We start from the raw sequence: 55,253 nt of genomic DNA on the forward strand, positions 1-55,253 counted from the left end.
TCCTCGAGCGGAGGCTCGACAACGGGCAGCAGCTGGTCTACCTCGACAGCGCCAACACCTCGCAGAAGCCGCAGGTGGTCATCGACACGATGGTCGACCACCTCGAGCGCCACAACGCCAACATCGCGCGGGCCATGCACCAGCTCGGCGCCGAGTCGACCGAGGCGTTCGAGGCCGCGCGCGACAAGGTGGCCGCGTTCATCGGGGCGCCCTCGCGCGACGAGGTGATCTTCACCAAGAACGCCACGGAGTCGCTCAACCTGGTCGCCAACACGCTCGCATGGGCTACCGGCGAGCTCGCGATCGGTGCGGGCGACGAGGTCGTTATCACCGAGATGGAGCACCACTCCAACATCGTGCCGTGGCAGCTGCTGACGCAGCGCAAGGGCGCCACGCTGCGCTGGTTCGGGCTCACCGACGACGGACAGCTCGACCTGTCCAACCTCGACCAGCTGATCAACGAGAAGACGAAGGTCGTCTCGCTGACCTGGGTCTCCAACATGCTCGGCACGATCAACCCGGTCACCCAGATCGCCCGCCGCGCCCACGAGGTCGGCGCGATCGTCGTGGTCGACGCCTCCCAGGCCGTGCCGCAGCTGCCGGTCGACGTCACCGCGTCGGGCGCCGACCTGCTCGCCTTCACCGGACACAAGGTCGTCGGTCCCACCGGCATCGGCGTGCTCTGGGGCAAGCGTGCGGTGCTCGACCAGCTGCCGCCGTTCCACGGCGGCGGCGAGATGATCGAGACCGTCCGCATGGACGTGTCGACCTACGCCGGCATCCCGCACAAGTTCGAGGCCGGCACCCCGCCGATCGTCGAGGCCATCGGCCTCGGCGCGGCGGTCGACTACCTCGGCCACATCGGCATGAAGGCCATCCACGCCCACGAGCAGGCGATCACCGCCTACGCGCTCGAGGGGCTCGCCACCGTCCCCGGGCTCACGGTCCTCGGCCCGCTCGACGCGACCCAGCGCGGCGGCGCGATCTCCTTCGAGCTCGAGGGCGTGCACCCGCACGACATCGCGCAGGTGCTCGACTCGCGCGGCATCGCCGTCCGCGCCGGCCACCACTGCGCCAAGCCCGCCCACGCCCGCTTCGGGGTGCAGAGCTCGACGCGGATGTCGTCGTACCTCTACACGACCCCGACCGAGATCGACGCCCTCGTCGAGGGACTGGAATACACCCGGTCCTACTTCAAGTTGGGTTAACAGATGAGCACCGAACTCGACTCCCTGTACCAGGACATCATCCTCGACCACGCGAAGCGTCGGTTGAACGCCGGACTGCGCGAGCCGTTCGAGGCCGAGGTGCACCACGTCAACCCGACCTGCGGCGACGAGGTCACCCTGCGCCTGCACCTCGAGGGCGACGTCGTTCGCGACATCTCCTACGACAACCAGGGCTGCTCGATCTCGACGGCGTCGGCCTCGGTCATGACCGAGCTGCTCGTCGGCAAGACGGTGGCCGAGACCCAGCCGATCCACGACGCATTCCTCGAGATGATGCGCGGCAAGGGTCAGGTCGAGCCCGACGAGGACGTCCTCGAGGACGCGATCGCCTTCGCCGGTGCCGCCAAGCTCACCGCGCGCATCAAGTGCGCACTACTGTCCTGGATGGCCTTCCAGGACGCCCTCGTCCGAGCCCAGGAGGACTCCGATGCCTGACCACAGTGACCTGCCCGACGTGCCCCAAGCCGCTGGTGGGGTGTCGACGGTCTCCGTCGACGACGTCACCGAGGCGATGAAGGACGTCGTCGACCCCGAGCTCGGGATCAACGTCGTCGACCTGGGCCTCGTCTACGACGTCCACCTCGACGACGCCAGCAACGTCGTCCTCGACATGACCCTGACCTCCGCGGCCTGCCCGCTGACCGACGTGATCATGGACCAGACCAATTCCGCCCTGGAGGGCCTGGTCAACGACGTCGCCATCAACTGGGTCTGGATGCCGCCCTGGGGCCCCGACAAGATCACCCCCGACGGCCGCGAGCAGCTCCGCGCCCTCGGCTTCAACGTCTGAGGCGCGACACCCCGAGCGCAGCGAGGGGTGTCGCGACCCGAAGAGGTCGAGCGAGCCCCGAGGGCGAGCCTGCGAGCCCGCGACGGGCGGGTCGAGACCTGAAGGTGGTTTCGAGGCTCGCTTCGCTCGCACCTCAACCACCGTGGGGGTCGCTTCGCTACCGTCGCTCACGTGCCGATCTTCGTTCCTCCCGACCGTCTCGAGCGATGGGTCGCCAACTTCGAGGCTCGCCACGGCACGACGCAGTACGCCGTGTCGGGCGGCGCCCTGCGCGGGGTGGCCGACGACGGCTCCGACTTCTCGGCGGTCCTGCCCTTCGACCAGCGCTACGCGGGGGAAGCCGCTGCGTCGGCGTTCGCCGCGGCGACCCGAGCCGCCGTGCCGGACGACTGGGGCGTGCTGCTGGTGCGCAAGGGCGGGTTCGCGGTCGCCCGGATGGCGGGGGACACGTTCGCCGAGTCGAAGGTGGGCCAGCGGCACGTGCAGGGGCGCACGAAGGCGGGCGGGCAGTCGCAGCAGCGGTTCTCCCGGCGCCGCGACAATCAGGCGCGCCAGGCCTACGAGGCGGCCGCCGACCACGCGGCCCGGATCCTGGGCACCGGCCGCCGCCCGGTCGTCACCGGTGGTGACCACGGCGCGGTGGCGGAGGTGCTCGCCGACCAGCGGCTGCGCGGACTCACCGTCGTCGAGCCGTGGCTGCCCGTCGCGGACCCGAAACGGGGCATCCTCGAGCAGGCCGCGCGCGACGCGTGCGCCGCACGGTGCGACGTACACAACGCCTAGAGAAGCCCTCAGAGGGCTATCGTCGGAAACGTGGCCACCTCGCCCATCGAGATTCACGGACTCACCAAGCACTTCGGGGCGACGGTCGCCCTCGACCGCCTCGACCTGAGCGTCGCGAAGGGCGAGATCCACGGCTTCCTCGGGCCCAACGGCGCCGGCAAGTCCACGACCATCCGGGTGCTGCTCGGCCTGCTGCGCAAGGACGCCGGCGAGGTCGTGCTCCTCGGGGGCGACCCGTGGGCCGACGCCGCGGAGCTGCACCGCCGGCTGGCCTACGTGCCCGGTGACGTGAACCTGTGGCCCAACCTGACCGGCGGTGAGGTGATCGACCTCCTCGGCCGGCTGCGCGGCGGCATCAACCGCCGGCGCCGCGACGAGCTGCTCGAGCGCTTCGAGCTCGACCCCACCAAGCGCGGCCGCAGCTACTCCAAGGGCAACCGGCAGAAGGTGGCGCTGGTCGGGGCGCTCGCCTCCGACGTGGAGCTGCTGCTCCTGGACGAGCCGACCTCGGGGCTCGACCCGATCATGGAGTCGGTGTTCCAGTCCTACGTCGACACGTTCCGCGACAACGGCGGCACGGTGCTGCTGTCGAGCCACATCCTGGCCGAGGTCGAGGCGCTGTGCGACCGCGTCAGCATCATCCGCAGCGGCCACGTCGTCGAGAGCGGCACCCTCTCCGAGCTGCGCCACCTCACCCGTACGGCGGTCAGGGTCGACCTCGCCTCGCCGCCGCGTGGCCTCGCGGAGCTCGAGGGGGTCTACGACCTGGAGGTCGACGGCACGAGGGCGAGGTTCAGCGCCGAGACCGCCCGCCTCGACACCGTGCTCGCGGCGCTCGTCGACGTCGGTGTGCGGTCGCTCACCGCCACGCCGCCGACGCTGGAGGAGCTGTTCCTGCGCCACTACGGCGACCAGCTGGAGCCCACGGAGCCATGACCGGCTGGGCCCTGCTCCTGCGTACGTTCCTACGTCGCGACCGGTGGCACTTCCTCTGGTGGAGCGTCGGCCTGGCGATCCTGTACGTCTCCCAGGGCTGGAGCGTCGACGGGCTCTACATCTCGCAGCAGGACTTCGACGAGGCCGCCGCGCTGATGGAGAGCAACACCGCCTTCATCGCGATGACCGGACCGCCGCGGGCCCTCAACACCACCGGTGGCCAGGTGATCTGGCAGTCGGCCGCCTTCGGCGCGGTCACCATCGGGCTCATGAGCATGGTGCTCGTCGCCCGGCACACCCGACACGAGGAGGAGACCGGCCGCGAGGAGCTGGTCCGCGCCGCCGCCATCGGGCGCTACGCGTCCCTGGTGGCGACGACCGTCACGGTGCTGCTGGCCAACCTCGTGGCCGGTGCGCTGGTCGGCGGCGGCCTGGCGGCGTACGGCCTGCCCGTCGCGGACTCCCTGGCCTCAGGAGCGGGACTGGCGCTGTGCGGTGCCTTCTTCACCGGGGTGGCCGTCCTGGCCGCGCAGCTCACCTCCACCACCCGGGGCCTCTACGGCCTCACCGGCGCGGTCATCGGGACGGCGTACCTCCTGCGCGCGATCGGCGACGTGGGCTCGTCCTGGCTGAGCTGGGTCAGCCCGATCGGCTGGTACCAAGCCATGCATCCCTACTCCGGACTGCGTTGGTGGCCGGCGCTGCTGCTGGTGGCCGCAGCCGCTCTGGCCCTCTCGGTGGGTTACCTGCTCTTCGTACGACGCGACCTGGGCTCCGGACTGATGGCGGCCCGCCCCGGACCGGCTCGCGCCGGGGCCGGGCTGCGCAGCGGCTTCGGCCTCGCGTGGCGGCTCCAGCGCGGCTCGGTGATCGGATGGTCGGTCGGCATGCTGCTGGGCGGACTCTCCTACGGGTCGATCGGCGACCAGGCCGGCGATCTGCTCGGCGACTCCGACCTCACCCGGGAGATGTTCGCCGGGGGCGCTGAGGATCTCGTCGATGGCTTCTACGGCTTCTCGCTGATCATGCTGGCCCTGATCGCGACGGCCTTCACGCTCTCGGCCGTCTCACGCCCACGCAGCCAGGAGGAGGCGGGCCACGCGGAGATGCTGCTGGCCACGGGGGTCACCCGGCTGCGCTGGCTGGCAGGTCAGCTCGCCGTCTGCCTCCTGGGCACGTTCCTGGTGGTCGTCTGCGCCGGCGTGGGTCTGGCCGTCGGCTATGCGCTGGCCACCGGCAAGGGCAGCGGCTTCGAGCGGTTCGCGCTCCCGATGCTCGCCCAGGTCGCTCCGCTGCTCGTCGTCCTGGGCTTCGCAGTGCTCCTGTACGGCGTGATCCCGCGCCTGCTGGCCGCCGGCTGGGCGCTGCTCGGCTTCGCCGTGGTGGTGCTCATGTTCGGCGAGGTGTTCCGCTTCCCGGAGTGGCTGAGGAACCTCTCGCCTTACGAACATCTCGCGCTCGCCCCTGCCGAGCCCTTCCGGATCGCGCCGTTCCTCGTGCTCCTGGCGCTGGCGGCGGTGCTCACGGGGCTCGGCGCGTTCGCGTTCCGCAGGCGCGACATCGCGTAGCGTCCGCCTCATGTGGCAGCCCGAGCCAGGGTGGCACCCGCTCCCCGGCGGCACCGGTACGTCCACGGTCGGGGTATGGCGAACCTCACTGAGCGGCAGTCCCATGGTGGTCAAGCGGCTCGCCCGCCCGGCCGACGACGACCCCCGCGAGCTGAGCGACCCGCGCCACTTCGCCTTCTGGCGGCGCGAGGCCGACGTGTACGACTGCGGGCTCGCCCTGGAGACCCCGGGTCTGCGGAGCCCACCCGCGGCGGTCGAGGAGGACCCCGAGGGGATCACCATCACCCGTGAGTGGGTCGAGGACGGCGCCGTCAGCGGGCTGTTCGTGGCGGTCTCGCTGGGGCGCTTCGCCGGCAGCGACCTCGCTCCACGCAGCTGGCTGGCCCGCGACCAGCTCCGCGCCCGCTTGCTGCGGGTCGAGCGGCGCGGCGGCTGGCCGACCCTCGCGCGCACGACGGTGGCCGACGTGGCCGACCACCTCTGGACCCGCCGTACGACGATGCTCGAGCGTCACGAGGCCCTCCCGCACGTGCCGCAGCACGGGGACCCGACTCTCGCCAACCTCCCCGGCCGCGACGGCGACGACGTGCTGGCCGTCGACTGGGCGATGCTCGGGACCGGGCCGGTGGGCGCCGACCTCGGCCTGCTGTCACTGACCTCGCGCGAGGAGTTCGAGCCGCTCCTCGACGCCTATCTCCTCGGCCTGCCGGACGCCACGGCGTCGCGCGACGACGTGCTGCTGGGGGCGCGGATCACCGGCGTCTACACCGCCCTGACCCGCGCGGAGTGGGCGCTGTCGCGCGTCGCCGGGGGAGAGGGCGCGCTGGCCGGGAAGTACCGCCACCCCGCCGTCGCCCCCCACCTGCGTGTCCTGCAGCGTCAGTTCCCCGCGATCGAGGCGCTGCTCGAGACGTGAGCGGCGCCTCCGTCAGACCTGGCGGCCGTCGAAGGTGTCGCAGGCGTCCAGCGAGCCCTCCTGGAGACCGACGGAGAACCACCGCTGGCGCTGGGCCGCGGAGCCGTGGGTCCAGGACTCCTCGGTGACCTGGCCCTGGGTCTTGTTCTGGATCCGGTCGTCACCGACCGACGCGGCCGCCTCGAGGGCGAGGTCGATGTCCTGCTGCGTGAGGGACGCGAAGAGCACGTTGCCGTCGGCGTCCTCGGTCTCGGTGGCGGCCTTGGTCCACATGCCGGCGTAGCAGTCGGCCTGGAGCTCCAGCTTGACCGCGTCGCTCTGCGGACCCTGCTGGGTGCGCACCTTGTTCATGGTGCCGAGGAGGTTCTGGATGTGGTGGCCGTACTCGTGGGCCAGCACGTAGGGCTCGACGAAGCCACCGTCGGGCCCGCCGAGCTGGTCCTCGAGCACCTGGTCGAAGAACGTCGAGTCCAGGTAGATCGTGTTGTCAGGGGGGCAGTAGAACGGCCCCACGTCGGAGGTGGCCTGGCCACAGCCGGTGTTGACCGCCCCGCTGAAGGTCACCAGTGCCTCCTCGGGCCGGAACTTGTTGCCGAGCTCCTCGGTCCAGAAGTCGTAGAGCGAGTTCTCCACTGCGACCCGCGCGCAGTCGGGGTCGTTGTTGGCGTCCTCTCCGGTCTTGCACTTGGAGTAGCGGCCGGTGTCCGTGAAACGGGAGGAGTCGAAGGCGCTGCCCCCACCCGTGCCGCCATCGCCGCCGGTGAGGTCGATGCCGGCGCACTGGGCGACGAGGAACAGCACCACGAGCAGGATGACGCCGCCGATGCTGCCGCCGCCGACGCCGCCCGGGATGGGCAGCCGTGACCCGCCCCCGCCGGCGCTGCGCCCCGCGTCGCGGGTGCGCCCCGTGTCGAGCCTGGCCTTGGGGTTGAAGCGCATGGGGAGCCTCTCGGGTCGGCGGAAGCCTTGCGGGGATTCGGGTACCCGAAACCGCGTACCTACACTAGTGACCCTCATGATCACCGCCCACCAGCTGGAAGTCCGTGCCGGCGCGCGTCTGCTCATGGACGGCGTCAGCTTTCGAGTCGCCGCAGGCGACAAGGTCGGTCTGGTGGGCCGCAACGGGGCCGGCAAGACGACCCTCACCAAGATCCTCGCCGGCGAGGCCCAGCCCGCCTCGGGGCAGGTCACGTCGACCGGGGAGGTCGGCTACCTCCCGCAGGACCCGCGCACCGGCGACCCCGAGGTCCTGGCCCGCGAACGGATCCTCTCCGCGCGCGGTCTCGACGACGTCGTACGCCGCCTCCGCGCGGCCGAGGACGAGATGGGCAGCGACGACCCGCAGATCGCCGACCGGGCGATGAAGCGCTGGACCCGCGCCGACGCCGAGCTGCACGCCGGCGGTGGCTACGCCGCGGAGTCCGAGGCCGCGACGATCGCGGCGAGCCTCGGCATCGAGGAGCGGATCCTCGGCCAGCAGCTCAAGACTCTCTCCGGCGGCCAGCGGCGCCGTGTGGAGCTCGCCCGGATCCTCTTCTCCGGCAACGAGATCCTGATCCTCGACGAGCCGACCAACCACCTCGACGCCGACTCGATCGTCTGGCTGCGCGACTTCCTGAAGTCCTACAAGGGCGGCTTCATCGTGATCAGCCACGACAACGCCCTGCTCGAGGAGACCGTCAACAGGGTCCTCCACCTCGACGCCAATCGCACCACCATGGACGTCTACAACATGGGCTGGCGCAACTACCTCACCCAGCGCGAGACCGACGAGAAGCGCCGCAAGCGCGAGCGGGCCAACGCCGAGACCAAGGCCAAGACGCTCACCGACCAGGCCAACAAGATGCGGGCCAAGGCCTCCAAGGCCGTCGCCGCGCAGTCGATGCTGAAGCGGGCCGAGAAGATGATGGCCGGGCTCGAGGGGGAGCGGCAGGCCGACAAGGTGGCGCGGATCAAGTTCCCGTCGCCGGCCCCCTGTGGCAAGACGCCGATCATGGCCGAGGAGCTGTCGAAGTCCTACGGCTCGCTGGAGGTCTTCACCGACGTCGACCTCGCGATCGACAAGGGCTCACGTGTCGTGATCCTCGGCCTCAACGGCGCCGGCAAGACCACGATGCTGCGGATCCTCGCGGGCGTCGACAAGTCCGACACCGGCCGCGTGATCGCCGGGCACGGGCTCAAGCTGGGCTACTACGCGCAGGAGCACGAGACCCTCGACACCAGCCGCACGGTCCTGGAGAACATGCAGAGCGCGGCCCCGCAGCTGACCGACACGGAGGCGCGCTCGGTGCTCGGCTCGTTCCTGTTCTCCGGCGACGACGCCAACAAGTCGGCCTCCGTGCTGTCGGGCGGGGAGAAGACCCGGCTCGCGCTGGCCAGCCTGGTCGTGTCGAGCGCCAACGTGCTGCTGCTCGACGAGCCCACCAACAACCTCGACCCGGCGTCACGCGAGGAGGTGCTCGCCGCGATCCGTACCTACGAGGGCGCGATCATCCTGGTGACCCACGACGAGGGCGCGGTGCGGGCGCTCGAGCCCGACCGGGTGCTGCTGCTGCCCGACGGCGACGAGGACCTGTGGAACGACGACTACGCCGACCTGGTCTCGCTGGCCTGAGCGGCCGGTCGGCCCGCTGAGAACGCTGTCGGCGGGGGTTCCTAGACTCCGGGTATGGCACCTGACGAGCTGGCTGCGGCCGGCCTCCGACTCGATGTCGACGACGCGGTCGCGACGATCACGCTCGACCGGCCCGACGTACGCAACGCCCAGACCCCGGCGATGTGGCGGGCCCTGGGCCGGATCGGCGAGGAGCTGCCCGAGACCGTCCGGGTGGTGGTGGTCACCGGTGCCGGGCAGAGCTTCTCCGCCGGGCTCGACCGCACGCTGATGTCGCCCGCCACCGCGCCCGAGGGCGTCGAGTCGGTTGGCGACCTGTTCGCGATGAGCGACCAGGAGATGGCCGACACCATCGAGGTCTACCAGCGCGGCTTCACGTTCCTGCGCGACCCCCGCTTCATCTCGATCGCCGCGGTGCGCGGCCACGCTGTCGGAGCGGGCTTCCAGCTCGCGCTCTCCTGCGACCTGCGTGTCGTCGCCGACGACGCCCGGTTCTGCATGAAGGAGTCGGCCTTGGGCCTCGTCCCGGACCTCACGGGAACAAAGCCGCTCGTCGAGAGCGTTGGCTACGCACGGGCACTCGAGATCTGCGCCACCGCGCGGATGGTCGGGGCAGCCGAGGCCGTCGACATCGGCCTGGCCCTGACCGCCGTACCAGCCGACGAGCTGGACGCAACCGTCGCCGATCTCGTGGCCGCCCTGACCGCCGCCCTCCCGGGTGCGGTCTCAGAGACCAAGGCGCTGCTCCTCGGAGCAGCGGAGCGCAGCCTCGAGGAGCAGCGTCGCCTGGAGCGAGAAGCCCAGGTACGCCGGTTCCGCGAGGTCGCGAAGCTCCTGGCCTGACATGACGTCAGCGCCGGGGAAGTAGGAGTCACCATGTCCGGCATGCATCCCAACGGCGCGATGTGGCGCTCCATGCGCTCCGACCGCAGCGTGGTCAACAACCGCATCGAGCGGCAGACCGTGCGCCGCGTGTTCGGCTTCGCCAAGCCCCACCGGCGCCTGATCGGGGCGTTCCTGGCCCTCACGGTCGTCGACGCGGCGATGGTCGTAGTGATGCCGCTGCTGGTGCTCAAGATCGTCGACGACGGCATCCTCGCCGGCGACCGCGGCCTGGTCACGATGATCGCGCTGGCGATGGCCGGCGTCGCGGTCTTCACCGCCGGGGTGGCCGTCGTGAGCGGGTGGCTCTCGTCCCGGATCGGTGAGGGCCTCATCTACGACCTGCGCACCCAGGTCTTCGCCCACGTCCAGCGGCAGTCGCTGGCGTTCTTCACCCGCACCCAGACCGGAGCGCTGGTCTCCCGGCTCAACAACGACGTGATCGGCGCCCAGCGGGCGTTCACCTCGACCCTGTCCAGCACCGTCTCCAACGGCATCTCCGTCGTCGTGGTCGGCATCGCGATGCTCGCGCTGAGCTGGCAGGTCACCCTGCTGTGCCTGGTGCTGTTCCCGGTGCTGTTCTTCGTCTCCCGGTGGGTCGGTGGCCGGCTGGCCGGCCTGACGCGCCTCCAGATGGATGGCAACGCCGACCTCGGCAACGTCATGACCGAGCGGTTCAACGTCGGCGGCGCGATGCTGCTCAAGCTCTTCGGCCGGCGCGCCGACGAGGACGTCCTCTTCGAGTCCAAGGCCGCCAACGTGCGCGACCTCGGCATCCGGATCTCCCTGATCACCCGGATCTTCGGGGCCTCGATGATGCTGGTCCCCGCGCTCGCCACGGCAGTTGTCTACGGCGTCGGCGGCAGCCTCGCGATCGACGAGACCCTCACCGTTGGCACCCTGCTCGCCCTCGCGACGCTGCTGCTGCGTCTGCTCGGGCCGCTTCAGGGCCTCTCCAACGTGCGCATCGACGTGATGACGGCACTGGTCAGCTTCGAGCGCGTCTTCGAGGTGCTCGACCTGCCGTCCTCGATCCAGCAGAAGCACGGCGCGATCGTGCTGCCGCGCGACGCGGGGCGCCTGGAGTTCGAGCACGTCTCGTTCACCTACCCCAAGGCCGAGGACATCTCGCTCGGCTCGCTGGAGTCGGTGGCCCGGCTCGAGTCGCGCGACAACCAGCAGGTGCTCACCGACGTCGGCTTCGTCGCCGAGGCCGGGCAGATGGTGGCGCTGGTGGGCCCCTCGGGCGCCGGCAAGACGACGATGACCCACCTGGTGGCCCGGCTCTACGACGTCGGCTCCGGCGCGGTGCGCGTCGGCGGGCACGACGTACGCGACGTGACGCTGGAGTCGCTCGAGGACGTCGTCGGCTACGTCACCCAGGACGCCCACATGTTCCACGACACGATCCGGGCCAACCTGGTCTACGCGCGCCCCGACGCCACCGACGAGCAGATCTGGTCGGCGCTGGAGGCGGCCCAGATCGCCTCGCTGGTGCGCAGCCTGCCCGACGGCCTCGACACCGTGGTCGGCGACCGCGGCTACCGGCTCTCCGGCGGTGAGCGCCAGCGGCTCGCGATCGGTCGCCTGCTGCTCAAGGCACCCTCGATCGTGGTGCTCGACGAGGCGACCGCCCACCTCGACAGCGAGTCCGAGGCGGCCGTACAGCGCGCCCTGGACGCGGCGCTCGAGGGCCGCACCTCCCTGGTCATCGCCCACCGCCTGTCCACGGTCCGCAACGCCGACCAGATCCTGGTCCTCGACGAGGGCCGGATCGTCGAGTTCGGCACCCACACCGAGCTGCTGACGCGAGGTGGGCTCTACGCCGACCTCTACCGCACCCAGTTCCGGCACGACGCCGCTCCGAGCGAGGTCTAGGGCGGGTCGCTAGCCGCTGAGCTCGCGCTCGGCCTCTTCGCGGGCCTCGCGCTCCCGCTGGGCGCGCACGTAGGGGTGGTTGCTCTGCCGGACCTTCTTCGGCCTGGGCCCCTTGGGCTTCGCGCCGCGGTCGGGTCGGCCCCCGTTGCGCGCGGCGCGCCACTCGTCGTACATCAGGTAGAAGAAGCCGAAGACGGCCAGCACGCCGAAGAACCACCACTGCAGGCCGTAGAAGAAGTGCGGGCCGTTGTCGAGCTCGGGAAGCTCGACCTGTTCAAGCGAGGTCGCCGGCGGGGGGTCCTCGGAGCGGAGCTCGACGAAGCCGCCGTAGACCTCGCGGTCGATGGCCTCGCCGATCGCGGTGCTGTTGATCGCCCGCGTCGAGCCGTCGTGGACCGCCGTGGAGTCGCCGGTGCCGTCGCCGCGCAGCCAGCCGGTGATCGTGACCCGGCCGCTCGGCGGCGCCGGGACGTCGGAGGCGTCGGCCGTCGGGTCGTCGGTGGGCATCCAGCCGCGGTCGACCAGCACGGCCGTGCCGGACGAGGTCACGAACGGGACGACGACGTCGACGCCCGAGATGCCGTCACGGGTGCGGTAGCGCACGATCACGGTGTTGTCGGTGTCGTAGGTGCCGTCGGCCTGGACGATCAGCCACTCGTGCTCGTCGGCGACGGGTCGTCCCGGCGTGAGGACGTTCTCGACCAGCAGGGGGTCGCTGTCTTCGTTGGCCCGGACGACCTCGTTGCGTTCCTTGCGGTCCGCGAGCCGGTCGAACTGCCACTGACCCAGCCACCAGGTCGCGGCCGCGACCACGACGATGGCGACCGCGAACAGCCCCCATCGTCTGCTGAGCAGGAACCGGAACGAGTGCACGCGAGCGAGTTTAGGTCCGCGCTCTAGACTGCACGGATGGAGGTCCTGAGGCTCGGCGACAGGTACGGCCGTGTGGCGACGGACCTTCGCGTCTCGCTGACCGACAAGTGCAACCTGCGGTGCACCTACTGCATGCCGGCCGAGGGCCTCGACTGGATGCCAGACGAGCAGCAGCTCACCGACGACGAGCTGGTCCGGCTGATCCGGATCGGCGTGGAGCGCCTCGGCATCGAGGAGATCCGCTTCACCGGTGGCGAGCCACTGGTCCGCCGCGGGTTGGTCGACATCGTCCGCCAGGTCCGCGAGGTCTCCGCGGACGTCGACCTCTCCATGACCACCAACGCCCTCGGCCTCGCCCGGGCCGCGCAGGCCCTGGCCGACGCGGGGCTCAACCGGGTCAACGTCAGCCTCGACACCGTGCGTGCCGACACCTTCGCCGCGATCACCCGCCGGGCCCGCCTCGACGACGTGGTGGCCGGCCTCGCCGCCGCCGAGGCCGCTGGTCTGGGTCCGGTGAAGGTCAACGCTGTCCTCATGCGCGGCGTCAACGACGACCAGGCGCCCGAGCTGCTGCGCTGGTGCCTCGACCGTGGCTACGAGCTGCGGTTCATCGAACAGATGCCCCTCGACGCGCAGCACGGGTGGCAGCGCGACGACATGGTGACCGCCGACGAGATCTTCGCCCACCTGGCGACCGAGTTCGAGCTCTCTCCCGCGGTGGAACCACGCGGCAGCGCTCCGGCCGAGCGGTTCCTGGTCGACGGCGGCCCGGCCACGGTGGGCGTGATCGCCTCGGTGACCCGGCCCTTCTGCGGCGACTGCGACCGGGTACGTCTCACCGCCGACGGCCAGGTGCGCAACTGCCTCTTCGCCCGCGACGAGTCCGACCTGAGGGCCGCGCTGCGCGGCGGTGTCTCCGACGCCGAGATCGCCGAGCGCTGGGTGACCGCGGTGGCCGGCAAGCTCGCCGGTCACGGCATCGACGACCCGGGCTTCCTCCAGCCGGACCGCCCGATGTCGGCCATCGGGGGATAGGCCTGCTGCGTCAGCGACCTACGCGTGCGGCTGGACGTCCTTGAGGAACTGACGCGCCGTCAGGAAGTCGGCGAGCGAGGTCTTGTGCTCGTCGCAGGCGAGCCAGATCTTACGGCGCTCGGGGGTGTGCAGCTTGGGGTTGTTCCACAGCAGCTGCCAGGTCGCGGGGGACTGGCAGCCCTTCGCGGAGCAGCGGTCGAGGTCGTCGGGGCCGGAGGTCACCGGCTCAGTCTCGCGGACCGGGTCCGCCGCTGAGCTCCGGGTGGGCGCCGGCACCGTCGCGGAGCTGGAAGGCGTCGGTGCGCGTGGTCGCGGCGTTGGCCAGCACGACGGCGATGTAGGGCAGCACGATGGCCCCCGCGATCAGGATCGGCCACAGCCAGTTGATGTCGGCGAGGGCGGCGACGACCGCACCGACGAAGCACGCGGAGCGCAGGCTCATCGACCAGAGGTAGCGCTTCTGACGGGTCGCGATGTCCGCGTTGCGGCTCGAGGCGGCCGTGGTGATGCGGACCGCATCGTCGTGCTCCCTGCGCGATCGAGCCATGCGCCCCATCGTACGTCGGGCGGGGTAGCCTCCTGAGTCCGCCATCAACACCGCTACCGCCCCGCCACACGGGGGTGGCACCACCGCCGGGAGGCACCCATGACCAACCGCACCTACCGCGTCACCGAGATCGTCGGCACGTCCCCCGACGGCATCGACGCGGCGATCCGCAACGGGGTCGAGCGCGCCGCCCGCACGCTGCGGCACCTCGACTGGTTCGAGGTCACCCAGGTGCGCGGCCAGGTCAAGGACGGCACGGTCGAGCACTTCCAGGTGGGGATCAAGGTCGGCTTCCGTCTCGAGGACGACTGACCCGAGCGTCCGACGCGGGCGTTTAGGGCTACCTATGGGTAATCGCTAGCGTCGGTGAACGTGAGCGACGACACCCCCCACGAGCCCCGCTCGGTCCTGGTCACCGGTGGCAACCGCGGCATCGGCCGCGCCATCGCCGAGGCCTTCCTGGCCCAAGGTGACCGGGTGGCGGTCACGACCCGCAACGGCGGTGCGCCCGAGGGCGCCCTCGACGTGCGCTGCGACGTGACCGACGCCGCCGCCGTCGAGGCGGCCTTCGCCACCGTGGAGGCGGCCCACGGTCCGGTCGAGGTGCTGGTCGCCAACGCCGGCATCACCGCCGACACGCTCGTGCTGCGGATGTCGGAGGAGCAGTGGTCCTCGGTCATCGACACCAACCTGACCGGCTCCTTCCGGCTGGCCAAGCGGGCCGCGAAGGGCATGCTGCGCCAGCGCAAGGGCCGGATCATCTTCATCTCCTCGGTCGTCGGGCTGCTCGGCTCCGCGGGCCAGGTCAACTACGCCGCCTCCAAGGCGGGCCTCGTCGGCATGGCCCGCTCGCTCGCCCGCGAGCTCGGGTCGCGCTCGATCACGGCCAACGTCGTGGCGCCGGGCTTCGTCGAGACCGACATGACCGACGTACTCACGGACGAGCAGCGGGCGGCGATCAAGACGCAGGTGCCGCTCGGGCGCTACGCGCAGCCGGCAGAGGTCGCGGCCGTCGTGACCTGGCTGGCAGGGGACGGTGGCGCCTACGTCACCGGGGCCGTGATCCCCGTCGACGGCGGACTAGGGATGGGGCACTGACATGACAGACATCAACCCGAACGGCATTCTGGCCGGCAAGCGGATCCTGGTCGCGGGTGTGACCATGGACAGCTCGATCGGCTTCGCGACCGCCAGGGTCGCCCAGGAGCAGGGCGCCACGGTGCTCATCTCCAACTTCGGGCGCGCGCTCGGCATCACCCGCCGGATCGCGAAGCGGCTGCCCGTGACGCCTCCGGTGCTCGAGCTCGACGTCACCGACGAGGCGCACCTCGCAGCCCTGCCCGACGCCGTGCGTGAGCACGTCGACGGCCTCGACGGGGTCGTCCACTCGATCGCCTACGGCAACCCGGCGACGCTGCTCGGAGGCAACTTCCTCGACGGCCCGTGGGACGACGTGGCGCAGGCGGTGCAGGTATCGGCGTACTCCCTGAAGGCGCTCGCCCAGGCGTCGCGCCCGCTGATGGGCTCCGGAGGCTCGATCGTGGGCCTCACGTTCGACGCGACCGTGTCCTGGCCGGCCTACGACTGGATGGGCGTCGCCAAGGCCGCGCTGGAGTCCACCTCGCGCTACCTCGCCCGAGACCTCGGCCCCGAGGGGATCCGGGTCAACCTGGTCGCGGCCGGCCCGCTGCGCACGCTGGCGGCCAAGGCCATCCCCGGGTTCAGCGACCTCGAGGACCTCTGGAGCAGCCGGGCCCCGCTCGGCTGGGACAACACCGACCAGGAGCCCACGGCGAAGGCGGTCTGCGCGCTGCTCTCCGACTTCTTCCCCGCGACCAGCGGCGAGATCGTGCACGTCGACGGCGGGTTCCACGCGACGGGTGCCTGACCGATAGCGTTCGGGCGGTGACGTCCTCCCTCATCGAGCTCCGGGTCCTCGAGGGACCCAACCTCTACTTCCCGCGCGCGGCCATCAAGCTGACGCTGGACGTCAGCGTCCTGGCCGCCGCCTCCGACGCCACGGCACAGCGCTTCGCCACCCGGATCGGCCTCAAGAACGCCCGGCCCGGTTCGCCCGAGTCCGGGTTCCGGCAGCGCTTCGCGCTCCGCGCGGTCGGCCGGTTGGTCCGGGCTGTCGCCCAGGAGGGCGGTACGTCGCGCCTCGCCGTACGCGTGCGCCCGACCAGCGACCAGCACCAGATCGTGGTCGCCTACCCCTGGGCGCACCGCGAGCGTGCGCAGGAGATGGGCCGGGCCATCGGCGACGTCCTCGACTCGCTGCTGAGCACCGACATCGAGGCGGCGGTCGGGGCCGCGGCCGAGCGCGTCGCCGCCGCCGAGCCCGGCGAAGGTCCCCACACGGTCACGCCCCGGATCCCGGTGGTGGCGGTCACCGGCACCAACGGCAAGACGACCACCTCGCGGATGATCGCCCACATCGCGCGCACCGACGGCCGGCTCGTGGGCTGGTCCAACACCGACGGCATCTACATCGACGGCGAGCTGGTCGAGGCCGGCGACTACTCCGGGCCGAGCGGGGCCGGACGCATCCTGGCCCATCCCCAGGTCGAGCTGGCCGTCACCGAGACCGCGCGCGGCGGGATCCTGCTCAAGGGCATCGGGCTGACCCGCAACGACGTCTCGGTCGTCACCAACGTGTCCGCCGACCACCTCGGGCAGCAGGGCATCGACACCGTCGACCAGCTCGCCGAGGTCAAGGCGGTGGTGCCGCGGATCACCCGCCGCAGCGGGTGGGCGGTGCTCAACGGCGACGACCCGCGCGTCTACGACATGCGCAACGCGATCAAGGCCAAGCCGTGGGTCTTCAGCCGCGACCCCGACTCGCCGGCGATCCGCGAGACCCTCAACGTCGGTGGGCGCGCCACGACCGTGATCGACGGCTGGGTGTCGGTCCTGACCACCAAGTCAGACCCCGACCCGCTGATCGAGCTCGTCGACGTGCCGATGACCCTGGCCGGGCTGTCGCGCTTCAACGTGGAGAACTCACTGGCGGCGGTCTCGGCAGCGCTCGCGATCGGGGTCCCGCGCGACGTCGTCGTCGAGGGCCTGCGGACCTTCCTCCCCGACGCCGAGCACAACCCGGGACGCATGAACTTCTTCACGCTCGGTGAGACCTCGGTCGTCATGGACCTCGCCCACAACGAGGCGGGGCTCGAGGCCCTGGTGGAGATCATGAACGGCGTACGGCGCCCCGGCGCCCGTCTGCTGCTCGGCCTGGGGGTCGTGGGCGACCGGCAGGACGACCTGATCGAGAAGCTCGGCGAGATCGCCGCCCGCGACAGCGACGTCGTGGCGATCGGCCACAAGGAGCGCTACCTGCGGGGCCGGACCGTCGAGGAGCTCGAGACGTTGATGCGGGCCGGCGCCGAGCGGGTCGGCGTCACCGGCGTGCCGGCGTACCCCACCGAGGTGGCCTGCCTCGCCGCCCTGGTGGGCCAGGCGCTGCCCGGAGACGTGGTCGGGCTGATGTGCCACGCGGAGCGGCAGGAGTGCTACGACTGGATCGAGGAGCACGGCGGGGTCGCCGACTCAGCGGAGTCGCTGGCCACCAAGGTCCGCGCCGCCGCGGGCTGAGGCCAGGCGGACCCAGGGCCAGGTCATCAGCGCCCAGACGACGATGACGATCCCGATCTCGGCGAACACGTAGACCGGCCACGGCCCGAGCAGGTCGAGGATCGAGCCGCCGCCGGGCTTGCGCTGGAGGTAGCCGTAGTTGGTGCCGGCGACCTCGTTGAAGGTGTAGGCGCAGGCCGCCCAGACGAACGTGGTCGCCACCGTGAAGCGGTAGTCGCGCCAGCCCGGTGGGAGCCGCAGGCCCCAGACCAGGAACACCGCGGCCCACACCACGAGCAGGTGGATGAACCAGTAGGCGAAGAAGCGCACGTCGGGGAAGTCCTCGCCCAGGGAGGGCGTGACGATGGCCTGCGTCGTGAGGACGAGGCCCCAGAAGTAGGTCAGCGCGACGGCGTACCGGTGGTGCGTCCACAGGGCCACCGCGGCGGCCACCCAGGCGAGGTCACTCAGGTGGAAGGGCAGCGAGACGCCGAGCTCGAAGCGGGTCACGACGTCGTAGACCTGGGTGGGCACGTGCACGAGAGGGATGGCGATGGCGGCGCTCCGGCTGACCCAGCGGCTACCGGTGCGGTGCTCGCAGCGCCCCAGCCAGACCACGAAGGGGAGGCCGACGACGAAGACCGCCAGCATCACCAGGTGGGGAGGGCTGTAGGGGTCCATCGCGGCGCCTCAGACGTCGCCCGGGTCGACGTGGTGGCCGGGGGTCCCGAGCTCGATGTCACCCTCGACGACGAGAGCGGTGAGCCCGCCGGCGGTCCGGGTCTCGTGCGGCTCGTGCGGCTCCCAGACCGCGGCCTGGCCGGGCCCGACGGTCACCGGCTCGCCCGACCCGTCGGAGCCGCCTGAGACCGTGGCATCGCCGGTCAGTACGACGAGCATCTGCCGGCCCGGTGCCGGGTGGCGGCCGATGACGCCGCCGGCGGCGAGGGTTACGGCCACGAGGTGTGCGTCGGCCGTGAGCCCCAGCGCGGAGACGGAGAACCCCCGGCTCCCGTGGGCGTCGATCCGTCGGCCGGGGCGTCCAGCGAGGTCGAGGATCCGCATCAGGACTCGGTGGATGCCGGTGCGTAGTCGGGGTCGGCGGCGGGCGCGTCGGAGGAGGCGCTGGACCCGGCCTGGGCCTGGGAGGACCACTCCTCGAGCTCGGTCATCACCTCGGCGTGCTTGTCGACGCAGATCACCACGAGGTCGCCCTTGTTGGCGCGGGCCATGGCGTGCCGGACGGCCACGATCTCCTCGTGAGCCTCCTCGACCTGCTTGCAGCGGGCGCCGGCCTCCATCGCCGCGCGGACCCCCTCGGCGACCAGGCCCGCGACCTCGCCGCGCTCGCGACCGCGCAGCTGGACGTCCTCGCGCACGATCACCACGTCGAAGTGCTGGGCGGCGATCTCGCCTAGCTCGCGCATGTCCTGGTCGCGTCGGTCGCCGGCGGTGGCGATGACGCCGATCCGCGACGGCCGGGCGAGCTCGTGGGACGAGGCGAGCGAGTCGCCGACCCGGTCGACGAAGTCGCCGAGCATCCGCATGCCTGGGGCGTTGTGGCAGTAGTCGACGATGACGTTGACGCCGTTGACCTCGACCTCGTTGAGGCGGCCGGGGGAGAGGTAGTAGCTGGTCGAGAACGTACGCAGCCCCTGCCGGATGTCGTGCAGCGGTGCGCCGGCGGCGAACGCGGCAGCGGCCGCGCCAAGGGCGTTCTGGACGTTCATCCGGGCCCGGCCGCCGAACGTGGCCGGCAGCAGGTGGGTCCAGGCCAGCTGCATCTCGCGCGGGCCGTGCTTGACCACGATCATCTCGCCGCGCTCCGACGGGTTGAGGACCAGCGCCTTGCCGCCGCGGCGGCAGTGGGCGTCGATCATGTCGCGGGTCTCCGAGCCGGGCTCCTCCATGGAGAACCACACGACCTGGCCCGAGCAGCGTCGCCGCATCTCGCGCACCAGCGGGTCGTCGGCGTTGAGCACGGCGTGCCCGTCGCGCGGCACAGCCTCGACCAGCACCGCCTTGACGTCGGCGAGCTGTTCGACGGTGTCGATGCCGCGCAGGCCGAGGTGGTCGGGCTGGACGTTGAGCACCACTGCGACGTCGTTGCGCTCGTAGCCGAGGCCCTCGCGCAGGATCCCGCCGCGGGCGACCTCGAAGACCGCGAAGTCGACGCGAGGGTTCTGCAGGACCATCCGGGCCGAGCGCGGGCCCGACGCGTCGGAGCGGATCAGCAGCCGCTCGTCGATGACGACGCCGTCGGTGGACGTCATACCGACCTTGCGGCCCATGCCCTTGAAGATGTGGCTGATCATCCGCGAGGTCGTGGTCTTGCCGTTGGTGCCGGTGACCGCGACGATCGGGATCCGGCTCGTGGCGCCGGGCGGGAAGAGCATGTCGACCACGGGCTTGGCGATGAACTGCGGCTCGCCGATGGTCGGGTGGGTGTGCATCCGGAAGCCGGGCGCCGCGTTGATCTCGCAGATGGCGCCGCCGGTCTCGCGCACGGGCTCGGTGATGTCGGGGCAGATGAAGTCGATGCCGGCGATGTCGAGCCCGATCATCCGGGCCGCCTCCTCGGCGATCTCGACGTTCTCCGGGTGCGCCTCGTAGGTGCGGTCGATGGAGATGCCGCCGGTCGACATGTTGCCGGTGAGGGCGAGCTTCACCATCTGGCCGTCGGGGGGTACGTCGGTCATCTCGAAGCCCTGCTCGCGCACCAGCTCGACCGCGCCGCTGTCGACCTTGATCCGCGTGAGGACCTTCTCGTGGCCCACGCCGCGGCGCGGGTCGGCGTTGGCGGTGTCGACCAGCTGTTCGACGGTGCTGGTGCCGTCACCGGTGACGGAGGCGGGGACCCGCTCGGCGATGGCCGCCACCCGGCCGTCGATGATCAGGCAGCGGTAGTCCTTGCCGATGATCAGCGACTCGACGACGATCACGCCGCGCCGCGACTGCTCGAGGGCGATCGGGAACGCCCCGCGGACGTCCTGCTCGTTCTGGAGGTCGAGGCAGACGCCGCGGCCGTGGTTGCCGTCGAGCGGCTTGACCACCACGGGGTAACCGATCCGGTCGGCGGCGCGGACGGCCTGGTCCTCGGAGCGCACCGTCTCCTGCTTGGGGACCGGCAGGCCGGCAGCACCGAGCAGCCGGGTCGTGAGGTCCTTGTCGGAGGCGATGTCGACCGCGATGGCGGAGGTGTTGGAGGTCATCGTGGCGCGGATCCGCTTGGCGTGGACCCCCTGGCCGAGCTGCACGAGCGAGTGCTGGTTGAGGCGGATCCACGGGATGTCGCGGGACACCGCCTCGTCCAGGATCGCCTGGGTGGAGGGGCCGAACGCCGTGCGCTCGGCGCGCAGGATGAAGGACTCGAGCTCCTGCTCCCAGTCGAGCTCGGGGTCGGCCTGCACGAGGTGGTTGACCAGGCGCACCGCGAGCCGGGCCGCGGCGAGGCCGACCTGCTCGTCGGCGTACCCGAAGATGACGTTGTAGTGACCCTTGACGCCCTTGACCTGGCGGGTCTTGCCGCGACGGATGTCATGGCCGACGACCTGCTGGAGCGCCAGGGCGGTGTGCTCGGCGACGTGACCGAGCCAGGTGCCCTCGTTGAGGCGCTCCACGAAGCCGCCGCGCTTGCCACGGGAGCACGAGTGCTCGCGCAGCCCGGGCAGCATCTGGAGCAGGTTGTCGGTGAACCCCGGGATCGTGTTGGTGGGGAACTCCTCGAGCGAGCCGAGGTCGACGACCAGGTGGATCGCCTTGTCGTAGGACCAGATGTTGGCGCCGCGGTAGACGCGGGTCTCGAGGATGCTGAGGTCGGGGGTGGGGCGCTCGCTCATGAGGTGGCTCCGTCCTGAGGTGCGGCGGGGGGCGGGGTGCTCTTGCGGGTGCGGGCCATCCGGCGGCGCAGTGCCTGGGGGGAGGCGTCGGCGGCCGCGATGTCACGGGCCATCCGGCGCAGGTCGTGGCTGGCCACGGCGATCTCGGCGGCCTCCTCGAGGTCGACGAGCGTCCCCTGCGGGACGAGCGTGCGGGTCGTCAGGTCGAACGACGACCCCTCGGGGAGCGCGTGGAGGATGACCCCGCTGGCCAGGATCGGCGCGGACCGCTTGGCCTCGAAGGCATCGGTGGTGATCCGGGACGGGTCGAAGATCGTGACGGACCCGCGGCCGATCACCCGCAGCACCTCGTGGTCGGCGCCGTCGACCTCCTGGTGCTCGACGATGGCGGCGGTGTCCTCGTCGACACCGATCCCAAGGAGCGACGGTGACTGGGAGACGATCATCAACAAACGACCGTAGCGGTTGCGTTGGTCGAAGTGCTGGTCGATGACGGACGACTCGAGGAGCCCGAGGCCCGCGGCGACCTGCGTCATCCGCTGCTTGGGCGTGGCACCCGGCCCCCCGAACGCGACCATGTGGCTCGACTGGATGCTCGCCCCGGCGGACGTCCCGGCCACCACTACGCCGCGCCGGTGGGCGGCGACGATGGCGTCGCCGAGCGGGGTCCCGCTGACGATCGCCGAGAGCTTGAGCTGGTTGCCGCCGGTCATGAAGATGCCGGTGGCCTCGTCGAGCGTCTTGATGAGTACGTCGTCGTGCGCGTCGTCCCGGCTCTCCGGCCGGACCGCGATCACCTCGGCCGCGCCCTCGCGCCGGAACAGGGCGTCGTACACCTCGATCACCTCGGCGCCGAGCGACGAGGCGGTCGGGACCACGGCGATCCGTGCGTCCTCGCCCCCCGACGCTGCGACGAACTCCCGCAGGATGGTGCGCTTGCGGAGCTTGTCCTCGGCGCCGCCGATGATCATGAGGGGTCCCCTGGGCATGGGCGTCACCCTATGGTGTGGGCATGAGCGCAGGTCACCGCACCGTCGTGGTCATGCGCCACGCCAAGGCCGAGCAGGTCGGCCCGACCGACTTCGAGCGCGCGCTGTCGGCCCGTGGTCTCGCCGACGGCACCGCGGCCGGCGGCTGGCTGGCGGGCCTCGGAGTCGACCCCGACCTCGCCCTCGTCTCCGCGGCGCGTCGCACCGTGGAGACCTGGGCGGCCGTCGCTGACGCGGCCTCCTGGTCGCTGTCGCCGACCCTGGACGAGGGGCTCTACTCCGCGGGCCCCGAGACCGCCCTCGACCTGCTCCGCGCGCTCGACCCCTCGGTCGGGAGCGTCGTCGTCGTGGGCCACAACCCGACCATGGCCTACCTCGCCTCCATGCTCGACGACGGCGAGGGCGACCCCGCCGCCGGCAACGCGCTCGCCACCGGCTTCCCCACCAGCGCCCTGGCCGTCTTCGCCTACGACGGCGCCTGGTCCGACCTCGACCCGGCCTCCGCGCGGCTCACCGCCGTACACGTCGCCCGGGGCTGACCCCGGAGGGGTTCTCCCGACCGGCGGATTTCAGCAGATGCTGAGATCGCCGTCGTTCCCGGGGGTTGCAACTCACCGGCACCGCGGCGAAAGGTCCGGAACCTATGCCGCGTGCCCTCGGATAGGTGCCCGCCGTTGGCACTACTCGTCGGCGTTCTCCACAGGCAGTGCAACTCGCTGTGTCAAGGGCCCCGCGTCCGGGGAGCGTCCGGACATGATGCTGCCACCTTCCAACCGGCCGGCCGACGACCCACGTAACGGTCCCGTGATCCTGCGACGTGACTACGCGGCTCAGGGCCTCAACGACCGTGCTGTCACACGACGGATTCGCGAGGAAGGGCTGGTACGACTTCGCCGCGGCGCCTACGTGTCACCGGACGTGTGGAGCGCCTGCGACGAAGTCGGCAGATTCGGCCTCTTGGGTCGAGCGGCCCTCAGGCAAGCCGTTGCGCACGTTGTGCTTTCTCACAGCTCCGCGCTTGTGGAGTACGGCGCGCCGCTGTGGGGATTCGATCTGTCGATCGTCCACGTGACTCGCACGGATGGCCTCTCGGGCCGGCGGGGTCCCGACCTGGTCCAGCACCAGGGCCGGATGGGGCCCGGTGACCTCGTCGTACTCAATGGCGTACCCGTCATGAACCCGGCGCGAGCGGCACTGGAGTCCGCCACCCTCGGCAGCCTCGAGGCGGCTCTCTGCGTCGCGAACTTCCTGCTGAACAGCAGGCTCATGACCATGAAGGAGCTGATAGCGCAGTACGTGGACATGGAGAACTGGCCAGACACGCGACCGATCGAGCTCTTGCTGAGACTGGCCGACCCTCGGGTCGAGTCGATAGGAGAGTCGCGGTTCTTCTTCTGCTGCTTTCAGCAGGGGCTACCGGCGCCACAGCCTCAGTACCCAATCCGGGACGCGGCTGGCCGTGTCGTGTTCAGAGTCGACTTCGCGTGGCCTGACCTCGGTCTCTTTGTCGAGTTCGACGGGAAGATCAAGTACGAGAAGTTGCTCAAGGAAGGGGAGCGTGCGAGCGACGTGGTCCTCAGGGAGCGGGACCGCGAGCGAAAGATCTGTGAGCTGACAGGGTGGCGGTGCATTCGCGTCACCTGGGCTGACCTTGCGAACTCAACGCGCCTCGCAGCGACGATCCGTGCGGAGCTCTTCCGGCCCGCGGCCTGACGGTGGTTGAGGGTGCCGGACGTTTCCCCGTGGTTCCGGTGAGTCGGAACTGCCCGGAACGACGGCGATCTCAGCAGATGCTGAGATCCGACGCCCTCAGACCGGCGGCGAGGGCGTGACGATGCCTGCCTCGGCGTCGGCCATCTCGATCTCCTCGCGGGAGATGCCGAGGAGGTAGACGATCGCGTCGAGGTAGGGGACGTTGACGGAGGTGTCCGCGGCCTCCCGGACGATCGGGCGGGCGTTGTAGGCGATGCCCAGGCCGGCGGCGTTGAGCATGTCGAGATCGTTGGCGCCGTCGCCGATCGCGATCACGGCGGCTTCGGGTACGCCGACCTTCTCGGCGAACTCACGCAGCGCGCGGGCCTTGCCGGCCCGGTCGACCACGTCCCCGACGATCTCGCCGGTGATCACGCCGTCAACGATCTCAAGCTCGTTGGCGCGGGAGTAGTGGATGCCGAGGTCCTCGGCGAGCCGGTCGGTGATCTGGCTGAAGCCGCCGGAGACGATCGCGAAGCGGTAGCCCAGGCGGCGCAGTGTGCGCACCATCGTCCGGGCACCGGGGGTGATCACGATCTCCTCGTAGACCTGGTCGAGCGCGCCCGCGTCGAGGCCGGCCAGGAGCCGCACCCGCGCCCGCAGCGACTGCTCGAAGTCGATCTCGCCGCGCATCGCCGACTCGGTGATCCGGGCGACCTCGGCCTCGTGGCCCGCGTGCGCGGCGAGCATCTCGATCACCTCGCCCTGGATCAGGGTTGAGTCGACGTCGAGGACGATCAGTCGCATCCCGCGGCGCAGCAGGTTGGCCGGCTGCACCGCGACGTCGATGCCCTGGACGGCGGCCTCGGCCGCGAGCAGCGAGCGCAGCGCCTCGGGGTCGGCGCCGGAGACGTGGAGGTCGATGGCGGTGACGGGGTAGCGGGCCATCCGCTCGATCCGGTCGATGTTGCCGCCACAGTCGGCGATCCGCCCGGCGATGGCGGACATGGCGCCGGCCTTGAGCGGCGTACCGATGATCGTGACGTGTGACCGCCCCTCGCGCCGGGGCTTGTTGTCGCCGGACCCGCGGTCCACCTCGACGACCATGCCGAGGGCGGCCGCGGTCTCCTCGACGGCGGCCTTGAGCTTCTTCCAGTCCCGCGGCGCGGTGACCAGTACGCCGAGGATCAGCCGGCGGCGCAGCAGGATCTGCTCGATGTCGATGACCTCGACGCCGGCCTGCGCGAGGGCGGCGAAGATCGAGGAGGTCACACCCGGGCGGTCCTTGCCGGTGAGCGTGATCAGGAGCGTCTCGGGCTTCGACGAAGGGCTCATGGTGCTGGTGAGGCTATCGCCCGCGGCCTGGCTGTCGGTGGTCCCGTCCATGCTGGGACCCATGGCCGACACCGACACCACCGCCCGGCTCCTGGAGCGCCTCGCCGCCGCGATCGCCGCCCACGACTGGCCAGGCCTCACGGCCGTGCTCGCCCCCGGGGCCACGGTCACGCTGCTGCACACGGGGGAGACCTTCGGTCGTGACGCCTTCGTCACCTTCAACTCCGGCTACCCCGGGCCCTGGGTCTACACCGCCGACGAGATCGTCGACGGCGGCGCCCGGGCGGTCCTGCGCGCTCAGGTCACCAGCGACGACGGCACCTACCACTGCGCGTCCTTCGCCACCTCGGCCGGCGGGCTCCTCACCGACCTGCTCGAGGTCTGGACCGAGGCGGTGGCGCCTCACCCCACGCGGGGATAGGGGCTACGAGGGTGGCCAGACCTCGGGGGAGCACGCGGCGACCAGGGCACGGCGCCCCGCGCGCTCCAGCGGCGTCAGCGCGTCACGGCGCGCCTCGATCTCGGCCGCGCTGACCGCACCGCCGTCGTCGGCCAGTGCGAGGGTGGCGATCTCGAGCGCCTGCAGGCCGCGGGCAGCAAGGTCGACGCAGCGCGGCGGCACGCCCGGCGGTGCCTCCAGGACGGCGCGGTGGCGCAGGTTCAGCATCTGGTCGGCCACCTCCGGTCGCCACCGCGCGACGTCCAGGGCGGCGAGGTCGCGCGCGCTCTCGAGCAGCGCGGTGCGCAGCGCGCGGTCGGCCTCGCCGACGTCCGGCAGCTGGCGGCGGGCGGCCGGCTGGGCCTGCCACTCGTACGTCGGACCGACGGCGCGCGGGGTCATCCCGACGCCGGCGCCGACGGCGACCACCGCCTCGCCCACCTCGAGCGCGTCGGCGTTGAACGCCGCCGGGCCACCGAGTCCCACGGGGTCACCCTCGGCGGGGAACGCCGCCCCGAACCCGGTCGCGCCCTGGGACCGCAACCTGGCCAACGCCGTCAGCATCGGCTCCGGCTCTCCGCCCCCGACGCCGGCCACCAGATGGGCGACGCTGTCGCTCAGCAGGGCGTCCAGGAGCTGGTCGGCCACGATGTGTCCGTGCAGCCACGACGTACCCCACCAGGCGACGCGCGCCGATACCGGCAGAGGGGTGGTCACGACGTCCGATGCTAGCCACGCGACCCCCGGAGGCAGTCGATAGGGTGCGTCCCATGGGAGCTGTCTTGGAGTTCGCCGACGTCACCGTTCGGCGAGGCCAGGCCACCTTGCTGGACCGCGTCTCCTGGACCGTCGAGGAGGACGAGCGCTGGGTCGTGCTCGGCCCCAACGGCGCCGGCAAGACCACGCTGCTCCAGGTCGCGTCCGCGCAGGTCCACCCGACCAGCGGTGTCGCGGGCATCCTCGACGAGGTGCTCGGCACTGTCGACGTGTTCGAGCTGCGGCCGCGGATCGGGCTCACCAGCGCCGCCCTCGCGGAGCGGATCCCTCGCGGCGAGCGGGTGCACGACGTCGTGGTGTCGGCGTCGTACGGCGTGGTCGGGCGCTGGCGTGAGGAGTACGACGACCTCGACCACGGCCGGGCGACCAACCTGCTCGTCGAGCTCGGGGCGCGCCACCTGACCGACCGCACGTTCGGGACGCTGAGCGAGGGGGAGCGTAAGCGCGTGCAGATCGCCCGCGCCCTCATGTCCGACCCGGAGCTGCTGCTGCTCGACGAGCCGGCCGCCGGGCTCGACCTGGGCGGCCGTGAGGACCTCGTCTCGACCCTGTCGGTGCTGGCGATGGACGCCGACTCACCGGCCACCGTGCTGGTGTCGCACCACGTGGAGGAGATCCCGCCCGGTTTCACGCACGCGTTGCTGCTGCGCGAGGGCGCTGTGGTGGCCGCCGGGCCCCTCGAGGACGTGCTCACCCCGCCGATCCTCTCGGCGACCTTCGGGATGCCTCTCGTGCTCCAGCACGAGGACGGGCGCTGGACCGCCCGCCGCCAGCCGCGGCACCGATAGGCTCGGGACATGGACTGGCTCGCGGACAACCTCTGGCAGACCTGGCTCGGTGTCGCCATCGTGCTGGGTGTCGCCGAGATGTTCAGCCTCGACCTGGTGCTGATCATGGTCGCGGCCGGCGCGGTGGCCGGTATGATCGTCGCCCTCGTGGGCGCCCCCTTCGCCATCCAGGCGCTGGTCGCGGCCGGTGCGTCCGTCGCGATGCTCGCGCTCGTCCGCCCGCAGCTGGCGCGCCGGTTCCACGGCGGCCCCGAGCTCAGCCTCGGCCACGGCAAGCTGGTCGGCCAGCGCGCGGTGGTTACCGAGACCATCACCGGCCTCGACGTCGGCCGGATCCGGCTGGCGGGCGAGATCTGGTCCGCGGCGCCGTACGACGAGCACCTCACTATCACCCCCGGCCAGACCGTGGAGGTGCTCGCCATCAAGGGCGCCACGGCCTATGTGCACCCCGTTGCCACCCTCGATTCCTGAGCTCCACCGAAGGAGAACGCCGTGATCTATCTCGTCCTGCTCGGTCTGCTGTTCCTGTTCGTGATCGTGCTCCTCGCCAAGACCGTGCGCATCGTGCCCCAGGCCCGCGCCGGGATCGTCGAGCGCTTCGGCAAGTACAAGCAGACGCTGAGCGCGGGACTCAACGTGGTGGTGCCCTTCGTCGACAAGGTGCGCTACCTCATCGACCTGCGTGAGCAGGTCGTGAGCTTCCCGCCGCAGCCGGTCATCACCCAGGACAACCTGGTGGTCTCGATCGACACGGTCATCTACTTCCAGGTCACCGACCCGATCGCGGCGACCTACGAGATCGCCAACTACATCCAGGCCGTCGAGCAGCTGACCATGACCACGCTGCGCAACATCGTCGGTGGCATGGACCTCGAGGGCACGCTGACCAGCCGCGACGAGATCAACACGCGCCTGCGCGGGGTGCTCGACGAGGCGACCGGCAAGTGGGGGATCCGGGTCAACCGGGTCGAGCTCAAGGGGATCGACCCGCCGCCGTCGATCAAGGACTCGATGGAGAAGCAGATGCGCGCCGACCGCGACAAGCGCGCGCAGATCCTGACCGCCGAGGGTGGTCGCCAGGCCGCGATCCTGACCGCCGAGGGTGAGAAGCAGGCCTCGATCCTGTCGGCCGAGGGTGACCGCGAGTCGCTGATCCTGCGCGCCCAGGCCGACCGCGAGTCCTCGATCCTGCGTGCGCAGGGTGAGGGCCAGGCCATCCAGACCGTCTTCCAGGCGATCCACGACGGCAACCCGGACCAGTCACTGCTGGCCTACCAGTACCTCACGATGATGCCCAAGATCGCCGAGGGCAGCGCCAACAAGCTCTGGATCGTGCCCAGCGAGATCGGCAAGGCGCTCGAGGGCCTCGGCTCGACCATGACCGAGCTCGCGGGCATCCCGAAGGAGACCGAGGGACCGCGCACCCGCGTCGACATGGGCAGCATGGAGCCGGCCAAGCTCGCCGGCAGCGGCGCGCTCGCGGAGTCGGAGCGCGGCAAGACCAGCAAGGCCGTCGAGGACGCCATCGCCGCGGCCGCCGACGCGGCCAAGCCGGTCAAGCCGACCGCGGCCACCCCGCCCCCGCAGCCCGAGGCCGCCCCGGACGAGCCGGGCGCGCCGCCCGCCCAGCCCTAGCGCGTGGAGCTGCTGGAGGCGGCGGCGATCCTGCTCGCGGGGGTCGCCGCGGGGTCCATCAACGCCGTGGTGGGCTCCGGCACCCTGATCACCTTCCCGACGCTGCTCGCGTTCGGCGTCCCGCCGGTCACCGCCAACGTCTCCAACAACCTGGGCCTGGTGCCCGGCTCGGTGGCCGGTGCCGTCGGCTACCGCCGTGAGCTGACGGGGCAGAAGTCGCGGGTGCTGCGACTGCTGTCGGCGTCGTTCGCCGGTGGCCTCGCCGGGGCCGTGCTCCTGCTGGTGCTGCCCGAGGGCGCGTTCGAGGCGATCGTGCCGGTGCTGATCGGTCTCGGCGTCGCCCTGGTGATCTTCCAGCCCCGCTTGTCGGGCTGGGTGGCCGCACGCGCCGAGCACCGTCCCGAGTCCACCCGCGACGGCGCCTGGTGGGTCTGGCCCGGCGTGCTGCTGACGGGGGTCTACGGCGGCTACTTCGGCGCCGCCCAGGGCGTGCTGCTCATGGCGGTGCTCGGGATCGGCATCGACGAAGGACTACAGCGCCTCAACGCGGTCAAGAACGTGCTCGCCGCGGTCGTCAACGGCGTCGCCGGCCTGCTGTTCGCCATCGTCGCCGACGTCGACTGGCGGATCGTCGCCCTGATCGGCGTCGGGTCGGTGATCGGTGGCTTCCTGGGCGCCAAGGTCGGCCGCCGGCTCCACCCCACCGTGCTCCGCGCGGTCATCGTGGTCGTCGGCGTCGTGGCCCTGGTCGCCCTGCTCGTCACCTGACCCCGGCGTCCGTGGGGCTACGCAGCAGCCAGCTTCTTCTTCGACTTCTTGACCCGCAGGCCGAGGAGGCCGGAGACGACCGCGAAGCTGGCGACCCCGACCAGGCCGAAGCCGATCTGCTTGGGGATCTGGCCGGCCTGGATGCCGGCGTACGCCGTGGCGGCGTCGGCGCCGTCGACGGCCATGCCGACGAGGACCAGGTTGCGGCGGGCGCTGCCGGAGGCGATCAGGGTGAGGGTGCCGAGGGCGACCTCACGCGACCCGAACCACTGGGTCAGCAGCGGCGAGGGCGCCTGTCCCATGGTCGAGGCAACGAGCTCGGGCTTGGCGAGCGAGGCGACACCGACGGCGATGCGGCCGAGGGCGAGGCTGGTCACAGGGTTCATGGCGGTGACCCTAGCGGTCCTGCTCAGATCAGGGAGCGCGACGGTGGGGCGACGTACGTCGTGAGCCAGCGGTCGAGCTCGTCGTAGGCGCGGGCCCGGGGCTCGGGCCGCGAGAGGATGACGTCGTGGCGGGCGCCGGGCACGGCGATGTAGGTGACGTGGTGGCCGATCGACGTCGCCCACCGGCGGATCTGCTCGACGTCGAGCACGATGTCGCTGGTGTGGACGTCGTCGCCCATCTCGGTGGGCTGGGAGGACCGGTCCGACGACAGCACCAGCACCGGACACGCCACGTCGAGGCCACGCTGGAGCTCGGCGTGGCCGGAGCGGACGGCGCGCAGCCAGCCGGCGTAGACCGAGAACGACATGATCGGCTTCCACTGGAGGTCGAACTCCCACTCGCCCTCGTGCTGGTGGTGGAGGCTGCGCGCGTAGAAGCCGGTGACGGTGCGCTTGATCTCGCGCATCGGCTGCCGGGCGCCGACCTGCTTGATGATCGGCGTCCCGACGACCCGGGCGACGGCGCTGCCCTGCAGGTCGAGCCAGGGCGAGTTGAGGACCAGCGCGGCGAGCTCGTCGGGCCGCTCGCGGTTGAGCCAGAGCGGCAGGATCAGTCCGCCGGTGGAGTGCCCCGACCCGATCACCCGGGTGTGGCCGTCGCGCTCGGTGATCCGGCGCCACGCCTCGGCCAGCTCGTCGTCGTACTCGCGTAGGTCGCTGACGTAGTTGGCGGTCTGGTGCGGGCGGATGGAGCGGCCGTACTTGCGCAGGTCGAGGGCGTAGAAGTCGTAGCCGCGCTCGATCCACCAGGCGGCGTACTCGGTGTGGAAGAAGTAGTCGGCGAACCCGTGCACGTGCAGCACCGCCCCGCGGTTGCCGACGGAGGCCCGTCGGCTGACCAGGGTGGCGACGACCTCGCCCTCGGCGTCGGGGGAGAGGGTGAAGGTCTCGGAGACCCAGGGGTCACCGAGTACGTCGGGGATGTGCTCCAGCGCCATGGCGCCAGTCTGTCAGGCGGAAGTGGGTCGGCCCCGCGCGGTGGAGTAGGACGAGGCGGCACGCACCAGGCCCGCGAGCAGGCCGACGTCGGTCGCCGTCTCCGGGTGCCACTGCACTGCGAGACAGAAGCGGTCGCCGGGCAGCTCCATCGCCTCCAGGGTGCCGTCGGTGGCGCGGGCCACGGCGGTGAAGCCGGGATGCGTGCGCACGGACTGGTGGTGGTGGCAGCTGACCTCCAGCGAGGTGCCGACCAGCGCGGCCAGCCGGGAGCCCGGCTCGGTGCTGACCTCCAGCGTGCCGAACTCGTCACCGCCGGGGCTGTGCTCGTCGTGGCCGACCAGGTCCGGTGTGTGCTGGTCGAGCTCCCCGCCGGCGTGCACCGCCATCAGCTGCATCCCGCGGCACACGCCCAGGACCGGCAGCCGAGCGGCCGCGGCCGCGTCGAGCAGCGCGGCCTCCCAGGCGTCGCGGTCGGGACGCCAGCCGGCGGTGCGCGGGTGCGGCTCGGCGCCGTAGCGGGCGGGGTCGACGTCGGCGCCCCCGGTGACGACCAGCCCGTCCAGGCGGGCCACGACCGCGTCGGCCGCCCCGGTGCCGGCCACCGGGGGGAGCAGGACCGGGAGGCCACCGGTGGCGGTGACCGCATCGGCGTACTGCGCCGGCAGCAGGTCGGCCGGCTGCTGCCAGACGCCCCACGCCGCCGGCTCGCGGTAGGTGGTCAGCCCGATGACCGGAGCGGACATGGCTAGATCGGGGTGACGTAGGCGCCGGAGATGCCGCCGTCGACCAGGAACGTGCTCGCGGTCATGAACGACGAGTCGTCGGAGGCCAGGAACAGCACCGCCGACGCCATCTCCTCGGGCTCGCCGAAGCGCCCCATCGGGACGTGCACGAGCCGGCGCGCGGCCCGTTCGGCGTCCTTGGCGAAGAGCTCCTGGAGCAGCGGGGTGTTGACCGGGCCGGGGCACAGCGCGTTGACCCGCACGCCCTGGCGGGCGAACTGGACCCCGAGCTCACGCGTCATCGACAGCACGCCGCCCTTCGAGGCGGAGTAGGAGATCTGCGACGTGGCCGCACCCATGACGGCGACGAACGAGGCGGTGTTGATGATCGAGCCCTTGCCCTGCTCGAGCATGTAGGGCAGCGCCGCCTTGCAGCACAGGTAGACGCTGGTGAGGTTGACCTCCTGGACCTTGCGCCAGGCGTCGAGGTCGGTGTCCAGGATCGAGTCGTCCTCCGGCGGCGAGATGCCCGCGTTGTTGAACGCGATGTCGACCGAGCCGTAGGTCTCCTTGGCGGTCCTGAAGAGCGCGTCCACCTCATCCTTGTCGGTGACGTCGACGTGGACGTAGGTGGCGATGCCGGCACCCCCCAGCTGACCCACGAGCTCGTGGCCGCGCTGGTCGTCGATGTCGCCGATGACCACCTTGGCGCCCTCCTCGACGAAGCGCTGCACGGTCGCGAGGCCGATGCCCGAGCAACCGCCGGTGACGACCGCGACCCGGTCCTGGATGCGTCCTGCCATGTGTTCCTCCGTGACGGTGGTTGAGGTGTGAGGAGCGCCAGCGACGAGCCTCGAAACCACCCCGTGGTGACTAGTGACTGATGAAGACGTTCTTCTCCTCGGTGAACGCCATGGGGGCGTCCGGACCGAGCTCGCGGCCGAGGCCGGACTGCTTGTAGCCACCGAACGGGGTCCAGTAGCGCACCGAGGAGTGCGAGTTGACGCTCAGGTTGCCGGCCTCGACGGCGCGCGCCACCCGTAGCCCGCGCCCCAGGTCGTTGGTGTAGATCGAGCCCGAGAGGCCGTACTCCGTGTCGTTGGCCAGCTCGACCGCGTGCGCCTCGTCGTCGAACGCCATCACCGCGACCACCGGCCCGAAGACCTCCTCGCGCCAGATCCGGGCGCCGGGGTCGTCGACCGTGACCACGCTCGGCGGCACCCAGAACCCGTCCCCGCCCGGTGTCGAACCGGCGAAGGTGACCTCCACCTCGTCGAGGTAGCCGCGCACGGTGTCGCGCTGCGCGGCCGAGATCAGCGGCCCCATCTCGGACGTCTCGTCGTCCGTGGGGTCGAGCACCCGGAACCCCGTGACACCGGGCTCGAGCAGCGTCATGAACTCGTCGTACGCCGACCGCTCGACGAGGATCCGCGAACGCGCGCAGCAGTCCTGGCCGGCGTTGTCGAACACGGCGTACGGCGCGGACGCGGCGGCCGCGGCCAGGTCGGCGTCGGCGAACACGATGTTGGAGCTCTTGCCGCCAAGCTCCAGGGTCACCCGCTTCACCTGCTCGGCGCAGCCGGCCATGATCCGCTTGCCGACGGCGGTCGACCCGGTGAAGCAGACCTTGCGGACCAGCTCGTGGGTCACGAACCGCTCGCCCACGACCGACCCCTTGCCGGGGATGACGGTCAGGACGCCCTCGGGCAGGCCCGCCTCGAGCGCGAGCTCGCCGATCCGGACGGCGGTCAGCGGGGTCAGCTCGGCGGGCTTCAGCACGACCGTGTTGCCCGCGGCCAGAGCGGGTGCGAAACCCCAGGCGGCGATGGGCATCGGGAAGTTCCAGGGCACGATGATGCCGACCACGCCCAGCGGCTCGTGGAACGTCACGTCGGTGCCGCCCGCCACCGGGATCTGGCGCCCGAACATCCGCTCCGGCGCGCCGGCGTAGTAGTCGAGGCAGTCGCGGACGTTGCCGGCCTCCCAGCGGGCGTTGCCCCAGGTGTGGCCGGCGTTGCTGACCTCGAGTCCCGCCAGCTCCTCGACGTGCGCGTCAACCACGGCGGCGAAGCGCCGCAGCAGCCGGGCCCGCTCACCGGGGGCGAGGTGGCGCCAGCCGCCCAGGAAGGCCTCGTGGGCGCGCTCGATCGCCGCGTCGGTCTCGTCGACCGTCGCGAGGTGTACGTCGACCACCGGTGCGGCGGTCGCGGGGTTGATGACGGTGTAGGTGCTCATCAGAGCCTTTCGAAGCCGCGGCGCAGCTCCCAGTCGGTGACGGCGGCGTTGTAGGCGGCGAGCTCGACGTCGGCCATGTTGACGTAGTGGTCGACGACCTCGTCACCGAGCGCGGCGCGGGCGATGGTGGACGAGGCGAACACGTCGCGGGCGGCGGTCATCGTGGAGGGGACCTTGTCTCGGCCGGAGGTGTAGGCGTTGCCGACCAGCGGCTCCTCCAGCTCCAGCTCGCTCTCGATGCCGTGCAGCCCGCCGGCGATCATCGCGGCCAGGGCGAGGTAGGGGTTGGCGTCCGCCCCGGGCACGCGGTTCTCCATCCGGGCACCGGCGCCGCGGCCGACCAGCCGGACCGCGCAGGTGCGGTTGTCGAGGCCCCACGCGATCGTGGTCGGCGCGAAGGAGCCGTCGGCGAACCGCTTGTAGGAGTTGATGTTGGGCGCGAACAGCAGCGTGAAGTCGGAGATCGTCGCGAGGACGCCGGCGACGAACTGGTCGTAGAGCTTGGTGCGCTCACCGGTGTCGGCGTCCCAGAACACCAGGGACCCGTCGGTGCCGCGCAGGGACAGGTGGATGTGGCACGAGCTGCCCTCGCGCTCGTCGTACTTCGCCATGAACGTGATCGCCTTGCCGTGCTGGGCGGCGATCTCCTTGGCGGCGTTCTTGTAGACCGCGTGGTTGTCGGCGGTGGTCAGCGCGTCGGCGTAGAGGAAGCCCACCTCGTGCTGGCCGAGGTTGCACTCGCCCTTGGCGCCCTCGACGTCCAGGCCGGCGGCGTACATGTGGTTGCGCAAATCGCGCAGCAGCGGCTCGACCCGGGTGGTGCCGAGGATCGAGTAGTCGACGTTGTAGCGGTTGGACGGCTGGAGGGCGCGGTAGCCGGAGTCCCAGGCCTCCTCGTAGGTGTTGTCGAAGGCGATGAACTCCAGCTCGGTGCCGGCGAGCGCGGTCCAGCCGTGCTCGGCGCAGCGGTCGAGCTGGTGCTGGAGGATGGTCCGCGGTGACTGCACGACGGGGGAGTGGTCGGGCCACTCCAGGTCGCACTGGACCATCGCCGTGGCCGGCAGATGGGTGAGCAGCCGGATCGTGCGCTCGTCGAGCACGAACTCCATGTCGCCGTAGCCCTTGTCCCACGAGGAGATCTGGTAGCCGTCGACGGTGTTCATGTCGACGTCGACCGCGAGCAGGTAGTTGCAGCCCTCGGTGCCGTGGCCGACGACGTGGTCGGCGAAGTAGGCGCCGTGCAGGCGCTTGCCCTGTAGCCGGCCCTGCATGTCGGTGAACGCGACGATCACGGTGTCGATGCGGCCGACCCGGATCTGGTCGAGCAGGTTCTCCATGCTCAGGTATCGTTTGTTGCGCAACGGTGTGTGGGCCATCGGGTTCCTATCCCAGCAGGCCGCGCAGCAGCGCGGCCGTGTCGTCACAGTGGTGCTCCATGGCCCGGCGGGCCCGATCGGGTCGACCGGCGAGGATCGCGCGGACGACGGCAGCGTGCTGCCGGTCCGAGTGCGCGATGTTGGTCTCGAGGACGGGGATCGCCAGCAGCATCTCGTGCAGCGCGGACTGCACGGACGTCACCGCCTCGATGAGCCGCGGCGACTCGCTGAGCGCCGCGATCGTCAGGTGGAACCTGCTGTCCGCCTGGCGATGCGGGGCGGGTCGGCTCGCGTGGGCGACCGCGTCGTGCGCCTGCTCCAGCTGCTCACGTCGTACGTCGGTCAGCTCGAGCTGGGCGGCGAGCGCGGCCGCGCCGGGCTCGACCACGCGTCGGAACTCGAGCGCGTCGAGCCAGTCCTGCCGCTTCGCGGAGGAGACCCGGGCCGCGGCGCGGGCCGAGGGGGAGCGGGGCTTCAGGGTCACCACGGTGCCGCCGCCGCGCCCGCGGGTGGTCTCGACCAGTCCGGCCTCGCGCAGCGCGGCCATCGCCTCGCGCAGCGTGGCGCGGGAGACGTGCAGCCGGGACGCCAGCTCGCGTTCGGCGGGCAGCGCCGAGCCGAGCGGGTAGACCCCCAGCCGGATCGCGGTTCCGAGCTGCTCCACGCAGGCCTCGAAGGCGTGATGGCCGCGCACGGGGCGCAGCACCGACTCCTCGAGGTCCAGCCCCGGCGGGTGCTGCTCGGGGGAGGCGGTCACGGGCACATCCTCTGGTCGGCGTGGGGCACCCGTCAATCGGTGGACGAGTATTGGTCTGAGTTCATACCAATTTTACGTGTGCCTGTTTACACCCTCGCCTGCGCGGGTCTAGCGTCCGCTTCACGCATTCACGATCGCCCCTGGAAGGTGCGCCGCATGCCTGAAGCACACGAGCCGATCCACGAGCACCACGCTCCTCAGTTGAGCGCCGACGAGGCCCACCTCGCCCGGCTGGGCTACAAGCAGGAGCTGAGCCGGACCTGGTCCGGCTTCTCCAACTTCGCCATCTCCTTCTCGATCATCTCGATCCTGGCGGGCTGCTTCACGACCTTCGGCCAGGCGTGGAGCAACGGCGGACCGATCGCCATCACCTGGGGCTGGCCGATCATCTCGCTCTTCATCCTGATCATCGGCTTCACGATGTCGGAGCTGGTCTCGGCCTATCCGACGTCGGGAGGCATCTACTGGTGGGCCTCCAAGCTCGGCGGTCCGGCCGCCGGCTTCTACACCGGCTGGCTCAACCTGATCGGCCTGATCGCGGTCACGGCATCAGTGGCCTACGGCGCCGCCAACTTCGTGGACATCTTCTTCAGCCTGCTCAGCGATAGCTGGGCCGCCGACTACAGCCTTCAGCGCGTGTTCATCGAGTTCGTCGTGATCCTGGTGCTGGCGGCGCTGGCCAACATCTTCTCCAGCCATCTGCTCGCGGTCGTCAACAACATCTCGGTGTGGTGGCACGTGGCCGGAGCCGCGGTGATCATCCTGGTCCTCGTGTTCGTGCCGGACAACCACCAGAGCGTCGGGTGGGTGCTCACCGAGCGCATCAACAACTCCGGCTACGACGGCGGCGCCAACAGCGGCATCATGTTCTGGTTCCTGGTGCTGCCTTTGGGCTTCCTGCTCACCCAGTACACGATCACGGGCTTCGACGCCTCGGCCCACCTGTCGGAGGAGACCGAAGCAGCATCCGACTCCGCCGCGAAGGGGATCTGGCGTTCGATCGCCTACTCCGCCATCGGGGGCTGGATCCTGCTCCTGGCGCTGCTCTTCGCCGTGCAGGACCAGCAGGCCGTCACGGACGGCATCAACGTCGGCGCCTACGGATCCGACGTCATCCTCGGCCAGGCTCTGACCGAGTCCTGGCACACGATCGTCATCCTGATCTCGGCGGCGGGCCAGCTCTTCTGCACGACAGCCTGCCTGACCAGCGCGTCCCGGATGACCTTTGCGTTCAGCCGCGACGGGGCCATCCCGGGATCGAGCCTCTGGTCGAAAGTCACTGCCAAGCGGGTGCCCGCCAATGCGGTCATGTTCGTTGCCGTGATTGCCGGCCTGATCACCCTGCCGGCGCTGATCGAGGTCAACTTCGGGACGGCCGACGCCCCGATCATCCTGCCCACCGCGTTCTACGCCGTCGTGTCGGTGGCCGTGATCGGGTTGTACCTCTCGTTCGCGATCCCGATCTTCCTGCGCTGGAGGCTGGGCGACTCGTTCGAGGCGGGCGCGTGGAACAACGGCAAGAAGTACAAGTGGATGAACCTCGTCGCCGTCGTCGAGATCGTCGTCATCTCGATCTACTTCATCCTGCCGCTCTACCCCTCCGGGTGGCCGGGCAACGAGAACTTCGCCTGGAAGTTCGTCAACTACGCCCCGCTCCTCACCGGTGGCGTGATCCTCGCGGTGACGATCTGGTGGCACGTCTCGGCGAAGCACTGGTTCACCGGGCCCAAGCACACCATCGACGAAGCGGTCATCAAGGCGTTCGACGACTGAGCCGGTGTCTCAGCTCGAAAGCGACCTGGACCGCCTCGCCTGCCTGGCGGGGCGGTCCCGTCGTGTCACCGACCTGCCCGGCGGCCTGACCAACCGCAACCTCCGGGTGCAGACTGACGACGGGGGCGACTACGTCGTCCGGTGCTCCCACCCCGGAGCCGCCCTGCTCGGGATCGACCGCGACGCCGAGCACCACAACACGCTGCGGGCGGCCGAGGCGGGCGTGGGCGCCGGCGTCGTCGAGTACCGCCCGGACCTGCGGATGCTGGTCATCGACTTCCTGCCCGGCGAGGTGCTCACGGACGAGTCGTTCGCCGACGACGGCCTCCTCCGGCGTGCGGCTGCGTCCGTGCGCACCCTGCACGCCGGCCCGCGCTTCCAGGGCGACTTCGACATGTTCGCCCGCCAGGCCTCCTACCTCGCCACCGTGAAGTCACGCGGCTTCCGCCTCCCGGAGACCTACGACAACCACGCAGACGCCTGGGCAGAGGTACGGCGGGCCCTCGACGCCGCACCCCGGCCGACCGTCCCGTGCAACAACGACCTCCTTGCCGCCAACTACATCGACGACGGCGAGCGGGTCTGGCTGATCGACTACGAGTACTCCGGCAACAACGACGCCTGCTTCGAGCTCGGCAACACCGCCACCGAGTGCGGCTTCGCCCCGGAGCAGACGGCGGCGTGGACCGAGGCCTACTTCGGGACTCCCACCGCTGCCGACGTCGCCCGAGTCCGGCTCCAGGCAGTCTGCTCCGCCTACGGCTGGTCGCTGTGGGGCTTCATCCAGGCCGCCACCAGCGCGATGGACTTCGACTTCTACGCCTGGGGCGAGGAGCGCCTCGACAAGGCCGCCGCGGCGTTCCGCGGCGATGACTTCCACACGCTGCTCGAAGAGGTGGCTCGTGGCTGACCTCCCGTCCCGCGCCGAGGTCGTGATCGTCGGCGGCGGCATCATCGGCGCGTCCGTCGCCTACCACCTGACCGCGCTGGGCCGGACCGACGTACTGCTGCTCGAGCAGGGCCGCCTCTCCAGTGGCACGACGTGGCACGCGGCCGGGCTGGTCGGCCCGCTGCGGGCCTCCGAGAGCGGGACCCGGCTGGTGCAGTACTCCGCGGAGCTCTACGCCGCGCTCGAGGCGGAGACCGGCCTCGCGACCGGCTACCGCAACGTGGGCGGGGTGATCGTGGCCCGCACCGAGGACCGGATGACCCAGCTGCGGCGCACCGCGGCCAGCGCCGCGGCCTACGACATGGAGTGCGAGATGATCTCGCCAGAGCGGGCGCAGGAGCTGTGGCCGGCGATGCAGGTCGACGACGTACTGGGCGCGATCTGGCTGCCCGGCGACGGCAAGGTCAACCCGACCGACGTCACCCAGGCGCTCGCCAGGGGTGCCCGGATGCGCGGTGCGCGGATCGTCGAGCAGGTCCGGGTCACGGGCTTCGACCTCGCGGACGGACCCCGACGACCCCGCGTGACGGGGGTCCGGACCGACCACGGCGACGTGGAGGCCGAGGTCGTCGTCAACTGCGCCGGCCAGTGGGCCAAGGCCCTGGGGGACCTGGCGGGCGTCACGGTGCCGTTGCACTCCGCCGAGCACTTCTACGTCGTGACCGAGGCCGTCGAGGGCTGTCATCCCGACCTGCCGGTGATGCGCGACCCCGACGGCTGGACCTACTTCAAGGAGGAGGTCGGCGGCCTGGTCGTGGGCGGCTTCGAGCCGGAGGCCAAGCCGTGGCGCTCGCCGTCGGACCTGCCCTACCCCTTCGAGTTCCAGCTGCTCGAGGAGGACTGGGACCACTTCTCGGTGCTGATGGACCAGGCGGTGCAGCGGGTCCCGGCTCTGGCTGAGACCGGCGTCCGCAAGTTCTACAACGGCCCGGAGTCGTTCACCCCGGACAACCAGTTCCTGCTGGGGGAGTCACCGGAGGTGGCGGGCTTCTTCGTCGGCGCCGGCTTCAACTCGGTCGGCATCGCGTCGGCCGGGGGTGCCGGCCGGGCCCTGGCCGAGTGGATCGTGGAAGGCGAGCCGACCAGCGACCTGGTGGCGGTCGACGTACGCCGCTTCGCGCCGTTCCACGGCGACGAGGCCTGGCTGCGCTCGCGGGTCTCGGAGGTGCTCGGCCTGCACTACGCCGTGCCCTGGCCCAACCGCGAGCTCGAGTCCGGCCGCCCGCAGCGCACCTCACCTCTGCACGACGTCCTGGCGTCCGCGGGCGCGGTGTTCGGCACGCGGATGGGCTGGGAGCGGCCCAACGTCTTCGGGCCGACGTCACTCGCCTACCGATGGGGCAAGCCGGACTGGCTCGCCGCGAGCGCCGCCGAGCAGCGGGCGACCCGCACCGACGTCGCGGTCTTCGACCAGACCTCCTTCAGCAAGTACGACGTCAGCGGTCCCGGCGCGCTGGCGGCGCTCCAGTGGGTGTGCGCGGCCGACGTCGACGTGCCCGTGGGCGGCTGCGTCTACACGCCGTTCCTCAACCGGCGCGGCACCTACGAGGCCGACCTCACCGTCACCCGCACGGGTGATGAGGCCTTCCTGCTGGTGTCGAGCTCGGCCACGACCATCCGCGACCTCGACTGGCTGCGCCGCCAGGCACCACCGGGTCTCGACGTGAGCCTGGCCGACGTGACCGACGACTACGCCGTGCTCGGCGTGATGGGCCCGGCCTCGCGGGACCTGCTGTCCGCCCTCACCGACGCCGACCTCGGCGAGGAGGCGTTCCCGTTCGCCACCAGCGCGCTCGTCGGTGTCGCTGGGGCGACGGTGCGGGCGACCCGGATGACCTACGTCGGCGAGCTGGGCTGGGAGCTGATGGTCCCGGTCGCCGCCGCGGTGGCCGTGCACGCCGCGGTCCGCGCGGGCGGTGCCGTGGACGCCGGCTACTACGCGATCGAGTCGCTGCGCCTGGAGAAGGGCTACCGCGCGTTCGGGCGCGAGCTCACCCCCGACGTGACCCCGGTCGAGGCCGGCCTGCTGTTCGCCACCGCACTCAAGGGCGACAAGGACTTCCTCGGCCGCGCCGCCCTGGTCGAGCACCGCGAGCGCCTGGCCCGAGGCGGCCCGCGGCGCCGGGTCGTGTCGTTTGTGGTCGACGACCCCGGCCCGATGCTGTGGGGAGGCGAGCTGGTGCTCCGCGACGGCGCGCCGGTCGGCCAGGTGACCAGTGCGGCCTGGGGCGAGACTGTGGGCGCGAGCGTCGGGCTCGCCCAGCTCCGCCACGACGGGCCGGTCACCTCCGACTGGCTGGCCGAGGGCGGCTTCGAGGTCGACGTGGGCGGCAGACGCTCCGGCGTACGCCTGACCCTCAAGGCGCCGCTCTAGGGTCGTCCCATGAGCTTCGAGGTGAGCGCGGAGGCCTACGCGCAGTTCATGGGGCAGTTCTCCGAACCGCTGGCGGTCCGCTTCGCCGACTGGGCCGGCGTACGCCGGGGCCAGCGGGCGCTGGACGTGGGTTGCGGGCCGGGTGCCCTGACCGCGGTCCTGACCGAGCTGCTCGAGCCGGGCGCGGTCGCCGCCGCCGACCCCTCCGAGTCGTTCGTCGCCGCGGCCCGGGCCCGGCTTCCCCAGGTCGACGTCCGGCGGGCCAGCGCGGAGGACCTGCCCTACGACTCCGGCTCGTTCGACGTCGTCCTGGCGCAGCTCGTCGTCCACTTCATGAGCGACCCCGTGGCCGGGCTGCGCGAGATGTCGCGGGTGTCGGTGCCCGGAGGCGTGGTCGCCGCCTGCGTCTGGGACCACGCCGGGGGTGGCGGCCCGCTGGCGACCTTCTGGTCCGCGGTCCGCTCGCTGGACGCCTCGGCACCCGACGAGTCCGGGTTGGCCGGTGCCCGCGCCGGCCACCTCGCGGAGCTCGCGACGGCGGCCGGTCTGCGCGACGTCGAGGAGGACCTGCTCACCGTGACCGTCGGCTTCGCGTCGTTCGACGACTGGTGGGAGCCCTACACGTTCGGCGTCGGCCCGGCCGGGACCCACGTCGCCGGCCTCGACCCCGACCGCCGCGAGGAGCTGCGCCAGCGCTGCCGCGAGCTGCTTCCCGCCGGCCCGTTCGGTGTCACCGCCTCCGCGTGGTCGGTCCGCGCCCGTCGCTGAGCGACTTGACCGGCGACCTTCGCTGATATCGGACGAAGACCGGGTGCCGCGCACTAGCCTCGCGGTGTGAACTCGGGCTCGTCATCGTGAGCAGCTCTGCCTCGCGCTACGTGCGCGAGCGCGTGCGCAGCTGGCGCACGGGATCGAGCGCCGGGCAGCGCGAGGTCCTGGGTCTGCTCATGGCCGGGGTGGCGCTCTCGTTCGTGGTCTCCGTCGCGGACTACGACGTGGTGCCGCTGACGTCGTACTTCGTCTGGCTCATCCTCGGCATGCTCCTGCTGCGCTTCCGCTACCTGGCGGTGATGACCACCTGGACCGCGGTCGCCGCCGTGGCCGCGATGCTGATCGACGGCCCGGTCACCGGGCCCCGCTCCGCGGCGCTGGTCACGCTCGGCATCGCCGTGGTGCTGATCCTCTTCCAGTCCAGCCGCCAGCGCAGCGGCCTGCCCTCACCGCTGAGCGAGGCACTCCTGCACGAGCTCCGGGTGCGGCTCCAGGCGCAGGGCACGATCCCGCTGCTGCCCACGGGCTGGCACGTCGAGTCCGCGATGATCGCGTCGCACGGCGTCGGCTACGCGGGCGACTTCCTGGTGGCCGACCTCGACGACGACGGGCACCGGCTCGAGATGGTCCTGGTCGACGTGTGCGGCAAGGGCCTGGGCGCCGGGCCCCAGGCGCTCCAGTTCGCCGGGGCGCTCGGCGGCCTGATCGGCTCCATGCCCCCGGCCGACCTGATGGCGGCCGCCAACCGCTTCCTGCTGCGCCGCCGCCTCGACGACTCCTTCGCCACCGCCGTCCACGTGCGGGTCGACCTCGACGACGGCCGCTACTCGATCACCAGCGCCGGTCACCCGCCGGCGCTGCGCTGGGAGGCCGACACCGACGAGTGGCACATCGACAACGCCCGGGGGATGGCGATCGGGGTCGTGCCTGACCCCGACCTGACCGTCAGCGAGGGCGTCCTGCGCGAAGGCGACGCGCTGCTCTTCTACACCGACGGCGTCGTGGAGTCGCGCACGAGCGACCTCGACACCGGGATCGACTGGCTGCGCCTGGTGGCACGTGAGGCCATCCGCGAGGGTGCGGTCGGCTCCACCCGCCGGATGATCGCGCAGATCGAGCGCGGCGACGACGACCGCGCGGTGCTCCTCCTCAGCCGGACGGAGCGCGCGAGTAAAGCTCGCGGATGACGTCCTCGATGTCCGGCTCCTGGATCGACAGGTCCGCGACGTCGTACGACGCGGCCAGCGCGGCCACCACAGGCGCGGCGCTCGCGCCCGCGGGCAGGCTCAGCCACTGACGCGGACCCTCGACCCGGCGGGTGACCGCCCCGGCCACCGAGATGGGCGGGGCCTCGTCGACCAGGTCGACCACGACCGTGCGGTGGGACCCGCCTCGCTCGTGCAGCCCGGCGAGCGTGCCGTCGTAGACCTGGGTGCCGTGGTCGATGACGATCACCCGCCGGCAGAGCGCCTCGATGTCCTGGAGGTCGTGGGTGGTCAGCATCAGGGTGGTGCCGCGCTCGCGGTTAAGCGCCCGTAGGAACTCCCGCAGCCGGCCCTTGCTCACCACGTCCAGGCCGATCGTGGGCTCGTCGAGGTAGAGGATCTCCGGGTCGTGCAGGAGCGCCGCCGCGATGTCGCCGCGCATCCGTTGGCCCAGGCTCAGCTGGCGCACGGGGGTGTCGAGCAGCTCGCCCAGGTCGAGCAGCTCCAGGAACTCCGCGAGGTTGGTGCGGTGGCGCGCGGGGTCGGTCCGGTAGATCTTCTGGAGCAGGTCGAACGAGTCGCGCAGGGGCAGGTCCCACCACAGCGAGGTGCGCTGCCCGAAGACCACGCCGATCCGCCGGGCCAGGGTGGTCCGGTTGCGGCTCGGGTCGACGCCGGCCACGGAGATCCGGCCGCTGGTGGGCACCAGGATGCCGGTGAGCATCTTGATCGTCGTGGACTTCCCGGCCCCGTTGGGCCCGATGTAGCCGACCATCTCGCCGGCGTCGATCCCGAACGTGAGGTCCTGGACGGCCACCACCTCGGTGCGCTGCTTGCGGCGGCTGCCCTCGGCGCGCCGGCGCACGGTGAACGTGCGGCGCAGGTCCGTGACCTCGATCAGCGACATGTCAGCTCCCGGTGGATCGGTAGTGGCGGACGCCGGTGCGCCACGCGAGGGCGGCGACGCCCAGGAAGAGCGCGGCGGCGACGGGGGAGGCGAACTGGAGGGCCCTCGGCAGCCCGAACGGGTCGTCGCGGCCGAGGATGTAGAGAGAGGGATACCAGTTGACGAACGCGATCGGCAGCACGAACGTCAGCGCCTTCACGATCTCCGAGGGGAAGACCGACATCGGGAACTGCGTGACCTGGTTGCCGCCGTAGGTGAACGCGTTGGCGACCTCGGAGGAGTCCGCGGTCCAGAACTGCACGCAGGCCAGCGCCACGAAGAGACTGAAGAAGATCAGCGACCCGCTCACGACCATCTCCGCCGCGACCAGCGCCCGGGGCAGCGACCAGTCGACGTACGTCGAGGCCCAGACGAACACGATGCTCGACTGAAGGACCCGGGCGAAGCGGCGCAGCGCGAACTCGTCGGCGCACACCTGCACCAGGAGCGGCACCGGCTTGGTCATCATCGTGTCGAGGCGACCCGTCCTGATCATCTGGCCCAGGCGGTCGACCCGGCCGACGAACAGGTCGGCGAACGCGATGCCCAGACCGGTGGCGCCGTACAGGAAGCCGATCTCGGTGAGGCTGAAGCCACCCAGGTCGTCGACGTTGCGCAGGAGCACCCAGATCGCCACGAAGTCGAGCCCGGTCATCAGGAAGCTGCCGACGGCCATCATCCAGAACGACGCCGGATAGGCCATCGAGGCGCGCACCCAGAGGCTCGCGATCCGGCCGTAGTCGACCACCGAGGCGAGTCGCGTGTCAGCCACCCTGGACCACGACCCGGCGCTCGGCGCGGCGCAGGACCAAGGAGCACAGGCCCAGGAGCACGACGGCCCAGCCGGACATGAACGCGAAGCCTTCGACGATCTCCCACCCTGTGGTCTTGCCGAGCCAGATGTCGGCCGGCACCTGGAGGAACGTCGCCCAGGGGAGCGCGAACGCGAGGTCGCGCAGCATGCCGGGCAGGATCACGAGCGGCACGGTCAGCCCGCTGAAGAAGAGCGCGACGAAGCCCAGCAGCATCCGCGGACCGACGTCGTCCAGCAGCCAGAACGCCGTCAGCGAGGCGAGCATCCGCAGCGCGAAGCTGACCGTGACCGCGACCGGGATCGCCGCGAGGAAGACCAGCCAGGTCCCGACGCCGTCGGGGTAGCGCAGGTCGAACAGCAGCCCGCCGATGACCGTGGGAGCCAGTCCGCGGGTGAGCAGGTGGTACGCCGCCCGGCCGAGGTCGGCGGCGAGGTACCACCCGAGGATCCCCACCGGCCGGTAGAAGTCGATCGCCACGTCACCGGACCGGATCCGCTCGGCGAGGTCGTCGGGGGAGCCGCCGCCCCACACCGCCACGGTCATGATCATCGCCTGGCCGAGCCACACATAGGTGAGCGCGTCGGTGACGTCGTACCCGCCGGCGTCGGGGTTGCTGCCCCACACCTCGAGGTAGACGAAGCAGATGATGACGCCGAAGACGCAGTTGGTGAAGATGCCCGCGAGAGTCGCCCCGACATAGGTGGAGTACCTCTTGAAGGCGCGCGTCGCGACGGCGACGTGCAGGGGCATTGCCTCAGTCTCGCACGGCGTTCGGGCCCGCCGCGGACTGGAATAGGGCGCGCCGCCGGGCCGTTGCACAAGGCAGTCAACTATTCAACTACCTCAGAGGAGCTGGGAGCGATGCAGTTCGGCATCTTCACCGTCGGAGACGTCACGACGGACCCGACGACAGGCCGCACGCCGAGCGAGCACGAGCGGATCAAGGCACAGGTCGAGATCGCCAAGAAGGCCGAGGACGTCGGGCTCGACGTCGTCGCGGTGGGCCAGCACCACAACCCGCCCTTCGTCGCCTCGTCGCCCACCACCACGATGGCCTACATCGCGGCGCAGACCGAGCGGATCGTGCTCTCCACCTCCACCACGCTGATCACGACGACCGACCCGGTGCGCATCGCCGAGGACTACGGCACGCTCCAGCATCTCACCGACGGCCGCATGGACCTCATGCTCGGTCGCGGCAACACCGGCCCGGTCTACCCGTGGTTCGGCAAGGACATCCGCGAGGGCATCAACCTCGCCATCGAGAACTACGCGCTGCTGCACCGCCTGTGGCGCGAGGACGTCGTCGACTGGTCGGGCAAGTTCCGCACCCCGCTGCAGGGCTTCACCGCGACACCGCGCCCCCTCGACGGCGTACCCCCGTTCGTCTGGCACGGCTCGATCCGCAGCCCCGAGATCGCCGAGCAGGCGGCCTACTACGGCGACGGGTTCTTCCACAACCACATCTTCTGGCCGGCCAGCCACACCAAGCAGATGGTCGAGCTCTACCGCCGCCGCTTCGAGCACTACGGCCACGGCACCGCCGACCAGGCGATCGTCGGCCTGGGCGGACAGTTCTTCATGCGCCGCAACAGCCAGGAGGCTGTCAACGAGTTCCGCCCGTACTTCGACAACGCCCCGGTCTACGGCCACGGGCCCTCGCTCGAGGACTTCACCGCGCAGACCCCGCTGACCGTCGGCTCGCCGCAGCAGGTCATCGAGCGCACCCTCGGGTTCCGGGAGTACGCCGGGGACTACCAGCGCCAGCTGTTCCTCCTCGACCACGCCGGGCTGCCGCTCAAGACCGTCCTCGAGCAGCTCGACCTGCTCGGCGAGATCCTGCCCGACCTGCGGGCCGGGTTCGCCGAGGGCCGTCCCGCCCACGTCCCCGACGCCCCGCTCCACTCGGCGCTGGTGGCGGCATGACGCGCGTGCTGGCGATCACCGCCGGGTTCTCGGTGCCCTCGTCGACCAGGCTCCTGACCGACCGGATCGCTGACGCCGTACGCCGGTCGGCCGGCCCCGGCGTCGAGGTCGAGGTCGAGGTCGTGGAGCTGCGTCCCTTCGCGCACGCCCTGGCCGACCACCTGCTGACCGGCTTCGCGACCGGCGAGCTCGCCGACCTGATCGAGCGGGTGCGCCATGCGGACGGCCTGGTCATGGTCACGCCGGTCTTCGCTGCCTCCTACAGCGGTCTCTTCAAGACCTTCCTGGACGTGCTCGAGCCGGGTCTGCTCGAGGGCAAGCCCGTGCTCGTGGCGGCCACCGCCGGCACCTCACGTCACTCGCTGGTCCTCGACCACGCCCTGCGTCCGCTCTTCTCCTACCTGCGTGCCGTGGTCGTCCCCACCGGCGTCTTCGCCGCGACCGACGACTTCGGCCACGAGGGCCTGGAGCAGCGGATCGAGCGCGCGGCCGGCGAGCTCGTCGCGCTGGTCGGCGGCCGGCGTGCGCTGCACGTCGTACGCGACGAGTTCGCGGACCCGACGCCCTTCGAGGAGCGTCTGCGACCCGTCCGGTAGACCACCCAAAGGGGTGAAAAACCGGATTCCGGTGCGGATCTGGTCTAGTCCACCTGGACTACAGGTTTCAACTCTCGTTACGAGAGGTAACAGGATTCATGCCGCCGGACAGGGCGGTGCCAAACCCCAAATCCACTGGCCGTACTCGGCCCGCCTGAGGAGTGTTCTAACCATGTCCCGTCTCGCCACCGCTCGTAGAAGTCTCGCCGGCTCCGCCGTCCTCGCCCTGGTGGCGTGTGGCGCGGCCGCAGTGCCCGCGTTCGCCGACCCCGGCAACGGCAACGGGGGCGCCTCGGCGTCCGCGCCCGGCCAGGTCAAGGACAAGGACAAGAAGGACAAGGGCGACAAGCCCGGCCAGGGCCAGGGCCACCAGGGCCAGGGTCACCAGGGTCAGGGTCACCAGGGTCAGGGCCACGGCCAGGGCCAGGGTGGCGGCAAGGGCCACCAAGGCAACCCGGGCCAGGGCAACCCCGGCAACCAGGGTGGCAACGGCAACGGCAACCAGGGTGGCAACGGCAACGGCAACCAGGGTGGCAACGGCAACGCCGGCGGCGCCGGCGACCCGGCGGGCAACAACGGCACCGTCAAGATCGCCGGGCTCGGTGAGCTCGACGGGATCCCCAACAACACGCCCCACCCGGGCTGCACCTTCCAGGTCGAGTGGTACGGCTTCGACGAGGGTCCCGACGTCGTCTCGCAGGTGAGCTTCGCGATGCACGCGCCCACCTCCGACGTCGCCCTCTCCGTGGCCGGCGACACCAGCGTCTTCGTCGGCGGCGACCCGGCCTCCGGTGCCGGGACCGACTCCGGCCTCGACGGTGTCGAGACGTACACGCTCACCTTCGACGGTGCGCCGCACCCGAAGCAGGGCTACCACCTCAAGCTCACCGTGGCCACGCCCCGCTCGCAGGGCAACGACACCAAGACCAAGGTCTTCTGGATCGAGCCCTGCGAGACGGCTCCGGTCGAGGAGACCCCCGTCGAGGAGACCCCCGTCGAGGAGACTCCGGCTGGAGAGACTCCGGCCGAGGAGACTCCCGGCGACACGGGCGTCCTGCCGTCGGAGGAGGAGCTCGCGGCCGAGGGTGAGCAGGGCGTGCTGGGCACCAACAGCGAGATCTCGGAGAACCAGCTCAACGCCGCAGGCGCGGCCGCCGACTCGGCCGAGGTCCCGACCAACATCAACGCCGGCGAGGAAGGCACGTTCAGCTCGTTCAGCAACTTCGCCAGCTCCCCGCTCGGCCTGCTGATCGTCGGTCTCGGCGTCCTGATCGCCGCGGCCGGTGTCCTGGCCCGTCGTCGCTCCGGTGACTCCAACACGATCTGACCGACGTCGCCTGCTGCCCGCGATGGTCACCCTCCTCGGGGTGGCCGTCGCGGGCGCCGGCGTCGTGGTGTGGCTGAACCAGCCGGACCAGGTCACACCACAGTCAGCGCCCCAGTCCGTCGCGACCAGCGACGCCGGCGGGGCGTCACCCACGCCGACCCCGCAGCCCGAGCAGCGGGCACCGTGGGAGCCGGGCGCGCCCCGACGGCTGGTGATCCCCGCTCTCGACGTCGACGCGCCGGTACTGCCGATCCGCGCGCCCAACCGCACGCTGACGCCTCCGTCGGACCCCCAGCAGCTGGGGTGGTGGTCCGACGGCGCTCGGCCTGGCGACCGCCGCGGCAGTGCCCTGGTGACCGGTCACACGGTCCACACGGGCGGCGGAGCGCTCGACGACCTGGAGACCGTGGAACGCGGTGACCGGATCATGGTCCGGACGGTGAAGTCCAAGCTGGCCTACGTCGTCCGCACCGTGCGGATCTACGAGAAGGGCACGCTGGCCCGGACCGCCGCACGCGTCTTCTCGCAGGAGGTGCCGGGGAGGCTGGTCGTGATCACGTGCGAGGACTGGGACGGGACGCAGTACCTCTCCAACGTGGTCGTGGTCGCCGTACCCCAGCGCTGACGCTCAGTGCTGGTAGGTGCCGTGCAGGATCGCGCGGCCGAGCGTCTTGAACGCGAGGTTGAACGACACCACCGCGGGTGACGCGTCGGAGTCGACGCCCAGCGACTCCTCCTTCACGGCGTGGACCACGAAGAAGTAGCGGTGGACCTGGTCGCCCTCCGGCGGAGCCGCTCCCATGTAGCCCTTCTCCCCGCCGTCGTGGCGGCAGTGGAAGGCGTTGCCGGGCAGCTCACGCGACGCGGCGCCGGTGTCGAGCGAGGTCACGTCGGCCGGGAGGTCGACCAGGACCCAGTGCCAGAAGCCGCTCGGGGTCGGCGCGTCCGGGTCGAAGCAGGTCACCGTGAAGGACTTGGTGCCCTCCGGCGCGCCCTCCCACGAGAGCTGCGGGGAGGTGTTGCCCAGGTGTGCGACGTGGTCGTCCTGGAGGTGCTCGCCGTCGTTGACGTCGGTGCTGGTTACGGTGAACGACGGCACGGCCGGCAGGAGGTCGTAGGGGTTGGGGCTGACGGGGCGCTCGAGACTCATGACGTCAAACGTAGTCCGGCCGGTGAGCCCTGGCCACGGGTGACCCGACGCGAGGCGCGATGATGGGCACGTGGACGAGCTCACGACGTACCCCTCGGGCCTGCGCCTGACCGACCGACGCGTGGTCGTCGTGGGCGGTGGCCACGTGGCCCAGCGGCGGGTCCCGCAGCTGCTGGCCGCGGGCGCCGACGTCCACGTCGTCTCGCCGAGCGTGTCCCCGTCGATCGAGGGTCTTGTCGGCGCCGGGGAGATCACCTGGCACCGGCGCGGCTTCGAGGAGGACGACCTCGAGGACGCCTGGTACGTCGTGGCCGCCACCGACGTCACCGAGGTCAACGAGCGGGTCTCCGTGGAGGCTGAGCGGCGGCGGATCTTCTGCGTGCGCGCCGACGACGCCACGCGCGCCACCGCCTGGACCCCCGCCGTGGGCCGGGCCGCCGGCGTCACCGTCGCCGTCCTGGGCAACAGGGAGCCGCGCCGGTCGGCCGCCGTACGCGACGAGATCCTCGCCGGTCTGCGTGAGGGCACGATCGTGGCCCGGCACCAGCGTGGCCACGTCCCCGGCGTGACCCTGGTCGGCGGGGGACCCGGCGACCCCGACCTGATCTCGATCGCCGGCCGCAAGGCGCTGATGGAGGCCGACGTGGTCGTCGCCGACCGGCTGGCCCCGCGTGAGCTCCTGGGTCAGCTGCCCCCTGACGTCGAGCTGGTCGACGTGGCCAAGCTCCCTCGCGGACGCTCGGCGCAGCAGGAGGAGATCAACCGCGTCATCGTCGAGCGTGCGCTGGCGGGCAAGCGGGTGGTGCGGTTCAAGGGCGGCGACAGCTTCGTGTTCGGCCGCGGCTACGAGGAGGTCCTCGCGTGCCGCGCGGCCGGCGTCGCGGTCACCGTGATCCCGGGGCTGACCAGCCCGGTCGCCGTACCTGCCGTGGCGGGTATCCCGGTCACCCACCGCGGCGTCGCCCACGAGTTCACCGTGGCCTCGGGCCACCTGCCGCCCGGGCACCCCGAGTCGCTCACCAACTGGGATGCTGTCGCCGCGCTGCGCGGGACTCTGGTGCTGATGATGGGCGTCGAGAACGCCCCCACGATCGCCGCCACGCTGATCGCGGGCGGCCGCCCGGAGGCCACCCCCGTCGCCGTCCTGTGCGACGGCACGATGCCGGGGGAGCGCACCGTGCTCGCGACCCTGGGCACGCTCGAGGCGGAGCTCGTCGCCCACGACGTGCTCCCGCCGGCGATCATCGTGATCGGCGACGTCGTGGCGGTGGCACACCCCGAACGCTTCGCCTGATGGTCGAGCTCGTCGACATCACCGACCCGGACGACCCGCGCCTGGCCGACTACCGCGACCTGCGCGACGTCCAGCTGCGTCAGACCCTGGAGGCCGAGCACGGCCTGTTCCTCGCCGAGGGCGAGAAGGTCGTACGCCGCGCGGTCGAGGCCGGTTTCTCGGCCCGCTCGTTCCTGATGGCGCCGCGCTGGCTCGACGGCCTCGCCGACGTGCTCGACCGCTCCGACGCCCCGTGCTTCGTGCTCGCCGAGTCGCTCGCGGAACAGGTGACCGGCTTCCACGTGCACCGCGGGGCGCTCGCGTCGCTGCATCGGCCGCCGCCTCTGCCGGTCGAGTCGGTGCTGGCCGGTGCGCGCACGGTGCTGGTGCTGGAGGACCTCGTCGACCACACCAACGTCGGCGCGGTCTTCCGTAGTGGCGCCGCACTCGGCGTCGACGCCGTCCTGCTCGCGCCGCGCTGCGCCGACCCGCTCTACCGCCGCTCGATCAAGGTCGGCATGGGCGCGGTCTTCACCCTGCCGTGGACCCGGGTGGCCGACTGGGCCGACGCCCTGCCCGCACTCAGCCGCGCCGGCTACACCACCGTCGCCCTGACCCTCGCGGACGACGCCGTACCGCTGGAGGACGCCGTCGCCGGGCTCGACAAGGTCGCCCTGGTGCTCGGCTCCGAAGGCCACGGCCTCTCGCCTCGCTGGGAGCAGAGCGCCGACCGCCGCGCCGTCATCCCCATGCGCGACGGCATCGACTCCCTCAACGTCGCCGCCGCCAGTGCGGTCGCCTGCTACATCACCGCCCGTCGCTGACCCGTCTGCCCCGCACGCGCTGCGCACCTGCGGTTTGGTCACAAACCGCAGGTTCTGGGCCCGAATCTCTGCGGTCTGTGACCAAACGGCGGACCACCGGTCCGCCCATGGAAGCCGGGGCCGGGCGCTGCCGGCCCCCCGGGCCAGGCGTTGCGCACCTTCGGTTTGGTCACAAACCGCAGGTTCCGGGGCCGAATCTCTGCGGTCTGTGACCAAACGGCGGACCACCGGTCCGCCACGTGCTGGCGACCAGCGGCGCCGTCGAGTGCAATGGGGCCATGGACGACTACCAGACCGAAGCGGCCGACTCGGCGTACCACCGGCTGCTGCCGATCGGCGAGCGTGTGTCGGGGCAACCGTTGGTGGACGACTGGCTGTCGTGCTTCGAGGAGGTCACGCTCCGACCGCTGGCGCCGATGCTGCTGCCGGAGAAGCCGCGCGCCGGTGAGCTGGACCGCAGCGAGTGCGGCCACTGCCGGCTCTCGAAGCACACGATCTGGGCCGACGACCTGTGGCACGTCAACGCGGGCTGGGACCGGATGGGCCTCCCGTACGTCGGCGGGCTGGCGCCCAACGCGCACTGCCGCCTCGACGACGCACCGCTCGAGGTGCTGGCCGCGCTCGGCCCGCTGATGCAGCGGCTGAGCGTCGCGGTCAAGTCGATCCCGGGGGTGGCCCGCACCCACTTCTCCCGCTGGGGCGACGGCTCCGAGCACTTCCACCTCTGGGCCTTGGCGAGGCCCGCCGGGATGATGCAGGGCCGCGGGGCGATGCTGGCGTTCTGGGACGACCTGCTCCCGGACCTGCCCGCGGACCTGATGGCCGAGCACCTGCGGATCGTCGCGGAGTCGCTGGCGGCGGACGGCGGTACGGCGTTCCCCCACCGCTAGACCGCGAGACAGCTAGCCGGGGTCGGCCGCCGGCCAGCCCTCCGGGAACTCGTCGGCGACCTTGTCGTGCTGCTTCTGCAGCTTCTTGCGCAGCTTGGTCGGCAGCCGGTCGCCGAAGACCGTGCCGAGGGTGTGGTCCGTCTCGTGCTGCAGGCAGCGCGCGAGCAGCCCGTCCCCGGAGAAGGTCACGGGCGTGCCGTCGAGGCCGGTGCCGGTCACGGTGGCGTGGCTGGGACGGGCGCACTCCACGAACGCCCCCGGGAACGACAGGCAGCCCTCGTCGTCCTCGTCCAGCTCGCGGTCCTTGCCCTCGGGGAGGGTGAGCACCGGGTTGCACACCAGCCCGACGGTGCGCTGCCCGGACTCGTCGGGACAGTCGAAGACGAACATCGCCACGTCCTCACCGATCTGGCACGCGGCGAGGCCCACCCCGTCGGCGGCGTACATCGTGGCGACCATGTCGGCCGCCAGCGCCGTCAGGGCCTCGTCGTACGACGTGACGGGCTGCTGCGGGCGGTGCATCACCGGGGTGCCCCAGCGGGTCATCGGCCGGGCCGTCCCGCCGGTCGGGAGCGGGCCGTGGGGAGCGAGGGGAGCGTGATCGGGCACGAGCCAGATCCTAGGGCTGGGCCCAATGGAGCAACGAAGTCGCTCCACAGTGACCCGGACCACGCTCGATGCTGTAGCGCGCTGTGTAACTCCGAGTTACATTATCGCCATGTCTTTGATCAACCACTTCAGGCCGGGCGGCAAGAACGGCGTGCCGAGCGGCGAGTCTCGTGACCCGATCGGCTACCTCGTGGCCGGACTCAACCGGCTCGCCCAGAGCGACCTCATCGACCGCGTCAAGCTGCGCAAGCCCGCCGAGCAGGCCGTCTTCACCGTGACCCGCAGCGGGTTCAAGACGCTCACCGCGGCCAGCCGCACGTTCGCCAAGCAGGGCAAGCCCAGCGAGCCCGGCGTACGAGTCGCCGCCGCCAAGGCCAAGGGCGTCTTCGACCTCACGCCGACCGAGGACGAGCAGATGCTCGTCGACGTGGTGACCGAGTTCGCCGAGGAGGTCGTGCGCCCGGCGGCCGCCGAGGCCAACGAGTCCTGCGAGGCTCCCGCGGAGCTGCTCGCCGCCAGCCTCGAGATAGGCCTGCCGATCCTGGGCGTGCCCGAGGCGCTCGGCGGCATCTCCGAGGAGCGCTCGGCGATGGCCGGCACGCTGGTCGCCGAGGCGCTGGCCAAGGGCGACCTCGGCCTCGCGGTCGCGGCGCTGGCGCCCGGGTCGGTCGCCACCGCGCTCGGCCTCTGGGGCACCGACGCCCAGCAGCAGACCTACCTCCCGGCGTTCACCGGCGACGACGTGCCCGCGGCCGCCCTCGCACTCAACGAGCCGACCGTCCTCTTCGACGTGCTCAGCCCGTCGACGACCGCGACCCGGACCGATGACGGCTTCGTGCTCAACGGCGTCAAGACGCTGGTGCCGCGCGGAGCCCAGGCCGAGCTCTTCGTCGTCGGCGCCGTGCTCGACGGCAAGCCCGTCCTGTTCCTCGTGGAGTCGTCCACCCCCGGCCTCGCCGTCGAGGGTGACCCCGCGATGGGCGTGCGCGCCGCCTCGCTGACCAAGCTGACACTCACCGACGTGAAGGTCCCTGCCGACGCCGTACTCGGCGACACCGAGGGCACGTCGTACGCCGAGTGCGTGCGGCTCTCACGCCTCGCGTGGTGCGCGTTGGCCGTCGGAACCGGCCAGGCCGTGCTCGACTACGTGACGCCCTACGTCAAGGAGCGCCAGGCGTTCGGCGAGCCGATCGCCCACCGCCAGTCGGTGGCGTTCATGGTCGCCAACATCGCGATCGAGCTCCAGTCGATGCGGCTGCTCACCTACAAGGCGGCGGCCCGCGCCGCGGCTGGCAAGGACTTCTCCCGCGAGGTCGCGCTGGCGCGCACCCTGTGCGCCGAGAAGGGCATGCAGATCGGCAACGACGGCGTCCAGCTGCTCGGTGGCCACGGCTTCGTGAAGGAACACCCCGTCGAACGCTGGTACCGCGACCTGCGGGCCATCGGCATCATGGAAGGCTCGGT

General features: G+C 71.3%; 57 protein-coding genes (2 of these 57 only partly in view). 35 read left to right on the plus strand and 22 right to left on the minus strand.

Features of this window, described 5'->3' with window-relative positions; translation table 11 throughout:
• From BLR90_RS03840 to BLR90_RS03870, 7 genes are all read left to right on the plus strand, one after another.
• A protein-coding gene (locus tag BLR90_RS03840; RefSeq protein ID WP_091022643.1) for a cysteine desulfurase crosses the window boundary here: on the plus strand, positions 1-1,208 show its 3' portion. 49 nt of this gene lie to the left of the window's left edge; 1,208 of the gene's 1,257 nt are visible here — the last part of the coding sequence; its start codon lies beyond the left edge, outside the window; it ends in the stop codon at positions 1,206-1,208.
• A 3-nt stretch (positions 1,209-1,211) separates the two neighbouring features.
• Positions 1,212-1,664 carry a Fe-S cluster assembly sulfur transfer protein SufU gene (gene sufU, locus BLR90_RS03845; protein ID WP_091022644.1) on the plus strand — a complete coding sequence of 151 codons (453 nt, stop codon included), beginning with the start codon at positions 1,212-1,214 and terminating at the stop codon, positions 1,662-1,664.
• Positions 1,657-2,019, plus strand: a complete 363-nt coding sequence (locus tag BLR90_RS03850; RefSeq protein WP_091022645.1) for a metal-sulfur cluster assembly factor — start codon at positions 1,657-1,659, stop codon at positions 2,017-2,019. The genes sufU and BLR90_RS03850 overlap by 8 nt, the downstream gene beginning before the upstream one ends.
• Before the next feature lie 171 nt (positions 2,020-2,190).
• Positions 2,191-2,802: an acVLRF1 family peptidyl-tRNA hydrolase gene (locus tag BLR90_RS03855; protein ID WP_091022646.1), complete on the plus strand. Its 612-nt coding sequence runs from the start codon at positions 2,191-2,193 to the stop codon at positions 2,800-2,802.
• A 30-nt stretch (positions 2,803-2,832) separates the two neighbouring features.
• Entirely contained in the window at positions 2,833-3,738 is a 906-nt protein-coding gene (locus BLR90_RS03860) for an ABC transporter ATP-binding protein (RefSeq protein WP_091022647.1), read from the plus strand.
• Positions 3,735-5,306, plus strand: a complete 1,572-nt coding sequence (locus BLR90_RS03865; RefSeq protein ID WP_091022648.1) for an ABC transporter permease — start codon at positions 3,735-3,737, stop codon at positions 5,304-5,306. Before BLR90_RS03860 ends, BLR90_RS03865 begins: the two co-directional genes overlap by 4 nt.
• A gap of 103 nt (positions 5,307-5,409) precedes the next feature.
• The gene (locus BLR90_RS03870) at positions 5,410-6,222 is read left to right on the plus strand and encodes a phosphotransferase (protein WP_245715141.1); all 813 of its coding nucleotides are present in this window, start codon (positions 5,410-5,412) and stop codon (positions 6,220-6,222) included.
• A 12-nt stretch (positions 6,223-6,234) separates the two neighbouring features.
• Here the strand turns inward: BLR90_RS03870 and ypfJ are convergent, their stop codons facing one another.
• A complete protein-coding gene (ypfJ, locus tag BLR90_RS03875) occupies positions 6,235-7,161 on the minus strand; it encodes a KPN_02809 family neutral zinc metallopeptidase (RefSeq protein WP_091022650.1) in 927 nt (308 codons plus the stop codon).
• 76 nt (positions 7,162-7,237) lie between these two features.
• Here ypfJ and BLR90_RS03880 point away from each other — a divergent pair, with 76 nt between their 5' ends.
• The 3 genes from BLR90_RS03880 to BLR90_RS03890 are packed head-to-tail and all read left to right on the plus strand — an operon-like array spanning position 7,238 to position 11,596.
• On the plus strand, positions 7,238-8,836 hold the full coding sequence (locus tag BLR90_RS03880) for an ABC-F family ATP-binding cassette domain-containing protein (protein ID WP_091023245.1): 1,599 nt from the start codon (positions 7,238-7,240) through the stop codon (positions 8,834-8,836).
• Positions 8,837-8,890: 54 nt separating this feature from the next.
• A complete protein-coding gene (locus BLR90_RS03885; RefSeq protein ID WP_091022651.1) occupies positions 8,891-9,679 on the plus strand; it encodes an enoyl-CoA hydratase/isomerase family protein in 789 nt (262 codons plus the stop codon).
• Positions 9,680-9,712: 33 nt separating this feature from the next.
• Positions 9,713-11,596, plus strand: a complete 1,884-nt coding sequence (locus tag BLR90_RS03890; RefSeq protein ID WP_091022652.1) for an ABC transporter ATP-binding protein — start codon at positions 9,713-9,715, stop codon at positions 11,594-11,596.
• Positions 11,597-11,605: 9 nt separating this feature from the next.
• Here BLR90_RS03890 and BLR90_RS03895 read toward each other — a convergent pair whose 3' ends face one another.
• Positions 11,606-12,469: an SURF1 family cytochrome oxidase biogenesis protein gene (locus tag BLR90_RS03895; RefSeq protein WP_091022653.1), complete on the minus strand. Its 864-nt coding sequence runs from the start codon at positions 12,467-12,469 to the stop codon at positions 11,606-11,608.
• 36 nt (positions 12,470-12,505) lie between these two features.
• On the opposite strand from BLR90_RS03895, the gene moaA reads away from it, so the two are divergent.
• Complete coding sequence (gene moaA / locus BLR90_RS03900; RefSeq protein WP_091022654.1) at positions 12,506-13,504, plus strand: GTP 3',8-cyclase MoaA; 999 nt, start codon at positions 12,506-12,508, stop codon at positions 13,502-13,504.
• An 18-nt stretch (positions 13,505-13,522) separates the two neighbouring features.
• Here the strand turns inward: moaA and BLR90_RS03905 are convergent, their stop codons facing one another.
• Together BLR90_RS03905 and BLR90_RS03910 are read right to left on the minus strand one after the other, a co-directional pair.
• Positions 13,523-13,726, minus strand: a complete 204-nt coding sequence (locus BLR90_RS03905; protein WP_091022655.1) for an acetone carboxylase — start codon at positions 13,724-13,726, stop codon at positions 13,523-13,525.
• 4 nt (positions 13,727-13,730) lie between these two features.
• Positions 13,731-14,051 carry a DUF3099 domain-containing protein gene (locus tag BLR90_RS03910; RefSeq protein WP_091022656.1) on the minus strand — a complete coding sequence of 107 codons (321 nt, stop codon included), beginning with the start codon at positions 14,049-14,051 and terminating at the stop codon, positions 13,731-13,733.
• Positions 14,052-14,150: 99 nt separating this feature from the next.
• On the opposite strand from BLR90_RS03910, the gene BLR90_RS03915 reads away from it, so the two are divergent.
• The 4 genes from BLR90_RS03915 to BLR90_RS03930 are packed head-to-tail and all read left to right on the plus strand — an operon-like array spanning position 14,151 to position 17,645.
• A complete protein-coding gene (locus BLR90_RS03915; protein ID WP_091022658.1) occupies positions 14,151-14,363 on the plus strand; it encodes a dodecin in 213 nt (70 codons plus the stop codon).
• Between the two features lie 60 nt (positions 14,364-14,423).
• Positions 14,424-15,149 carry a 3-oxoacyl-ACP reductase FabG gene (gene fabG, locus BLR90_RS03920; protein ID WP_091023247.1) on the plus strand — a complete coding sequence of 242 codons (726 nt, stop codon included), beginning with the start codon at positions 14,424-14,426 and terminating at the stop codon, positions 15,147-15,149.
• 1 nt (position 15,150) lies between these two features.
• The gene (gene fabI / locus BLR90_RS03925) at positions 15,151-15,939 is read left to right on the plus strand and encodes an enoyl-ACP reductase FabI (RefSeq protein ID WP_091022660.1); all 789 of its coding nucleotides are present in this window, start codon (positions 15,151-15,153) and stop codon (positions 15,937-15,939) included.
• A gap of 17 nt (positions 15,940-15,956) precedes the next feature.
• Positions 15,957-17,645, plus strand: a complete 1,689-nt coding sequence (locus BLR90_RS03930) for a Mur ligase family protein (protein WP_091022663.1) — start codon at positions 15,957-15,959, stop codon at positions 17,643-17,645.
• On the opposite strand, the gene BLR90_RS03935 is transcribed toward BLR90_RS03930, so the two are convergent.
• The 4 genes from BLR90_RS03935 to BLR90_RS03950 are packed head-to-tail and all read right to left on the minus strand — an operon-like array spanning position 17,601 to position 22,452.
• Positions 17,601-18,305: a YwaF family protein gene (locus BLR90_RS03935; protein WP_091022665.1), complete on the minus strand. Its 705-nt coding sequence runs from the start codon at positions 18,303-18,305 to the stop codon at positions 17,601-17,603. The two genes, BLR90_RS03930 and BLR90_RS03935, sit on opposite strands and share 45 nt — an antisense overlap.
• Before the next feature lie 9 nt (positions 18,306-18,314).
• A complete protein-coding gene (locus tag BLR90_RS03940; RefSeq protein ID WP_091022667.1) occupies positions 18,315-18,689 on the minus strand; it encodes a cupin domain-containing protein in 375 nt (124 codons plus the stop codon).
• Complete coding sequence (gene cphA, locus BLR90_RS03945; protein ID WP_091022669.1) at positions 18,689-21,463, minus strand: cyanophycin synthetase; 2,775 nt, start codon at positions 21,461-21,463, stop codon at positions 18,689-18,691. Before cphA ends, BLR90_RS03940 begins: the two co-directional genes overlap by 1 nt.
• Positions 21,460-22,452 (minus strand): cyanophycinase, encoded by a 993-nt coding sequence (locus BLR90_RS03950; RefSeq protein ID WP_091022671.1) that lies wholly within the window; start codon positions 22,450-22,452, stop codon positions 21,460-21,462. Before BLR90_RS03950 ends, cphA begins: the two co-directional genes overlap by 4 nt.
• A 23-nt stretch (positions 22,453-22,475) precedes the next feature.
• Here BLR90_RS03950 and BLR90_RS03955 point away from each other — a divergent pair, with 23 nt between their 5' ends.
• Positions 22,476-22,991, plus strand: a complete 516-nt coding sequence (locus BLR90_RS03955; RefSeq protein ID WP_091023249.1) for a SixA phosphatase family protein — start codon at positions 22,476-22,478, stop codon at positions 22,989-22,991.
• Between the two features lie 214 nt (positions 22,992-23,205).
• The gene (locus tag BLR90_RS03960; RefSeq protein ID WP_143016099.1) at positions 23,206-24,165 is read left to right on the plus strand and encodes a type IV toxin-antitoxin system AbiEi family antitoxin domain-containing protein; all 960 of its coding nucleotides are present in this window, start codon (positions 23,206-23,208) and stop codon (positions 24,163-24,165) included.
• 96 nt (positions 24,166-24,261) lie between these two features.
• Here the strand turns inward: BLR90_RS03960 and serB are convergent, their stop codons facing one another.
• Positions 24,262-25,479, minus strand: a complete 1,218-nt coding sequence (gene serB, locus BLR90_RS03965; protein ID WP_091023251.1) for a phosphoserine phosphatase SerB — start codon at positions 25,477-25,479, stop codon at positions 24,262-24,264.
• Between the two features lie 61 nt (positions 25,480-25,540).
• Here serB and BLR90_RS03970 point away from each other — a divergent pair, with 61 nt between their 5' ends.
• On the plus strand, positions 25,541-25,900 hold the full coding sequence (locus tag BLR90_RS03970; protein WP_143016100.1) for a nuclear transport factor 2 family protein: 360 nt from the start codon (positions 25,541-25,543) through the stop codon (positions 25,898-25,900).
• A gap of 3 nt (positions 25,901-25,903) precedes the next feature.
• Here the strand turns inward: BLR90_RS03970 and BLR90_RS03975 are convergent, their stop codons facing one another.
• Positions 25,904-26,635: a hypothetical protein gene (locus BLR90_RS03975; protein WP_091022677.1), complete on the minus strand. Its 732-nt coding sequence runs from the start codon at positions 26,633-26,635 to the stop codon at positions 25,904-25,906.
• Positions 26,636-26,688: 53 nt separating this feature from the next.
• On the opposite strand from BLR90_RS03975, the gene BLR90_RS03980 reads away from it, so the two are divergent.
• From BLR90_RS03980 to BLR90_RS03995, 4 genes are read left to right on the plus strand one after another with little or no spacing between them, the layout of a single operon-like run.
• The gene (locus BLR90_RS03980; RefSeq protein WP_091022679.1) at positions 26,689-27,483 is read left to right on the plus strand and encodes an ABC transporter ATP-binding protein; all 795 of its coding nucleotides are present in this window, start codon (positions 26,689-26,691) and stop codon (positions 27,481-27,483) included.
• A 9-nt stretch (positions 27,484-27,492) separates the two neighbouring features.
• Positions 27,493-27,954: an NfeD family protein gene (locus BLR90_RS03985; RefSeq protein ID WP_091022681.1), complete on the plus strand. Its 462-nt coding sequence runs from the start codon at positions 27,493-27,495 to the stop codon at positions 27,952-27,954.
• 21 nt (positions 27,955-27,975) lie between these two features.
• Complete coding sequence (locus BLR90_RS03990; protein ID WP_245715142.1) at positions 27,976-29,118, plus strand: SPFH domain-containing protein; 1,143 nt, start codon at positions 27,976-27,978, stop codon at positions 29,116-29,118.
• A gap of 3 nt (positions 29,119-29,121) precedes the next feature.
• A complete protein-coding gene (locus BLR90_RS03995) occupies positions 29,122-29,886 on the plus strand; it encodes a sulfite exporter TauE/SafE family protein (protein WP_091022684.1) in 765 nt (254 codons plus the stop codon).
• Positions 29,887-29,903: 17 nt separating this feature from the next.
• Here BLR90_RS03995 and BLR90_RS04000 read toward each other — a convergent pair whose 3' ends face one another.
• The 7 genes from BLR90_RS04000 to BLR90_RS04030 form a co-directional block, all read right to left on the minus strand.
• Positions 29,904-30,272, minus strand: a complete 369-nt coding sequence (locus tag BLR90_RS04000; RefSeq protein WP_143016101.1) for a hypothetical protein — start codon at positions 30,270-30,272, stop codon at positions 29,904-29,906.
• A gap of 23 nt (positions 30,273-30,295) precedes the next feature.
• Positions 30,296-31,270, minus strand: coding sequence for an alpha/beta hydrolase (locus BLR90_RS04005; protein WP_091022688.1), 975 nt, complete (start codon positions 31,268-31,270; stop codon positions 30,296-30,298).
• Positions 31,271-31,282: 12 nt separating this feature from the next.
• Entirely contained in the window at positions 31,283-32,014 is a 732-nt protein-coding gene (locus BLR90_RS04010) for a gamma-glutamyl-gamma-aminobutyrate hydrolase family protein (protein WP_091022690.1), read from the minus strand.
• A gap of 2 nt (positions 32,015-32,016) precedes the next feature.
• Positions 32,017-32,796, minus strand: coding sequence for a 3-oxoacyl-ACP reductase (locus BLR90_RS04015; RefSeq protein ID WP_091022691.1), 780 nt, complete (start codon positions 32,794-32,796; stop codon positions 32,017-32,019).
• Between the two features lie 70 nt (positions 32,797-32,866).
• Complete coding sequence (locus BLR90_RS04020; RefSeq protein WP_091022693.1) at positions 32,867-34,228, minus strand: aldehyde dehydrogenase family protein; 1,362 nt, start codon at positions 34,226-34,228, stop codon at positions 32,867-32,869.
• Positions 34,228-35,565 carry a glutamine synthetase family protein gene (locus BLR90_RS04025; RefSeq protein WP_218029280.1) on the minus strand — a complete coding sequence of 446 codons (1,338 nt, stop codon included), beginning with the start codon at positions 35,563-35,565 and terminating at the stop codon, positions 34,228-34,230. The genes BLR90_RS04020 and BLR90_RS04025 overlap by 1 nt, the downstream gene beginning before the upstream one ends.
• Positions 35,566-35,611: 46 nt before the next feature.
• Positions 35,612-36,361, minus strand: a complete 750-nt coding sequence (locus BLR90_RS04030; protein WP_245715143.1) for a FadR/GntR family transcriptional regulator — start codon at positions 36,359-36,361, stop codon at positions 35,612-35,614.
• 156 nt (positions 36,362-36,517) lie between these two features.
• Here BLR90_RS04030 and BLR90_RS04035 point away from each other — a divergent pair, with 156 nt between their 5' ends.
• The 5 genes from BLR90_RS04035 to BLR90_RS04055 all read left to right on the plus strand — a co-directional run bounded on the left by BLR90_RS04035 (position 36,518) and on the right by BLR90_RS04055 (position 43,415).
• A complete protein-coding gene (locus BLR90_RS04035) occupies positions 36,518-38,134 on the plus strand; it encodes an amino acid permease (RefSeq protein ID WP_091022696.1) in 1,617 nt (538 codons plus the stop codon).
• Positions 38,135-38,138: 4 nt separating this feature from the next.
• Positions 38,139-39,044 carry a phosphotransferase gene (locus BLR90_RS04040; protein ID WP_091022698.1) on the plus strand — a complete coding sequence of 302 codons (906 nt, stop codon included), beginning with the start codon at positions 38,139-38,141 and terminating at the stop codon, positions 39,042-39,044.
• The gene (locus BLR90_RS04045; RefSeq protein WP_245715144.1) at positions 39,037-41,457 is read left to right on the plus strand and encodes a GcvT family protein; all 2,421 of its coding nucleotides are present in this window, start codon (positions 39,037-39,039) and stop codon (positions 41,455-41,457) included. Before BLR90_RS04040 ends, BLR90_RS04045 begins: the two co-directional genes overlap by 8 nt.
• A 9-nt stretch (positions 41,458-41,466) precedes the next feature.
• Positions 41,467-42,225: a class I SAM-dependent methyltransferase gene (locus tag BLR90_RS04050; RefSeq protein WP_091022702.1), complete on the plus strand. Its 759-nt coding sequence runs from the start codon at positions 41,467-41,469 to the stop codon at positions 42,223-42,225.
• A gap of 86 nt (positions 42,226-42,311) precedes the next feature.
• Positions 42,312-43,415, plus strand: coding sequence for a PP2C family protein-serine/threonine phosphatase (locus BLR90_RS04055; protein ID WP_091022704.1), 1,104 nt, complete (start codon positions 42,312-42,314; stop codon positions 43,413-43,415).
• On the opposite strand, the gene BLR90_RS04060 is transcribed toward BLR90_RS04055, so the two are convergent.
• The 3 genes from BLR90_RS04060 to BLR90_RS04070 are packed head-to-tail and all read right to left on the minus strand — an operon-like array spanning position 43,378 to position 45,944.
• Positions 43,378-44,340, minus strand: coding sequence for an ABC transporter ATP-binding protein (locus BLR90_RS04060; RefSeq protein ID WP_091022706.1), 963 nt, complete (start codon positions 44,338-44,340; stop codon positions 43,378-43,380). The two genes, BLR90_RS04055 and BLR90_RS04060, sit on opposite strands and share 38 nt — an antisense overlap.
• Before the next feature lies 1 nt (position 44,341).
• Positions 44,342-45,151, minus strand: a complete 810-nt coding sequence (locus BLR90_RS04065) for an ABC transporter permease (protein WP_245715145.1) — start codon at positions 45,149-45,151, stop codon at positions 44,342-44,344.
• Positions 45,144-45,944 (minus strand): ABC transporter permease, encoded by an 801-nt coding sequence (locus BLR90_RS04070; RefSeq protein ID WP_091022708.1) that lies wholly within the window; start codon positions 45,942-45,944, stop codon positions 45,144-45,146. The genes BLR90_RS04065 and BLR90_RS04070 overlap by 8 nt, the downstream gene beginning before the upstream one ends.
• 111 nt (positions 45,945-46,055) lie before the next feature.
• Between BLR90_RS04070 and BLR90_RS04075 the strand changes: the two genes are divergently transcribed.
• From BLR90_RS04075 to BLR90_RS04090, 4 genes are all read left to right on the plus strand, one after another.
• A complete protein-coding gene (locus tag BLR90_RS04075) occupies positions 46,056-47,120 on the plus strand; it encodes an LLM class flavin-dependent oxidoreductase (protein ID WP_091022710.1) in 1,065 nt (354 codons plus the stop codon).
• A complete protein-coding gene (locus BLR90_RS04080; protein WP_091022712.1) occupies positions 47,117-47,716 on the plus strand; it encodes a CE1759 family FMN reductase in 600 nt (199 codons plus the stop codon). Before BLR90_RS04075 ends, BLR90_RS04080 begins: the two co-directional genes overlap by 4 nt.
• A gap of 172 nt (positions 47,717-47,888) precedes the next feature.
• The gene (locus tag BLR90_RS04085; protein ID WP_143016102.1) at positions 47,889-49,043 is read left to right on the plus strand and encodes a hypothetical protein; all 1,155 of its coding nucleotides are present in this window, start codon (positions 47,889-47,891) and stop codon (positions 49,041-49,043) included.
• Between the two features lie 22 nt (positions 49,044-49,065).
• On the plus strand, positions 49,066-49,668 hold the full coding sequence (locus tag BLR90_RS04090) for a class F sortase (protein WP_091022716.1): 603 nt from the start codon (positions 49,066-49,068) through the stop codon (positions 49,666-49,668).
• A gap of 3 nt (positions 49,669-49,671) precedes the next feature.
• On the opposite strand, the gene BLR90_RS04095 is transcribed toward BLR90_RS04090, so the two are convergent.
• Complete coding sequence (locus tag BLR90_RS04095; RefSeq protein WP_091022718.1) at positions 49,672-50,193, minus strand: YbhB/YbcL family Raf kinase inhibitor-like protein; 522 nt, start codon at positions 50,191-50,193, stop codon at positions 49,672-49,674.
• Positions 50,194-50,263: 70 nt separating this feature from the next.
• Here BLR90_RS04095 and cobA point away from each other — a divergent pair, with 70 nt between their 5' ends.
• The 3 genes from cobA to BLR90_RS04110 all read left to right on the plus strand — a co-directional run bounded on the left by cobA (position 50,264) and on the right by BLR90_RS04110 (position 53,180).
• Entirely contained in the window at positions 50,264-51,487 is a 1,224-nt protein-coding gene (cobA, locus tag BLR90_RS04100; RefSeq protein WP_091022720.1) for a uroporphyrinogen-III C-methyltransferase, read from the plus strand.
• On the plus strand, positions 51,487-52,290 hold the full coding sequence (locus tag BLR90_RS04105; RefSeq protein WP_091022722.1) for a TrmH family RNA methyltransferase: 804 nt from the start codon (positions 51,487-51,489) through the stop codon (positions 52,288-52,290). The genes cobA and BLR90_RS04105 overlap by 1 nt, the downstream gene beginning before the upstream one ends.
• Before the next feature lie 278 nt (positions 52,291-52,568).
• Positions 52,569-53,180, plus strand: a complete 612-nt coding sequence (locus BLR90_RS04110) for a hypothetical protein (RefSeq protein ID WP_091022724.1) — start codon at positions 52,569-52,571, stop codon at positions 53,178-53,180.
• A gap of 12 nt (positions 53,181-53,192) precedes the next feature.
• On the opposite strand, the gene def is transcribed toward BLR90_RS04110, so the two are convergent.
• Positions 53,193-53,726 (minus strand): peptide deformylase, encoded by a 534-nt coding sequence (def, locus tag BLR90_RS04115; protein ID WP_091022726.1) that lies wholly within the window; start codon positions 53,724-53,726, stop codon positions 53,193-53,195.
• Between the two features lie 172 nt (positions 53,727-53,898).
• On the opposite strand from def, the gene BLR90_RS04120 reads away from it, so the two are divergent.
• Positions 53,899-55,253: the 5' portion of an acyl-CoA dehydrogenase family protein gene (locus BLR90_RS04120; protein WP_091022727.1), read on the plus strand. Its footprint extends 10 nt past the window's final position; the window shows 1,355 of its 1,365 coding nt (coding positions 1-1,355); the start codon lies at positions 53,899-53,901; its stop codon lies beyond the right edge, outside the window.

It is taken from the genome of Nocardioides szechwanensis (assembly GCF_900103935.1).
Taxonomy (GTDB): Bacteria; Actinomycetota; Actinomycetes; order Propionibacteriales; family Nocardioidaceae; genus Nocardioides; species Nocardioides szechwanensis.

What these genes read in the sequence shown, in the direction of transcription:
- BLR90_RS04015 (WP_091022691.1), bottom strand. Translation starts at nt 32,796, where the DNA reads ATGGCAGGACGCATCCAGGACCGGGTCGCGGTCGTCACCGGCGGTTGC.
- BLR90_RS03915 (WP_091022658.1), top strand. Translation starts at nt 14,151, where the DNA reads ATGACCAACCGCACCTACCGCGTCACCGAGATCGTCGGCACGTCCCCC.
- ypfJ (WP_091022650.1), bottom strand. Translation starts at nt 7,161, where the DNA reads ATGCGCTTCAACCCCAAGGCCAGGCTCGACACGGGGCGCACCCGCGAC.
- BLR90_RS03880 (WP_091023245.1), top strand. Translation starts at nt 7,238, where the DNA reads ATGATCACCGCCCACCAGCTGGAAGTCCGTGCCGGCGCGCGTCTGCTC.
- def (WP_091022726.1), bottom strand. Translation starts at nt 53,726, where the DNA reads ATGACCCGCTGGGGCACCCCGGTGATGCACCGCCCGCAGCAGCCCGTC.
- serB (WP_091023251.1), bottom strand. Translation starts at nt 25,479, where the DNA reads ATGAGCCCTTCGTCGAAGCCCGAGACGCTCCTGATCACGCTCACCGGC.
- BLR90_RS04050 (WP_091022702.1), top strand. Translation starts at nt 41,467, where the DNA reads ATGAGCTTCGAGGTGAGCGCGGAGGCCTACGCGCAGTTCATGGGGCAG.
- BLR90_RS04005 (WP_091022688.1), bottom strand. Translation starts at nt 31,270, where the DNA reads ATGGCGCTGGAGCACATCCCCGACGTACTCGGTGACCCCTGGGTCTCC.
- BLR90_RS04025 (WP_218029280.1), bottom strand. Translation starts at nt 35,565, where the DNA reads ATGGAGAACCTGCTCGACCAGATCCGGGTCGGCCGCATCGACACCGTG.
- BLR90_RS03955 (WP_091023249.1), top strand. Translation starts at nt 22,476, where the DNA reads ATGAGCGCAGGTCACCGCACCGTCGTGGTCATGCGCCACGCCAAGGCC.
- BLR90_RS04035 (WP_091022696.1), top strand. Translation starts at nt 36,518, where the DNA reads ATGCCTGAAGCACACGAGCCGATCCACGAGCACCACGCTCCTCAGTTG.
- BLR90_RS04010 (WP_091022690.1), bottom strand. Translation starts at nt 32,014, where the DNA reads ATGTCCGCTCCGGTCATCGGGCTGACCACCTACCGCGAGCCGGCGGCG.
- BLR90_RS03865 (WP_091022648.1), top strand. Translation starts at nt 3,735, where the DNA reads ATGACCGGCTGGGCCCTGCTCCTGCGTACGTTCCTACGTCGCGACCGG.
- fabI (WP_091022660.1), top strand. Translation starts at nt 15,151, where the DNA reads ATGACAGACATCAACCCGAACGGCATTCTGGCCGGCAAGCGGATCCTG.
- BLR90_RS04095 (WP_091022718.1), bottom strand. Translation starts at nt 50,193, where the DNA reads ATGAGTCTCGAGCGCCCCGTCAGCCCCAACCCCTACGACCTCCTGCCG.
- BLR90_RS04070 (WP_091022708.1), bottom strand. Translation starts at nt 45,944, where the DNA reads ATGCCCCTGCACGTCGCCGTCGCGACGCGCGCCTTCAAGAGGTACTCC.
- BLR90_RS03870 (WP_245715141.1), top strand. Translation starts at nt 5,410, where the DNA reads ATGGTGGTCAAGCGGCTCGCCCGCCCGGCCGACGACGACCCCCGCGAG.
- BLR90_RS04000 (WP_143016101.1), bottom strand. Translation starts at nt 30,272, where the DNA reads ATGAACCCTGTGACCAGCCTCGCCCTCGGCCGCATCGCCGTCGGTGTC.
- BLR90_RS03885 (WP_091022651.1), top strand. Translation starts at nt 8,891, where the DNA reads ATGGCACCTGACGAGCTGGCTGCGGCCGGCCTCCGACTCGATGTCGAC.
- BLR90_RS04020 (WP_091022693.1), bottom strand. Translation starts at nt 34,228, where the DNA reads ATGAGCACCTACACCGTCATCAACCCCGCGACCGCCGCACCGGTGGTC.
- moaA (WP_091022654.1), top strand. Translation starts at nt 12,506, where the DNA reads ATGGAGGTCCTGAGGCTCGGCGACAGGTACGGCCGTGTGGCGACGGAC.
- BLR90_RS04110 (WP_091022724.1), top strand. Translation starts at nt 52,569, where the DNA reads ATGGACGACTACCAGACCGAAGCGGCCGACTCGGCGTACCACCGGCTG.
- BLR90_RS03940 (WP_091022667.1), bottom strand. Translation starts at nt 18,689, where the DNA reads ATGCGGATCCTCGACCTCGCTGGACGCCCCGGCCGACGGATCGACGCC.
- BLR90_RS03935 (WP_091022665.1), bottom strand. Translation starts at nt 18,305, where the DNA reads ATGGACCCCTACAGCCCTCCCCACCTGGTGATGCTGGCGGTCTTCGTC.
- BLR90_RS03980 (WP_091022679.1), top strand. Translation starts at nt 26,689, where the DNA reads ATGGGAGCTGTCTTGGAGTTCGCCGACGTCACCGTTCGGCGAGGCCAG.
- BLR90_RS03950 (WP_091022671.1), bottom strand. Translation starts at nt 22,452, where the DNA reads ATGCCCAGGGGACCCCTCATGATCATCGGCGGCGCCGAGGACAAGCTC.
- BLR90_RS04060 (WP_091022706.1), bottom strand. Translation starts at nt 44,340, where the DNA reads ATGTCGCTGATCGAGGTCACGGACCTGCGCCGCACGTTCACCGTGCGC.
- BLR90_RS03960 (WP_143016099.1), top strand. Translation starts at nt 23,206, where the DNA reads ATGATGCTGCCACCTTCCAACCGGCCGGCCGACGACCCACGTAACGGT.
- BLR90_RS03890 (WP_091022652.1), top strand. Translation starts at nt 9,713, where the DNA reads ATGTCCGGCATGCATCCCAACGGCGCGATGTGGCGCTCCATGCGCTCC.
- cphA (WP_091022669.1), bottom strand. Translation starts at nt 21,463, where the DNA reads ATGAGCGAGCGCCCCACCCCCGACCTCAGCATCCTCGAGACCCGCGTC.
- BLR90_RS03970 (WP_143016100.1), top strand. Translation starts at nt 25,541, where the DNA reads ATGGCCGACACCGACACCACCGCCCGGCTCCTGGAGCGCCTCGCCGCC.
- BLR90_RS04080 (WP_091022712.1), top strand. Translation starts at nt 47,117, where the DNA reads ATGACGCGCGTGCTGGCGATCACCGCCGGGTTCTCGGTGCCCTCGTCG.
- BLR90_RS04090 (WP_091022716.1), top strand. Translation starts at nt 49,066, where the DNA reads ATGGTCACCCTCCTCGGGGTGGCCGTCGCGGGCGCCGGCGTCGTGGTG.
- BLR90_RS04075 (WP_091022710.1), top strand. Translation starts at nt 46,056, where the DNA reads ATGCAGTTCGGCATCTTCACCGTCGGAGACGTCACGACGGACCCGACG.
- BLR90_RS03850 (WP_091022645.1), top strand. Translation starts at nt 1,657, where the DNA reads ATGCCTGACCACAGTGACCTGCCCGACGTGCCCCAAGCCGCTGGTGGG.
- BLR90_RS03910 (WP_091022656.1), bottom strand. Translation starts at nt 14,051, where the DNA reads ATGGCTCGATCGCGCAGGGAGCACGACGATGCGGTCCGCATCACCACG.
- BLR90_RS04085 (WP_143016102.1), top strand. Translation starts at nt 47,889, where the DNA reads ATGTCCCGTCTCGCCACCGCTCGTAGAAGTCTCGCCGGCTCCGCCGTC.
- BLR90_RS03985 (WP_091022681.1), top strand. Translation starts at nt 27,493, where the DNA reads ATGGACTGGCTCGCGGACAACCTCTGGCAGACCTGGCTCGGTGTCGCC.
- BLR90_RS04105 (WP_091022722.1), top strand. Translation starts at nt 51,487, where the DNA reads ATGGTCGAGCTCGTCGACATCACCGACCCGGACGACCCGCGCCTGGCC.
- sufU (WP_091022644.1), top strand. Translation starts at nt 1,212, where the DNA reads ATGAGCACCGAACTCGACTCCCTGTACCAGGACATCATCCTCGACCAC.